The following is a 50,953-nucleotide window of genomic DNA, read 5'->3' as shown; positions in this document are numbered from 1 at the left end:
CCGCCGCCGAGGCCCCTGCCGCGCGTGCGGCAGAGGTCGCAGCACCGGCGGCGCCCGCCGAGCCGCCGGCACCGACCATGCCGACGTTGTCCGCTGACGACGATGTGGCCACCTACGTGACCCCGCTCGTGCGCCGCCTGGCGCAGCAGCAGGGTGTAGACCTTGCCACTGTCACCGGCAGCGGTGTAGGAGGGCGCATCCGCAAGGAAGACGTCCTCGCCGCTGCGGAGGCGGCGAAGGCAGCGCCGGCATCCGAAGCACCCGCGGCCACGCCCAGCGCACCCGCGCCCGTTGAGGTCTCGCCGTTGCGTGGCACGACGCAGCCGATGTCGCGTCTGCGCAAGGTGCTCGCGGAGCGGGCCGTCGCGTCGATGCAGCAGACCGCTCAGCTGACGACCGTCGTGAAGGTCGATGTCACCAAGGTGGCGTCGTTCCGCACTGCCGTCCAGGGTGATTTCGTCGCCAAGACGGGCGGAAAGCTGTCGTTCCTGCCGTTCTTCGTGCTGGCTGCAGCCGAGGCGCTCCGGGCGTACCCGGTGGTCAACGCCACGGTCGATGGCACGGACATCGTCTACCCGGCGACGGAGAACCTCTCGATCGCCGTCGACACCGAGCGTGGCTTGCTCACCCCGGTCGTTCGCGATGCCGGTGCGAAGTCGCTGGCCGAGATCTCGCAGGAGATCGCGGACCTCGCGGCTCGGACGCGCGACAACAAGCTCAAGCCCGACGAGCTCGCCGGCGGCACCTTCACGGTGACCAACACGGGTTCGCGCGGTGCGCTGTTCGACACTCCCGTCGTGTTCTTGCCGCAGTCGGCGATCCTGGGCACCGGTGCGGTCGTCAAGGAGCCGGGCGTCGTGAAGGTCGACGGCGTGGAGGCGATCGGCATCCGTTCGTACGTCTACCTCGCTCTGTCGTACGATCACCGCATCGTCGACGGCGCGGATGCCGCGCGTTTCCTCGGCGCCGTGAAGACCCGCCTGGAGACGGCGGACTTCCAGCCGCAGCTGGGTATCTGACCGATCCGGGAAGATTCATGGCTGGTCCGCGAGGTCGTAGACGTCGCGGACCAGCCATCTTTCGTCTGTCTCGACGAGCACCACGGCTTGTGAGGCGAATCCCGCTGCGTCAGCACGGACCACCGCGACGCCCCCGTATTCATCGAGGATGGCGATGTCCGTCGGCGGGTTGCCGGACGCAACGAGCCCGTCAGGCAGAGGTTGTCCGGGGTCCTCCCGCACTGCCGCGCACGCTTCCGGATCGCCGGCGACGCACTGCGCCAACAGCGCCAACGCCTCACGTGCTCCGCGTTCCACGGCAGACAGCTCTTCTCCCGACGGCAGTGCGGGGGTGCTTTTCTCCGGCGCTGTACGTGTCGCCGGCGATCCGCTCGCACGGGGTGCGGGCGATGCCTCTTCCGAAGGGCTATCCACATCGGGCCACAGCGCTCCGAGCGTGATCACGATGCCGATGACCACGACAGCGGCGAGCAACGGACCGCGGCGACGTCGTCGACCCTCCGACTCGCCCGATTCCCGCCGAGGTCGCGTGCGGCGCAGCGCGGCGATCGTTCCCGTCCAGGCTCCACTGATCGCGTCGGCGGTGCGCCGTGCGATATCGGCGTCGACAAGACGCGCGATCGCGGTCGCCAGCATCGAGTCTGCTGGTGGGGTGGACACCTCGCGCCGCACGGTGGCGGCACGGCGCGGCGCGGTGTCGAGCGCTGGATGTTCCCCGACCGGGAGGTCGCCGAGGGGCTCTGGCTCCGCCGCGGCGAACAGAGCGTCTTCCCACTCATCCGCGTGCCGGCGCACGGCTGCGCTATCCGCGACGCCGAGGGCGATCTCTGCGGCCACCCGGCTGAGTGATCCCGATGCGCTGTCCGCAAGGTCGGAGAGGATCTCCACCGCCTCCTCGCGCCACCCGGCGCCGGCCCCGAGTGCGAGCACGGGGCGACCACCGGCATCCACCCACCAGCTGCCTGCTTCCTCGCCGAGGGGTCCCGCTTCCCGAACCGCGCGGACGATGCTGACCGCGACGGTGACCGCGCGCCCCGGGGTGGACGCATCGTCACCGCGGAGACGCCCACGGCACCCGGGCAGGAGCGCCGCGACCCCGTCGGCGGTCCGCACCGCGTCGAGCGGTGCCAGGAGATGGCCGACCGTCGCGATGCGCCAGACCACCGGGGGCAGGTCGTCATCGTCGACGCAGATGACCGACGGCTCCCCCGCGCACAGCACGCCCGGATACGGCGCCTCATCGGCGCGCAGACGACGCAAAGGCACGGGAGACCCCGGCAGGACGAGCGCATCCGATGCTGTCATGGCTCCGAGTGTGCGCGCTCGCGCCGGTCACACCAGGTGCACAGCGCGCATCTGTGGACAGTGCGCGGGAGTCGGCGAATGTGAAGAGTTCGACGCGCCCCAGCGGTAGGCTGGTGACCATGTCATCCCGCAGTACCGCGCCCGAGAAGCGCCCGGGCTTCTTCTCTCAGCTCCGCTCCCTTTTCACGTTCACGAAGGCCGAATACGCGTGGTTGCCGTGGGCGCTCATCGCCGTCGTGCTCCTCGGCATCGGCGCGGGTGTCCTGGTCGGCTTCCTGGTGCCGCCGGTCGCCGTGTGGAGCGTCATCCTCTGGGGCGTGACGGGTGTGATGTTCGGCCTTCTGGGTGCCATGATCCTCATGACCCGGATGTCGACGCACGCGATGTATCGCAAGCTCGATGGCGTTCCCGGCGGCGCAGGTCACGTGCTCTCCACGTCCCTCGGACGCAAGTGGGTCGCCTCGGACATGCCCGTGGGTGTCAACCCGAAGACTCAGGATGCCGTCTACCGCGTGATCGGACGCGGCGGCGTCGTCATCATCGCCGAGGGGGCCCGCGGGCGCCTCACGCGACTCGTCAACGACGAGAAGATGAAAGTCCAGCGCGTCGCTTCCGGTGTGCCGATCACCGTCATCTACCTCGGCCACGGCGAGGGCGATGTCGCCATCTCCAAACTCTCCTCGACCATCAAGTCGCTTCCGAAATCTGTGGACCGCGCGACGATGGCTGCCGTCGTCAAGCGCGTCGACTCGGTGTCACAGTCTGTGACGTCGCTCCCGATCCCCAAGGGTGTCGACCCGGCCAAGGCCCGCGCACAGCGACCGCGCTGAGCGCCACCTTTTCGACCTCAGCGGCGGCGGAGGACGGTGCCGACAGCCTTGTCGTGAAGACCGCGCTGGTCAGGATCCCAAATCACCGCGGGGATGACCAGGACCAGCAGCGCTGTGCGCACGATCGGGCGCCACAGTCCGACCCATCCGCCACCGACCATCTCCAGGCGGAGACCGAGGAGCCGGTGTCCCGGACTCCCTCCCAGGGTGGGGAGGAAAACGATCTGGACGACCGCGAAGATCGCGAGCGTGGCCAGCGAGTCGTAGGAGAAGAACGCGATAGAGATCAGGACGGCGCTCGCCCAGTCGATCGCGAGAGCCGCAAGCCTGCGACCGGGGCGCGCCACACTTCCGGTCCCGAACTCCGGCATCCCGAGACGCTCACCCGGATACGTGTTCGCACTGAGTTCCGTTGCCACGCGTCCAGCCTATCCGCGGCCTCGTAACAAGTCTGAAACACTGGGGATACTACCGAGCAACCGGCCCCGACTACGGTCGAGGCGAGCCTGATTCCGTCAGGCGTGTTCCACACCCGATCTTGGAGACTCCATGTTCAAAGATTCATCCGAGGTGCTCGCGTACATCAAGGACGAGGACGTCAAGTTCCTCGACATCCGTTTCACGGATCTCCCTGGTGTGCAGCAGCACTTCAACATTCCCGCCTCGACCGTCGACGAGGAGTTCTTCACGGTCGGTCAGCTGTTCGACGGCTCGTCGATTCGCGGCTTCGCGAACATCCACGAGTCGGACATGCAGCTGATCCCGGATGTGTCGACCGCTTATCTCGACCAGTTCCGCGAAGCCAAAACGCTGGTCATGATCTTCGACATCTACAACCCGCGTAACGGTGAGATCTACCACAAGGACCCGCGTCAGGTCGCCAAGAAGGCCGAGAAGTACCTCGCCTCCACCGGCATCGCCGACACGGCATTCTTCGCCCCCGAGGCGGAGTTCTACATCTTCGACGACGTGCGCTACTCGGTCACGCAGAACTCGAGCTTCTACAGCGTCGACTCCGAAGAGGGCGCGTGGAACACCGGCCGCGAGGAAGAAGGCGGAAACCTCGCCAACAAGACCCCGTACAAGGGCGGCTACTTCCCCGTCAGCCCCGTCGACAAGACCGCTGACCTGCGCGATGACATGACGCTCAAGCTCATCGAGGCCGGCTTCATCCTCGAGCGCTCGCACCACGAGGTGGGCACCGGCGGCCAGCAGGAGATCAACTACCGCTTCGACACGATGGTCCACTCCGCGGACGACATCCTGAAGTTCAAGTACATCATCAAGAACACCGCGGAGCAGTGGGGCAAGGTCGCGACCTTCATGCCGAAGCCGCTGTTCGGCGACAACGGCTCGGGTATGCACACCCACCAGTCGCTGTGGCTCGACGGCAAGCCCCTCTTCTACGACGAGAAGGGCTATGGCGGACTCTCCGACACCGCACGCTGGTACATCGGCGGTCTGCTGGCACACGCTCCCGCGGTGCTCGCGTTCACCAACCCGACGATCAACTCCTACAAGCGTCTGGTCAAGGGCTACGAGGCCCCCGTCAACCTGGTCTACTCGGCCGGAAACCGTTCGGCGGCCATCCGCATCCCGATCACGGGGTCGAACCCGAAGGCGAAGCGCATCGAGTTCCGTGCTCCGGATGCCTCGGGTAACCCGTATCTCGCCTTCGCGGCACAGCTGATGGCCGGCCTCGATGGCATCATCAACCGCATCGAGCCGCACGAGCCGGTCGACAAGGACCTGTACGAGCTTCCCCCCGAGGAGGCGAAGAACATTCCGCAGGTTCCGAACTCGCTGCTGGACTCGCTCGAGGCGCTGCGCGCCGACTCCGAGTTCCTGACGCGCGGCAATGTGTTCACCCCCGAGCTCATCGAGACGTGGATCGAATACAAGATCGAGAACGAGATCAAGCCGATCGCGGCGCGCCCGCACCCGTTCGAGTTCGAGCTGTACTTCGGCGTCTGACGCCTCCGAGAAGCCCCGGCATCCACTTTCGGATGTCGGGGCTTTTCGCGTGCGCGGGCGCAGCGAAGCGCGCAGAATGTCGCGATCTCCGCAGAGATCCGCCGTATACGTGCGGAGAAGTGGACATTCTGCGGAGATCGTGCGGGGCGACCCCGCGCCACAAAGAGGGTGGTGGATGCCGGGGCTTAGCCGTAGAAGAGCTTCTCGAACGCGCGGCGCGCACGGCGCGCGGTCCGCATCCATTCCTCTTCGACCCGAGTCGCCGAGCGCGGTGGGTACTCCAGGAGACGGCCGATGCCGTCGAGCTTGCCCCGGTCGGTCGGCAGGATATCGCTCGTCTGGCCCGACAGAAGCGTGTTGGCCGAACGGAGCCGACTGGCGAGGCGCCAGGCTTCAGCCAAGTAGTCCGCCGCCGCGTCGGGCACGAGCCCCGCATCCCGCGCCGCATTCAGCGCGCCGATGGTCGAGGTCGTCCGCAGCGTCGGAATGTCATGCGCGTGGGCATGCTGGAGCAGCTGGACCAGCCATTCGACATCACTCAGCCCACCCGGGCCGAGCTTCAGATGGCGCGCACGATCGGCCCCCTGCGGCAGGCGCTCATTTTCGACGCGCGCTTTGATCCGCTTGATCTCGCGGAGTCCGTTCGGATCGACGTTCGCGGGATACCGCACCTCGTCGGCGAGGGCCATGAACGCGCGATTGAGTGTGACGCTGCCGGCGACGCCGCGGGCGCGCAAGAGCGCTTGCGCTTCCCACGACAGAGACCAGCGGCGGTAGTACGCGGCATACGATTCGAGCGAGCGCACCATCGGGCCCGTGCGTCCCTCCGGACGCAGATCAGCGTCGAGATCGAACGGAACGCGGTGGTCTTCCGAATGAGTGCGTAATCCGGCGACGATCTGCAGGGCGAGAGCGTTCGCCCGCTGTGGGTCGATCCCGTTGGCGTCATACACGTAAAGGATGTCGGCATCGGAGCCGAAGCCGAGTTCACGGCCGCCGAACCGCCCCATCGCGATGACGGAGAAGTCCAGCGCGGCGTCCTCCGGAGGCACGATCTCGCGGCGCACGGCACGCAGCGTCGCCTGGATCGTGACCTCGCTGACGGTCGTCAATCCCTCCGCGATCTCTTCAATCGTTGCGGTACCGAGCAGCCCGGCAAGACCCAGGCGGAGGAGCTCCCGTCGCCGCAGCACGCGCACGGACCGCATGGCATCGATCACGGTCTCATGGCGGGCCTGGATCGCGCGGGCCTCTTCCTGCAGCAGGACTCCGCGCCGCGGGCGGAGCTGCTCATCGGAATCCAGCCACGCGACCGACTCGGGAATCCACTCCATCAGCTCCCCGACATAGCGGGAGCCCGAGAGCACGCGCGTCAATCGTTCTGCGGCCCCGGAGGAGTCACGCAGCATCCGCAGGAACCAGGGGGTGTTGCCCAAGCGTTCACTGATGCGGCGGTACGCGAGCAGCCCGTAGTCCGGATCGACGCCGTCCGCGAACCAGCGGATCATCACCGGCATGAGGTGTCGTTGGATGGTGGCTTTGCGACTCAGGCCCCCCGTGATGGCGCCGATGTGCCGGAGCGCACCGGCCGGATCACGGAAGCCGATGGCCGCAAGGCGATCGGCCGCCTGTCCTTGCGAGAGTTGCTGTTCATCCGCGGGCAGTGCCGCAACCGCCGACAACAGCGGCCGGTAGAAGAGCCGCACGTGGACTTCACGCACCTCGCGCTTGACCGCTTCCCACAGTTCCCACACGGCCGGTCCGGTCTCTGCGAGTCCCGACGCGCGTGCGAGGACGCGCAGGCCGTCCGGCGTCGTGGGCATGAGGTGTGTGCGCTGCAGCCCGCGAAGCTGCATCCGATGTTCCAGCACTCGGAGCACCCGGTAGTCACGGGCGAACACGGCGGCGTCGGCGCGTCCGATGTAGCCCGCGTCGACCAGGGCTTCGAGTGCGTCGAGCGTTCCGCGCTGATGGATGCTGGGGTCTCCGAGGCCGTGCACGAGTTGCAAGAGCTGCACGGTGAACTCGATGTCACGGATTCCGCCCGGTCCGAGCTTGAGCTGGTAGGGCACATCGGCCGGCGGGATGTGCTCGGTGACACGCTCACGCATCCGTTGGACGCTGTCGACGAAGTTCTCGCGGGCGGCGCTCATCCAGATCTTCGGCTGAACCGCGGCCACGTACGCGTCGCCGAGCGCCCGATCACCCGCGATCGGGCGGGCCTTCAACAGGGCCTGGAACTCCCAGCTCTTGGCCCATCGGTCGTAATAGGACAAATGCGACTCGAGGCTCCGCACGAGGGCGCCCTGTTTGCCTTCCGGCCGCAGATTCGCATCGACTTCCCACAGGGGCGGCTCGATCTCGATCCCCGAGATCCCCCGCATCGTCTGGACGGCGAGGCGAGTGGCGATGTCGATGGCCCGGCTCTCACCGACATCCTCGATGATGCTCTGGTCCGCACCCCCGACGAAGATGACGTCGACGTCGCTGACGTAATTGAGCTCGCGCGCTCCGGTCTTGCCCATTCCGATGATCGCGAGCTGTGTGCCCATCACGTGCGCGTGCGGGAAAAGACCGGCCCCCACACTCCCGCCGGCGACCCGCGTACGGGCGACGCACAACGACGCCTCCAGCGCGGCGCCGGCCGCGTCGGCCAGTGCGGCAGCGACCGGGGCGAGGACATCCACCGCATCCGGGACGGAAAGGTCGAACGCGGCGATGCGCGCCAGCATCCGGCGGTAACGGACGCGCAGCGCGACCCAGGCGCTCTCGTCGCCGGTCTGTGCGAATCCTTCTGCATCCGCACCGACAGCGTCGAGAAGTTCGGAGCGGAGTTCCTGCGTCGACGGGAGTCCTCCCCCGGCGCCCGTGAGGTCGTCGAGTTCGCGTGGATGCCGCAGATAGAACTCGGCGAATCCACTCGACGCGCCCAACAGCCGCCAGACCGTTGCCGCTGCGTTCGCGAGCGCGTCACGCACCGCGTCGGCGTCTCGCCGCGCGATCCGCACGAGTGCCCCCAACGCACCGTCCGGATCGGCCGCCAGCTCTGCCGAGAGCAACAACTCCGGCCGTTGCCGACCGGTGAGTTCGGCGAGCTCGCTCAGCAACCGATCGGCGTCGCCGAGGTTACCGAAGCCGAGTCGGGCGAGTCCGGTCAGGGCCGAGGAACGCGCGCCGGTCGACATGGGCTCTAGAGCATCTCCAGGTTGCTCTTCAGCTCGAAAGGCGTGACCTGTGCGCGGTACTCCTGCCATTCCCGACGCTTGTTGAGCAGCACATAGTTGAAGACCTGCTCGCCGAGGGTCTCGGCGACGAGCTCGGACTCTTCCATGTACTCCAGCGCGTGGTCCAAGCTCGCCGGCAACGAGGCGTAACCGAGCGCACGACGCTCCGCGTCCGTCAGCGACCAGACGTTGTCCTCTGCCTCGGGCGGGAGTTCGTAGCCCTTTTCGATGCCCTTGAGGCCAGCGGCCAGCATGAGCGCGAACGACAGATACGGGTTGGCCGCAGAATCCAACGCGCGGTATTCGACCCGCGTGGATTGACCCTTGGTGGGCTTGTACATCGGGACGCGCACGAGAGCCGAACGGTTGTTGTGGCCCCAGGTGATGAAGCTCGGAGCCTCGTCACCGCCCCAGAGTCGCTTATACGAGTTGACGAACTGGTTCGTCACCGCGGCGATCTCGTTGGCGTGGGTGAGGAGTCCCGCGATGAACTGGCGCCCGGTCTTGGAGAGCTGGTACTGCGCACCCGCCTCATAGAACGCGTTCTGGTCACCTTCGAACAGCGACATGTGCGTGTGCATGCCACTGCCCGGCTTCCCGCTGAGCGGCTTCGGCATGAACGTCGCGTAGACGCCCTGCTCGATCGCCACTTCCTTGACCACCGTGCGGAAGGTCATGAGGTTGTCGGCTGTCGCGAGGGCGTCCGCGTAGCGCAGATCGATCTCGTTCTGCCCGGGACCGCCCTCATGGTGGCTGTATTCGACCGAGATGCCGAGGTCCTCGAGCATCCGCACGCTGCGACGACGGAAGTCGTGCGCGGTCCCACCGGGCACGTTGTCGAAGTAGCCCGCCGAGTCCACCGGCTCGGGCCCGTCCGGCCCGTAGGCCGAGGACTTCAAGAGGTAGAACTCGATCTCGGGGTGCGTGTAGAACGTGAACCCGGCGTCGGCGGCCTTGGCCAGCGTTCGCTTGAGGACGTGCCGCGGGTCTGCGACGGCAGGCTGCCCGTCCGGTGTCGTCAGATCGCAGAACATCCGCGCGGTCGGGTCGATCTCGCCCCGCCAGGGCAACGTCTGGAACGTGGTCGGGTCCGGGTGCGCCAGCAGATCCGACTCGTGCGAGCGGGTCAATCCCTCGATCGCGGAGCCGTCGAAGCCGATCCCCTCGGTGAACGCGCCCTCGACTTCTGCCGGGGCGATCGCCACCGACTTCAGGGTGCCGATCACGTCGGTGAACCAGAGACGGACGAACTTCACCCCGCGCTCCTCGATCGTGCGCAGTACGAAGTCCCTCTGCTTGTCCATCGCGTCCTCTCAGAAACCGGTCGGAAGGCGGAGCCGGTCCGAATGCCAGACTATCGGGCCGTGTCGCCCGACGTCTCGCCCGACACGTCCGCGTCGGTGTCGGCGCGCCATGCGTCATCGCGAGCGTCGTCTTCGGACCAGGCGCGGGAGCGGGCAGCGAGGAGGGCAGGCGCGTTCGCGGCTTCTTCCTCCGTGTCGAACGGGCCGGCGCGGTCGATGGCCGGCGACTCGAATCCGCGCTCGACGGCGTGCGTCGTGAGGTTGTACCAGTACTTCTCGTCGGACATTTCCGGCCCTTTCTCGCAACACACGCCTGGCGTCAGCATGCTCTGGCTCGATCCTAGGCTTGCGAAGCGTCCGCACGCTCCTCGATAGGGTGGACGCATGACGACGAATGCGACACGGGCTGTCGGTGTGGACATCGGTGGAACCGGCATCAAGGGCGCCTTGGTCGACTTGAACGCGGGGACGCTCCTGAGCGACCGTGTGAAGGTGCCGACCCCGGCAGGCGCGGAGCCGGACGATGTGCTCGCCGCGGTCCGGATCGTGCTGGACACGCTCGGTGTGACGGATGCCGACATTCCCCTCGGCGTGGCCTTTCCGGCGATCGTGAAGAACGGACGCACGCTCTCGGCGGCGAACGTCGCCGAGACCTGGATCGGGTTCGAGGCTGAGAAATTCTTCGAGGACGGACTCGGACGTGAGATCCACTTCGCGAACGACGCGGATGTCGCCGGCGTCGCGGAGGTCCGCTACGGCGCGGCGCGTGGAGTTGACGGGCTGGCGATCCTCACGACCCTCGGCACCGGGATCGGAACCGCGATGCTGCACAACGGCATCCTCATTCCGAACTCCGAACTCGGCCACCTCCAGCGCGCCAACAAAGAGTCCGATGCCGAGGTGTGGGCGGCCTACTCCGCGGTCGAGCGGGAGAGTTTGAGCTGGGAGAAGTGGGCGAAGCGCCTGCAGTGGTACTACAGCTACCTCGAATTCCTGTTGAGCCCGGACCTGTTCATCGTCGGCGGCGGAGTGTCCAAGCACGCCGACCAGTTCCTCCCGCTCTTGGACCTCAAGACCCCGATCGTGCCCGCCGTGCACCGCAACAACGCGGGGATCATCGGCGCGGCAGCACTCTCGGTGCGCGTCGCAGAAGCCGTTCCGGCCGCCGACGCGTGAACCGCGCCGCCGTCTGAGAGGGCGAATGGGCCGGCCTGTACGCCGGGTTCTGTCCGGGGGCCGAAGCCCCGTGGACGGTCATCTCTCTCGGCGACACGTTGCCGTGCCGCTCTAGCGGTCTACCCGAGGACTCGGCGGGCCGCGTCAACATCCTCTGTCTGACCTTGCTCCGGACGAGGTTTACCGTGCGGACCGTGTCACCACGGTCCCGGTGGTCTCTTACACCACCCTTTCACCCTTACCGGGGTCTCCCCCGGCGGTCTGCTCTCTGTGGCACTGTCTCGCGGATCACTCCGGGTGGGTGTTACCCACCATCCTGCCCTGTGGAGCCCGGACGTTCCTCGGTGCGGTTCACCCGCAACGCGACCGTCCAGCCGACCCATTCGCAGGTCGAGTCTACGGTGCTCGTCGACCCAGGTGATTGTCCCGGGCGGGTACATGCACTACTGTCAGCATCAGATGTGGACACGGGGGTGTCCATGGGCGAGAACACGGGGGTGTTCTCGTAGAAGAGCACGGGGGTGCTCGCACCGTAGAACACGGGAGTGTTCTGCGTCGGACTTTTGGGGGGTCTGATGAACGGTCGATGGATTGCAGTGACGGTCATCGTCGGGGCGATGGTGTTCGGTGGAGCGGCGGCGACGTACGCGAGCGATGAGCAGGTGACGGGCGCGCAGCCCACGCCGACCGCGCCGCCCGACTACACGCCCGACAAGCCGATCGAGCCGTCACTGTCCGGTTCGACGGTCGTCCCGGCATGCGCGCAGGACGTGCCCTGGCTGACGTATCGGGTGCAGATGCTCGATCCGCAGGCGCGGTCGACCGGGAACACGGCCAGTCTTGTGCTGACTGATGGGTCCAACACCGTCACCCTCGCGCTCGGCACACTCCGACCCGATGGCACGCTCTCCGGCCGGATTCTGTGGCCCGGCGCGACGATCGGCGCCGACGGCCGCGGTACCGGCTGGCCCGGGTGGGAAACTCGCGGTGGCGAACTGGTCGAGACGACCGGAAACTATGCCTGGACGCGAGGCAACATCACGGCGACCATCGAGGTCAACCCGTCGCTCGTCGTCGCCGTGTCCTATCCGCCGGCCACACCCCAGTGCGCCACGGGGCCGCGAACGCAGCTGAGCGCCGCGGGGCTACCTGCGACGGGTGGCACCCCGCAGACGCTGCTGGTGGCCGGTGCGATCGGTGTCGCCGGGCTGGCTCTCGGCATCACAGCCGTCGCGCTGCGCCGCCGCGGCCGTGTCTGAGGCTCGCGCACGATCCAGGGCGCCGCGCGCCGTCATCACGGCCTGCGTCGTGCTTCTCGTGGGACTCGCCGTCGCGTTCGGCTGGGTCGCCTCGCGGGTTGTCGTCTCGGCGGTGGAGCTCGCGCGGCTCGAAGGATCGGTCCACGCCCTCGTGGACGGGGCTTCTGCCGGCGACACGGCCGCCGTGGTGGCGGGAGCACGCGACCTGGTCGCACACGCCGATGCCGCGGGAGCTGCGGCATCGGATCCCCTGTGGCCGGTCGCCGAAGCGCTGCCCTGGATCGGCGACGACGTCGCGGCCGTCCGCACCCTGGCCGTGCACGCTGCCGCCGTCGGCCAGGCGCTTCTCCCCCTCGTCGACGCGGCGTCGGCGGGGGCCGACATCGCCTCCGAGCTCCCCGACCTGCACACGAAGCTCGCCACGACCGCGCACGTACTCGCCGACGCCGAGGCCGCGATGGGCGGAGTGCAGACGAGTGATCTCGAGCCGAAGATCGCCGACGCGGTGGGGCAGGTTCACACCCAGCTCGCCGCCGCGGCGCCGACCCTGCGGACACTGGCCGGCGCAGCGGCCGTGTTGCCCGAACTGTGGGGGTGGGAAGGCGAGCGCTCCGTCCTGGTCATGATGCAAAACTCGGCCGAAGCGCGCACCGGCGGGGGGATCACCGGATCGTTCGCGCTGCTGTCTGTCGATGCCGGCTCGGTGAGCCTGGTGACGCAAGCCGACTCATCGAGTTTCGACGGCGTCCCGATGCCGAACGTCGAGACGGCACCGTCGTCGGCGGCTCTCTACGGCGACATCCTCGGGAGGTATGTCCAGAATGCGTCCCTGACGACCGACTTCGACCTCACGGCGCGTCTCGCCTCGGCGTGGTGGGCCGCCCTCGGGCACCCCGCTCCCGATGCGATCGTCTCGGTCGACCCGCTCGTCATGCGGGCGTTGCTGAGCGTGACCGGGCCGGTCACGCTCGCCGATGGATCTGCTCTCGACGCCGACAATCTCATCCAGCGACTGCTGGTCGATCCGTACATGACGCTTGATTCGGAGGGACAGACGGCGTTCCTCCAGTCGGTGACGTCGGCCGTCATCGCGGCTCTGCCGACCGTGCAGGCCGACCCCCTGACCTGGGCGCGCGCCCTGGTCGAACCGCTCGCCGACGGAAGCGTGTCGGTGTGGAGTGCGGATGCGGGCATCCGCTCGGCGATCGCGGACACGTCTCTGGCCGGTCCCGCTGCCCGCCACGCAGCGGTCGGCCCGGGTGGCTTCGCGGTCTACGTCAACGATGCGACCGGGGGGAAGCTCGACACCTTCCTTCATCTGGCGATCGAGTCAGAGGTCTCGGCCTGCCGCACGGACGGACGGTCCGACACTCTCATCCGGGTGACGATGAGCAGCTCGCTTCCGGCGGATGCGGATCTGCCCGGCTCCATGACGGGTGACGGTCGCTACGGCACCGGGATCAACGACATCGGGACGAGCATCTCGGTCGCGGCCCCGCCAGGGACGTTCTTCGGCGGCGTGCAGAAGGACGGCGTACCGGAAGTATCGGTCGACGTCGACGACAACGGATTCCCCACGAGTCTCGTGCGGGTGAATCTTTCCCCCGGCGAGGTCAACGTCGTCGATTTCCGATTCGTCTCCGCCGACGCGCGAGCGCCTCTGCCGCAGATTCTGACGACGCCCCTGTTGAATGCCCCGGAGATCTCACCGGCGGTACTGACGCCGTGCGCCTGATCAGCTCTTCGCCGCGTCGTCCGTGATCCGCAGATCCAGCGGAAAGTCGATCGGGAAGGTGCCGAACAGCAGAGTCGTCGCACGATCGGCGGCGGAACGCACCGCATCGGCGGCGGCCTCGGCGTGTGCACGCGGCACGTGCACGATGATCTCGTCGTGCAGAAAGAAGGCGAGATGGGCGCGAACGCCGAAGATACTCCCGGATGCCGGTGCCGCGTCGGCATCGGCCACCGCCGGCAACGCGGCGAGCTGTGCGCGCAGATCTGCGAGCCACGCCGCGGCCCATTCGGCCGCGGTGCCCTGGACGACGAAATTGCGGGTGAAGCGACCTCGGTCTCGCGCCGACCGGCGCGCGCGGGTCCGATCGGCCTCGGTCGCTTCGGGTGCGCCGGCCGCCGACTGCACTTCGTGCCACTCCGGCGTGGGCGGCGGCGTCGAACGGCCGAGCCAGGTCGTCACGATGCCACCGTCCTCGCCGATGCGGGCGGCATCATCGACGAGCCCCATCGCCCGCGGATACGCGCGCCGCAAAGCGGGCACAAGCCGGCCGCTGTCACCGGTGGTCGCACCGTACATCGCACCGAGGACCGCGATCTTCGCCTCCGGGCGCGAGGTCACGACCCCACCGGCGACGATCCCCTCGTAGAGATCTGTCCCCCGCGCGGCTGCGGCCAGCGACTCGTCGCGGGCCATCGCCGCCAGCACCCGCGGTTCGAGTTGCGCGACATCGGCGACGATCAGCACCCACCCCGGGTCGGCGTGCACAGCCGGTCGCAGTTCCCGGGGGAGCTGAAGTGCTCCGCCGCCGGAGGACGCCCACCGGCCGGTGATCACGCCGCCCGGCACGTAGACCGGACGAAACCGCCCATCGGGCGCCCACTCCTCCAGCCATCCCCATCCGTTGGCGCTGAGCAAGCGGGTCAGCTTCTTGTACGCCAGCAACGGCGCGATCACGGGGTGGTCGACCTTCTCGAGCTCCCACTTGCTCGTCGACGTCGCCATCACGCCGACCCGGTGGAGCGCCCGCAAGAGCTTCGGCTGCGAATCGAGGCTCGCAGAGGGATCGTCGAGAGCCGCACGGACCTCGGCTGCCAGAGCCTCGACCCGCGACGGCAATCCGCCGTGCGCCGGCCGCGTCCCGAGTCGCTCGGCGAGGATTCTTTCGTGCACGTCGCGACTCCACGGCACACCGGCGGCATGGAGTTCGATCGCGAGGAGCGCACCGACGGACTCGGCTGCCAACAGCAGCCTCAGCCGGTCGGGTTCGGCAGATTCGGCGACCGCCCGCTGTTGCCGGGCATATTCGGCCCGCACCGATGCCAGATCGGACGGCACTCCGCGGGCAAAAGCAGAACCCTCATCGACGTCGACATCGAACAGAGTCGCGGTCGCATCCGGCATCGGAACGAGCTCGCCCGCTTCCGCGACATTCCAGTCGGTTGCCGCCCGGAGCGGGCGAGGATCGGCGACCCGGGTGCTCGCTTGCAGAATCACGTGACAGAGGCGCAGGTCGCGGCACCGGGCCACCTCGATGCTGGCCGCGAGCAGGTCGGGGTACCAGCGCCGCGAATCGTCCCAGACCCACCGGGTGCCGGGCGCGGCGTCGCGCACCGTGCGGTGCCACTCTGCGGTCGTCAGGCGGGTGACCGGGCCTTCGTCGCCGTCGGCAACGAGGATGGCGTCACCATCGCGCGCGACGAGGATCCCACGCACGGCCGTGGTCATCGCCCGGCCTCGTTCGCGTGGAGTCCGGCCTTGGCCGGGTAACGGTCAGAGACCGGATTCACCGGTGCGCACGAGGATGCATCCGCACTCGGGACACATCACCACATCGTCGTCCGCTGCCCGCCGGAGCACCTGCAGGTCCGTCCCCGCAAGCACCATGCGGCATCCTTCACAGGTCCGTTGCCGCAACTCGCCGGCGCCCACACCGCGCTCGGCGAGACGGTCATAGAGCGCGACGAGCTCGCTCGGCACCTGGGCGGCAACGGCGGACCGATCGCGCGTGGCCGTCTCGATGCGAGCGGATGCGTCGGCGACGGCCGTTTTGCCCTCGGCGCTCAGGCGCGCACCCTCGGCGTTCGTCGCCGCGATGAGTTCCTCCTGCGCAGCGACGGCGGCGTCCGCCGCCTCCAGCCGCTCCATGATCTCGAGTTCGGCGTCTTCGAGGTCGCTCTTGCGCTTGGTGAGCGACGCGATCTCGTGTTCGAGGCCCTGTGCATCCTTCGCGCTCGACGTCGCGGCCAGTCGCCCCGCGTCGCGCGCGGTGCGCGCATCCACGAGAACGACATCGGACTCGATCCGCGCGAGTTCCGCTCTCGCGTCGTCCCGCGCACCCAGCATCCCGGTCAGTGCGGTCGACTGCTCCTGCCGCAGCGCCAGCAACTCCTTGACCCGGGCGGTCTGCGCGGGGTTGCGGCGGGCGTGCTCCGCGTTCCGGATGCCCGCGTCCAGAGCGGCGAGCTCGAGGAGACGGGCCTGATCTGAAGGGCTGGCTTTCACACCTCCAACCTACCGTGTGCGGCAGACACCAGACGGGGCCACTCCCCTGGGCGGACGCATGCCGCTACCATGTGGGATCTGTCGCGACATGCGTCCCTGCACCCCAGAGAGGTCCTTGATGAACGTCATGCGCACGAAATCCGTCGAGCGGTCGATCGCCGACACGGAAGAGCCGGAGTTCCGGCTGAAGAAGTCGCTCTCCGCTCTCGACCTCACGGTTTTCGGTGTCGGCGTCGTGATCGGCGCGGGCATCTTCACGCTCACCGGTCGCGCCGCACACGAAGTCGCCGGTCCCGCGATCGTCATCAGCTTCATCGTCGCCGCCATCGCGTGTGCGCTCGCGGCGATGTGTTACGCCGAGTTCGCCTCGACGGTGCCGGTATCGGGCTCGGCCTACACGTTCTCCTATGCGTCGCTCGGTGAGCTGTTCGCCTGGATCATCGGCTGGGATCTCATCCTTGAGATGTTCCTGGGTGCGAGCGTCGTCGCGCAGGGGTGGAGCGCCTACCTCGGGGTCTTCCTCGGCCAGCTGGGGGTGGAGCTTCCGCCGGAAATCAGCTACGGCGGCATCGTCGATCTGCCGGCCGTGGTGCTGGTGTTGCTGCTCGGAGGGCTCATGACGTTCGGCATCCGCGAATCGATGCGCGTCAACCTCGTCCTCGTGGCCGTCAAGCTCTTCATCGTGTTGTTCGTCATCGTCGCCGGCATCCAGTTCATCAACCCGGCCAACTACGTCCCGTTCGTTCCGGACGTGGCACCGCGCGAAACGGCGACGGGACTCACCCAGCCCCTCCTGCAGTTCCTGTCCGGCGCGGAGCCCATGGCGTTCGGTTTCGGCGGGATCTTCGCGGGCGCGGCACTCGTCTTCTTCGCCTACATCGGGTTCGACGTCGTCGCGACGATCGCAGAAGAGACGAAGAACCCCCAGCGGGACCTCCCGATCGGGATCATCGCCTCGCTCGTGATCTGCACGATCCTGTACTGCGCGGTTGCACTGGTCGTGACGGGGATGGTTTCGTACGCCGATCTCGACCCGGCAGCGGCGCTCGCGAACGCATTCGCGTATCACGGCCAGACCTGGATGGCCACGGTCATCGCGGCGGGCGCGGTCGCGGGTCTGACGACCGTCGTGCTCACTCTCCTGATCGGAGCCACCCGCATCATCTTCGCGATGTCGCGCGATGGCTTGCTCCCGCAGCGTTTGGCGAAGGTGCACCCCACCTGGCGCACGCCGTGGGTCATCTCGATCATCGTGACGCTGATCGTCGCCGTCGTCGCCGGGTTCACCCCGATCGGCGTCCTCGAAGAAATGGTCAACATCGGAACGCTGTCGGCATTCGTCCTGGTCTCGGTCGGCGTGATCGTGCTGCGCCGCACACGTCCGGACCTACCACGCGGGTTCCGTGTGCCGCTGAACCCCTGGCTGCCCGGAATCTCGGCCATCATCTGCACGTACTTGATGCTCAACCTCACGGTGGAGACCTGGCTGCGCTTCCTCATCTGGCTCGCGATCGGGTTCGCGATCTACTTCGCCTACTCGCACAGGAATTCGCGCCTGGGGAAGGATGCCGGGCTCTATCTCAACCCAGCCGAACCCCGCGTCGTCGGGCGCGAGGACTGACGTGATCGAGGACTGGCTGCGCCTCGGCGCGCTGCTCGAGGATGACTCCGAGGTCGCCGATTCAATCCGGCGGTCGGGAGGCGCCGGAGAGGACGTGCGCGCTGCACTGTTCGACGCGCTGGATGATGCCGGAGCACTCGCCTATATGGAGTGGTCCGACTCGGGCGTCGAACTCGCGGACGCGCTCGCCCAGCTGCCGCGGGTCTTTCGCACGGGGGCCGACCTCGACGAGGTCGGAGATGTCGATGGCGCTCTCTCCGACGCGATCGCGGAAGCGGACGGCATCCTGTCGGGGCATGGCCTGTGCACCCTCTATCTCGACGAGGGATCGGACGCCTGTCCGCTCGTCGTGGTCGCGAGGAGCGACGTCGACGAGATCACGGCGCTCGCAGCGCGACTCTCGATCACCGCGCGCACGTTCTGAAGGGTGGGCCCAGAGAGACTCGAACTCCCGACCCCCTCGGTGTAAACGAGGTGCTCTAACCAACTGAGCTATAGGCCCGACACGATCATTCTACGAGAGCCGGAGGAGTCGCCTGGCGACAACCGGATATGACTAGGCTGATCCAGGATGTGTTGTGTCCGCTGAACAAAGCGCCCACGCATCCGAAGCCCATTCCTGGCACGATCTGCCAGACGACGAAAGGTCTCCCGTGACTGTCAACGATCAGGATCCGTACTCGCAGGGCCCGCAGGACAGCGATCCCGATGAGACCTCCGAGTGGCAGGAATCCCTGCATCAGCTGGTCGACAACAAGGGCGCCGGCCGCGGACGCGAGATCATGCTCAGCCTCCTGCAGACCTCGCGCGAGCTTCAGCTGAACGTGCCCCAGGTCCCCACGACCGACTACATCAACACGATCGCGCCCGAGAATGAGCCTGAGTTCCCCGGCGATGAAGAGCTCGAGCGCCGGTACCGCCGGTGGATCCGGTGGAATGCGGCCCTGACCGTGCACCGTGCGCAGCGGCCCGGTATCGGCGTCGGTGGACACATCTCGACCTACGCGTCGTCGGCATCGCTGTACGAAGTCGGCTTCAACCACTTCTTCCGTGGTCTGGACGCGCCCGGCGGCGGCGACCAGATCTTCATCCAGGGTCACGCCTCCCCCGGCATCTACGCCCGCTCGTTCCTGGAAGGGCGCCTCTCGGCGGACCAGCTCGACGGATTCCGCCAGGAGAAGTCCAAGGGTGCCTTCGGCATCCCCTCCTACCCGCACCCGCGGCTCATGCCGGAGTACTGGCAGTTCCCGACGGTGTCGATGGGACTCGGCCCGATCAACGCCATCTACCAGGCGATGACGAACAAGTACCTCACGAACCGCGGCATCAAAGATGCGTCCGACTCCCACGTGTGGGCGTTCTTGGGCGACGGCGAGATGGACGAGGTCGAGAGCCGCGGACAGTTGCAGGTCGCCGCCAACGAGGGCCTCGACAACCTGACTTTCGTCGTCAACGCGAACCTGCAGCGACTCGACGGTCCGGTGCGCGGTAACGGCAAGATCATCCAGGAGCTCGAGAGCTACTTCCGCGGAGCCGGATGGAATGTCATCAAGGTCGTCTGGGGACGTGGCTGGGACGAGCTGCTCCAGGCGGACCCCTCCGGCGCGCTCGTGCACCTCATGAACACGACGCCGGACGGCGATTTCCAGACGTATCGCGCCGAGGACGGCAAGTTCATCCGCGATCACTTCTTCGCGCGGGACGAGCGGACCGCGGCGATGGTCTCCGACTGGTCGGACGAGGACATCTGGGGCAAGCTCCGCCGCGGCGGACTGGACTACCAGAAGCTCTACGCCGCCTACAAGGCAGCGTCGGAGCACAAGGGTCAGCCCACGGTCATCCTCGCCAAGACGATCAAGGGCTACGGCCTCGGTCACCACTTCGAGGGTCGCAACGCGACTCACCAGATGAAGAAGATGACCCTCGAGGACCTCAAGCACTTCCGCGACTCGATGCGCATCCCGATCACCGATGCGCAGCTCGAAGAGAACCCCTACGCCCCGCCGTATTACCACCCGGGCATGGAGGACGAGACGATCCAGTACATGCTCGAGAAGCGGCGTGCGCTCGGCGGTTTCCTGCCCGAGCGTCGTACGCACCACGTGCCGATCACCCTGCCCGATGACAGCGCCTACGCGATGCCGAAGAAGGGCTCGGGCACGCAGGAGATCGCCACGACGATGGCGTTCGTCCGCCTCCTGAAGGACCTGCTGCGCGCGAAGGACTTCGGTCACCGGATCGTTCCGATCATTCCGGACGAGGCGCGGACGTTCGGCCTGGATGCGTTCTTCCCCACCGCCAAGATCTACAACCCGAACGGACAGAACTACACGTCCGTCGACCGCGAACTGCTCCTGGCCTACAAGGAGAGCCCGCAGGGCCAGATCATCCACGTCGGCATCAACGAGGCGGGCGCCGTCGCGGCGTTCACCAACATCGGCACGTCGTACTCGACGCACGGCGAGCCGCTGATCCCGGTCTACATCTTCTATTCGATGTTCGGCTTCCAGCGCACCGGCGACGCCCAGTGGGCTGCCGGTGACCAAATGGCCCGTGGGTTCATCATGGGCGCCACGGCGGGTCGCACGACGCTGACCGGCGAAGGCCTGCAGCACGCCGATGGTCACTCGCACCTGCTGGCCTCGACCAACCCCGCCACGGTGTCGTATGACCCGGCCTACGGCTACGAGATCGCCCACATCGTCCGCGCGGGTATCGAGCGGATGTACGGCGGCAATCACCCCGACCCGAACGTCATGTACTACATCACGCTCTACAACGAGCCGATCGTGCAGCCGGCCGAGCCGGAGAATGTGGATGCCGAAGGCATCGTGCGGGGTCTGCACCGTGTCGCCGCGGGCGAGGGCGAGGGCCACCGTGCTCAGCTGCTCGCATCTGGTGTCGGGGTGCCGTGGGCGCTCGAGGCACAGCAGCTGCTGAAGGACGACTGGGGCATCGTGTCCGACGTCTGGTCGGTCACGAGCTGGACCGAGCTGCGCCGCGACGGGCTCCGCGCCGACGAGCACAACTTCCTCCACCCGCTCGAGGACCCGCAGACCGCGTATGTCACCGAGAAGCTGCAGGGAACGGACGGCCCGATCATCGCGGTCAGCGACTCGATGCACGCTGTCCAGGATCAGATCCGCCCCTGGATGCCGCGCCGCTTCTCGACGCTCGGCGCGGACGGATTCGGCTTCTCCGACACGCGTGCGGCGGCTCGCCGGTTCTTCAAGATCGACGGGCCCTCGATCGTCGTCCGCACGCTCCAGGCGCTCGCGGATGACGGCCTCGTGGACCGGGCACTCTCGGCGCAGGCGATCGAGAAGTACCGCCTGCACGACGTGACGGCCGGAACGACCGGAAACGCCGGCGGAGAGAGCTGACGCCTGTCCATGCCCGCCCGCCCCACCGCCCAGGAGAAGGCGGAGACACTCGCGTGGCTCCGCCGGATCTCCGGCGATCTGGCCACCGCGACGATCCAACGTCTCGACGACTCGCTGCCCTGGTATGCAGAGATGCCTCCGGCGCGACGATCGGCGGTGGGGCTGGTGGCGCAGGCGGGCATTGCGTCGTTCATCCAGTGGTACGACGATCCCGGCTCCACACCGTGGATCGCGGCTGACATTTTCGCGGCGGCTCCCCGGGAGCTGTTGCGCAGCGTCAGCCTGACCCAGACGTTGCAACTCATCCGCGTGACAGTGGCTGTCACAGAGGAGCGGGTTGCGGGGCGTGCGGAAGACCTGCGTGAAAGCATCCTCCTGTTCTCCCGCGAAGTCGCCTTCGCGTCTGCCGACGTCTACGCTCGCGCCGCCGAAGCGCGTGGCCTCTGGGACGCGCGGTTGGAAGCGCTCGTCGTCGACTCGATCCTCACCGGCGAAGCCGATGAGGAGCTGCCGAGTCGCATTGCAGCGCTCGGCTGGCACGGGCACGGCGAAGTCGCGGTCCTCGTCGGGACGACTCCGCCGCAATTGGACGTGGATCAGCTCCGGCGGATGGCGCGCAAGCTCGGAGTGGACGTCCTCATCGGCGTCCAGGGCTCGCGTCTGGTCCTCGTGATCGGCCGCGCGGAACTGCCGGCACGCGAAGATTCCGACGTCGAACTCCCGTTCCCCGAGATCGCCCGGCGACTCGAGCCCGGGTTCGGTGTGGGACACCTGGTGCTCGGTCCGACTGTGCCGGCTCTCGTCGACGCCGGCCAGAGCGCCCGTGCCGCGTTGGCGGGTTTCGCGGTGGCCAAGGCGTGGCGCAATGCGCCCCGTCCCGTCGAAGCGGACGAGTTGCTCCCCGAGCGCGCGCTCGCCGGCGACGCGATGGCGAAGGCGACGTTGGTCGAACGGATCTGCCGGCCCCTGCAGGCTCATTCGTCGGATCTCGTGACAACGTTGTGGAGTTACCTCGACAACGGTCGGTCGCTCGAGGCGACGGCACGGGAGTTGTTCGTGCATCCGAACACCGTCCGCTATCGATTGAAACGCGTGTCGGACGTCATCGGGTGGGATGCCACCGGCCCCCGCGAAGCCCTGATCCTCCAGACCGCGCTCATCATCGGCTCGATCGGAACCGACGTCACGCGGCGTCGCTCCCCCGTCGCGCGCCGCGCGTGACGGATCACCCGTCCTGTATGACACACACAAGGCATCCGCACTTTCTTGTGTGGCTATCGCCAGCGGGCGGCGCGGCGATGTTGGGAGGATAGGGACGTGATCATCACTGTCTTCCCCGGACAGGGCTCCCAGACCCCCGGGTTCCTGTCGCCGTGGCTCGATGTCCCCGGTGTACGTGCGGCGCTGGAGCGATACTCCGACGATGCGCACGTCGACCTCATCGCCGCCGGCACCGAGTGGGATGCCGATCGCATCCGCGACACACGCGTCGCGCAGCCGCTCATCGTCGCGGCGTCGCTCGTCTCTTTCACGGCGCTCACCGCCGCCGGAGCGCGGCCGAGCGGTGTCGCCGGCCACTCCGTCGGCGAGATCGCCGCGCTCGTCGCGGCGGGCGTGCTGTCCGACACCGACGGCATGTTCCTCGTGGGGCTGCGCGGCCGTGCCATGGCCGAGGCCGCGGCGATCGAACCGACCGGAATGAGCGCCGTCCTCGGCGGCGATCAGGATGCGGTCCTCGCCCGCCTCGCCGAACTCGACCTGACACCGGCCAACTACAACGGTGGCGGCCAGATCGTCGCGGCCGGCTCACTATCGGCTCTCGCAGAGCTGGGCGCCGAGGCTCCGAAGGCCACACGGGTCATCCCGCTGCAGGTCGCCGGCGCGTTCCACACCCGCTTCATGGCACCCGCCGTCGACACGCTCCGCGCCGCCGCGGCGGATGTTGCGGTCACTGATCCTCACTCGACGCTCTGGACCAACCACGACGGCACTCCCGTCTCGGACGGCCGGACCGCCCTGAACCTCGTCGTCGACCAGGTCGCCTCGCCCGTGCGCTGGGACCTGTGCATGACCTCGTTCGCCGACAACGGCGTCGCGGGCATCATCGAACTGGCCCCGGCGGGAACGCTCGTGGGTCTCGCCAAGCGCGCGCTGCGTGGCGTCCCCGGCGTCGCCGTCAAGACGCCGGATGATCTGGCGGCCGCCACCGCCCTGCTGACAGGAGCCGACGCATGACCCGCACCCTCATCCAGCCCACGGGACCCGCACATACCCGCATCCTTGCCTACGGTGCGGCACGCGGCGAGAACGCGGTGCCCAACGACGACCTGGTCGGGCCGATCGACTCGAGCGACGAGTGGATCCGCCAGCGCACGGGCATCATCACCCGCGCTCGCGCGAACGCCGAGACGACCGCGATCGATTTGGCCGCAGACGCCGCCGCCGAAGCGATCGCCGCCGCGGGCATCGACCCGTCGGCCGTCGATGCGGTCATCGTCGCGACGATCTCGAACCCCAAGCAGACGCCGTCGGTCTCGGCGATCGTCGCCGACCGGGTCGGGGCAAACCCGGCCGCGGCCTACGATCTCAACGCCGCTTGCGCAGGATTCGCCTACGGTGTCGCACAGGCCGACGCCCTGATCCGCGCGGGTGCGGCAACGTACGCCGTCGTCATCGGCACCGAAAAGCTCAGCGATGTCGTCGATCCGACGGACCGCTCGATCTCCTTCCTCCTCGGCGATGGCGCCGGCGCCGTCGTCATCGGCCCGAGCGACTTCCCCGGCATCGGCCCGACGGTCTGGGGCTCGGACGGCTCCAAGGCCGACGCCGTCGGCATGAACCACACTCTCGTGGAGTTCCGTGACGGCGTAGCGCCCTGGCCCACCCTCCGCCAGGAAGGCCCGACCGTCTTCCGCTGGGCGGTCTGGGAAATGGTCAAGGTCGCCCGCCAGGCTCTCGACGCCGCCGGGATCGAGGCATCGGACCTCGCCGCATTCGTTCCCCACCAGGCGAACATGCGCATCATCGACGAGTTCGCGAAGCAGCTGAAGCTGCCGGAGAGCGTCGTGATCGGGCGCGACATCGAGACGACCGGCAACACGTCTGCGGCATCCATCCCGCTCGCGACGCACCGCCTGCTCAAGGAACACCCCGAACTCAGCGGCGGTCTCGCCCTGCAGATCGGATTCGGCGCGGGTCTCGTGTTCGGCGCGCAGGTCGTCGTCCTCCCCTGACCGAGCGACCCCCACACCTAAACTGATTTCGGCCCGCACGGGCCGGCGAACCGAAGAAGAAACAAGGAGAATCCCATGGCATTCAGCAACGACGAGGTCCTCGCAGGACTCGCCGAACTGGTCACCGACGAGACCGGTATCTCGGCCGACGAGGTCGCCCTCGAGAAGTCCTTCACGGATGACCTCGACATCGACTCGATCTCGATGATGACGATCGTCGTCAACGCCGAGGAGAAGTTCGGCGTCACCATCCCCGACGAAGAGGTCAAGAACCTCAAGACCGTCGGCGACGCCGTCACCTTCATCACCTCCCACCAGGCGTGATCAGCGATCCGGTGGGGGGCTCGCTCCCCCACCGGCGCGCCGTTCGCACGCTGAGGACCCCAGAGGAACACCCATGAGCACACCGCGCATCGTCGTGACCGGCATCGGCGCGTCGTCCCCGATCGGCGGCACGGCACCGGAGAGCTGGCAGGCACTGCTGTCCGGCGCATCCGGCACCCGCACCCTCGAGTACGACTGGGTCGAGCAGTACCAGCTGCCGGTGACCTTCGCGGCCCAGGCCGCAGTGCGTCCCGACACCGTGCTCGAACGGCCGATCGCCAAGCGCCTCGACCCGTCTTCGCAGTTCGCTCTCGTGGCCGCTCTCGAGGCCTGGAAGGATGCGGGCGAGCCCGAAGTCGATCCCGAGCGTCTCGGCGTGGATTTCGCCACCGGCATCGGCGGCCTGTGGACGCTGTTGGATGCGTGGGACACCCTCCGCGAGAAGGGCCCCCGGCGGGTTCTTCCGATGACCGTCCCGATGCTCATGCCGAACTCGGCCGCGGGCAATCTCTCGCTGCACTTCGGCGCCCGCGCCTACGCGCGGACGGTCGCGAGCGCGTGCGCTTCGAGCACCGAGTCGATCGTCAACGCGGTCGAGCACCTGCGCGACGGGCTCGCCGACGTCGTGATCGCCGGCGGAACCGAGTCGGTCATCCACCCGGTGACGATCGCCTCCTTCGCGTCGATGCAGGCCCTCTCCAAGCGCAACGATTCCCCCGAAACGGCCTCACGACCGGGCAGCATCGACCGTGACGGCTTCGTCATGGGCGAAGGCGCAGCTGTCCTGATCCTCGAGACCGAAGAGCACGCCAAGGCACGCGGGGCCAAGATCTATGCCGAGGTCGTCGGCGGCGGCGTGACAGCCGATTCGTACCACATCACCGCGAACGACCCGGAGGGCACCGGCGCCGCTCGTGCCGTGCGGATGGCCCTCGAGGCCGCGGGCCGATCTGTCGATGAGGTCACGCACATCAACGCGCACGCGACCTCCACTCCCGTCGGCGACCCGAACGAGTATGTCGCTTTGAAGAGCGTGTTCGGCGACCGGATCGACGAGATCCCCGTCTCCGCCACGAAGGCCTCGACCGGTCACCTGCTCGGCGGCACCGGCGCTCTGGAGGCGATCTTCACGATCCTGGCGATCCAGAACCGGGTGGCGCCGCCCACGATCAACATCACCGAGCAGGACCCGGCCGTGCCGTTCCGGCTCTCGGGCGAACCGACGCCGCTCGGCGGGGGCGATCAGCTCGCGATCAGCAACTCCTTCGGCTTCGGCGGCCACAACGCCGTCGCGGCCTTCGCGTCGGTCTGAACCGACCACGATCCGCACAGGAAGAACCCCCTCCGCGAAGCCATGCGGAGGGGGTTCTTTCTCGGGTCAGGCGGCCGGTACGTGCTCCCGATCCCCGGGAAGCCATCCGAGGCTCGGTACGGGCGCTCCTGCGCCGCCTGGTCTGTGGAGGGGTGCCGGTCTCAGCCGACCTTGTGCAGCCAGACGACCGCTGCGTCATCGCTCGCGTGACGGAAGCTCTCGAGTTCTTCATCCCACGCCGACCCCAGCGCGACACCGAGTTCGCGCTGCAACTCGAACGCGTCGCCCGCCGCGATCTCCATCGCGTAGCGGATGCGGTCTTCACCGATGACGATGTTGCCGGCGGTGTCGGTCTGGGCGAAGTGGATGCCGAGGCCGGGCGTATGCAGCCAACGACCGCCGTCGCTCCGCGGGGTGGGGTCCTCGCTGACCTCGAACCGCAAGTGCTCCCACCCGCGGATCGCGGTCGTCAGAGCCGCCCCCGTGCCGGCGGGTCCCTCCCAGTAGAACTCGGCCCGGCGACTGCCGGCGAGGACCGGCTGGTCAGCCCAATCGAAATTCACGGCACGCCCGAGGGCACGCCCCACCGCCCACTCGAGGTGGGGGCACAACGCTCGTGGCGCAGAGTGAATGTAGATCACTCCACGCGCGGCTGCTGTCGCCATCTGCTTCTCCGTTTCTTCAGGTACGTCTTCCCCTACGACCTGAACGGTGCGAATGCCGATGTGCGGCGATGTTATGCGGTTGTGCGCCCATTATGACCGATCCGGCCACGGAATGACAACCGTGTGATTCCGCGGGCCCCGCTGGGCCGACTACAACTCCAGGATGAGCCGCGGGCACGCCGCCCGCGACACGCACACGTACATCGTGTCGTTGCGCTGTCGTTGTGCGGGCGTGAGGATCGAGTCTCGGTGATCGACGACTCCGTCCATGACAGGCGTCTCGCACGTGCCGCACGTGCCTTCCGTGCAGCTGGAGAGCACGAGCGCCCCGGCTTCCTCCGCGACCTCGAGGATTGAGCGGTCGGTGGGCACGGTGACCGTCACCCCGGTCAGCGCGAGCTCGACCTCGAAAGGCCCCGACCACATCGGCGCCGACAGCGGCTCGGCCTCGAACCGCTCGCCGTGCACGACCACGCCCCGCTCCTCGGCCGCCTGCGCGACGGCGTCGTGCAGGCGCGCTGGGCCGCAGACGATGATTTCCGCGCCGCGGGATGCCGCCTCTGCCGTGACCGCGTCGACGTCGAGCCGCGCGCGTTCTTCGCTGATGTGCAGCACGAGGCTGCTCCCGTGCAGGCCCCGCAGCTCCTCGACGAACGGCATCCGACCCGCATGGCCACAGTAGTGCACCGTGACGTCACGGCCAGCGGCGCGCGCTTGAGCGGCCAACGGCAGGATCGGTGTGATGCCGATGCCGCCCGCGATGAACACGAGCGGGGCCGCATCGCCGACAGCGTGGCCCGGCAGCGTGAAGTGGTTGCGGGGACCCGCGATACGCAAGAGCGCACCCGGTTTCAGGCGATCGGCGATCCAGCGTGAGCCGCCACGTCCGGATTCTTCGCGGAGAACTCCGATCCGCCACGTCGGGCTGGCCGGATCGCCCGCGAGTGAGTATTGCCGAACCAGACCGGTCGGCAGGATCAGGTCGATGTGCGCACCGGGCTCCCACGCCGGAAGCGCGGCATCACCGCGCGCGGCAAGTTCGATCTCGACGATATCGGCGGCGGCCGTGCGCAGCGCGATGACCTCGACCTCCCGGTCTCCACGGGGCACACTCATGCACCCGCCTCCTTCACAACGATCAGACGGTAGGGGTGGGCGTCGCCGGAGCGCCAGCGATGACTCGTTCCGCCGGGCGTATAGGCCGAATCCCGCGGGCCGAGGCGATGAACGACTCCGCCTAGTTCGAGCTCGATGCGCCCCTCGATCACGTGCAGAAACTCGTCCTCCGCGTGCACGACGATCTCGCCCCATTCGGCGTTCGCGCCGGTGTACTCGATCGGACGGAACGGCCGCCGCCCGCCGCCGACGAGCACGCGACCCGTGCCGCTGCCGAACCCGCCGACCACGCCGTCCTCGGCCCGGACGATGCTGACCGCGGCCGCCTCATCGGTGGCGCGCTCGTCGGCCAACAACTCAACGACACTCGTGGCCAACGCGATGGCGATCTTGTCGAGCGAGGCCATCGACGGACGAGCGAGTCCCCGCTCCAGCTGGCTGAGGAACGGGTGCGAGAGCCCTGAGAGCGCGGCCAACTGGACCAGCGTGAGTCCGCGTTGCGTCCGCAGCGAGCGCACGCGCGGGCCAAGGGGACCCGCATCGGGCAGGGGGGATGCCGTGGGCATGATCGCCGCCTCTCCTCGTTCGATTACGTCTTTCGTCACCGCTGTGCACTCGCGCGAGGCCGTGAGAAACAGACCGACACGATCATGTCATCCGCTCGAAACACGCGACCCGTAGCTTCGCCGATGTTGAGGGTATCAACAATCATCCCGAGTCAGCACACCCGACTGACCGCGACACAACTCAGGAGCATCGTGCACCTTCCCCGTCCTCTGCGCACCCTTCGGCACGCCACGCTGCCGGACGGTACGCGTGCGGACGTCGTGCTCGACGGCGGGATCGTGGAACGCGTGTGGGCCGCCGGGACGGCGCCTGCGGCAGACGATGCGCAGGAACTGGACCTCGAGGGCTTCGTCCTCCTCACGGCCGCCGCCGATCCGCATGCCCACTTGGACAAGTCGCGGACCTGGGAGCAGATCTCACCGCCGTTCGGCGATCTGCCGACGGCCGTCGCCCAGTACGACGCCTATGCACACGCCGTCACGCGCGAATCGATCCGCGAGCGTGCTCGAGCGACGGCCCTCGACATGCTGGCTCACGGGGTCACCGCTGTGCGGTCGCACGTCAACATCCTCTCCGGCGACGAGCCCCTGCGCGGCGTGGACGCCCTCCTCGACGTGCGCGAGGACCTGCGCGGACTCATGGACATCGAACTGTGCACGCTCGGCGACGATCGAGTCAGCGAAGCCCAGCATGAAGAAGCCATCGCTCGAGGCGTCGACCTCATCGGCGGGGCGCCGCATCTGGCGGCCGACCCGGATGCCGAGCTCGACCGGCTGCTGAGCCTGGCCGAGCGGCTCGGGTGCGGAGTCGACATGCACACCGACGAGTCGCTCGACGGCCCCCTGACGATCGTGGCACTCGCCCGGCGCACGGGGGCCTGGACGCACGCTTCGGCATCCGCGGGTCATTGCTCACGACTCGGCACGCTGCCCCCCAACGAGCTCGCCCCCATCGTCGAGGCCATCCGCGCGGCCGACCTCGGTGTCATCGCCCTCCCGATCACGAACCTCTACTTGCAGGGCTGGGACACGCCGGTCTCGACACCGCGCGGGATCACGGCCGTGCGGGCGCTGCTCGACGCGGGCGTGCGACTCGGTGCCGGCGCAGACAACGTGCGCGATCCGTTCAATCCGCTCGGGCGGTGCGACCCGCTGGAGACGGTCGCGCTTCTCGTCACCGCGGCGCACCTGACGATCGACGAAGCCGTCTCGGTCGTCTCCGACGGTTCACGCTCGGTCATGCGTCTCCCCGCGGCGGGTGCCGTGCCCGGCGCACAGGCCGACTTCGTCGCGGTCAAGGGCGGGAGCCTCGCGGAAGTCGCCGCGTCCGCCGACCCCAATCGACACGTGTTGCACCGTGGGCGGCTCGTGTCGTCCACCGTTGCGACCGTGACCACCGCGGCCTGGTCCCGCGCAACCGAAAGGCAGGTGTCCGCGTGACCGACACACTCCTCGACTTCGCGAACGTCGAGATGACCTTCCCCAACGGCACCGTCGCACTTCGCGGGGTCGACCTCACCGTCAACCGGGGCGAGTTCGTCACCGTCGTCGGACCCTCGGGCTGCGGAAAGTCGACGCTGCTGCGCATCGCTTCGGGCCTCGAACACGCCAGCGACGGCACCGCGACGGTCGACACGAGCCGCATCGGCTACGTCTTCCAAGACGCGACGCTCCTGCCCTGGCGGGACGTTCAGGCCAACGTCGAACTGCTCGCCGAACTGAACTGGCAGACCAAGGCCGTGCGGTCGAAGAAGGCCGCCGAGACGATCGATCTCGTCGGGCTGAAGGGATTCGAGAAGCACTTGCCGCGACAGCTCTCCGGTGGCATGCGCATGCGCACGTCGCTCGCGAGGTCGCTGACGCTCGATCCCGAGCTGTTCCTCTTCGATGAACCGTTCGGTGCGCTCGATGAGATCACCCGGGAGCACTTGAACGACGAGCTGCTGCGCCTGTTCGTGAAGACGCAGTTCGCCGCGCTGTTCATCACGCACTCCGTGTCGGAAGCCGTCTACCTGTCCACGAAGGTCGTCGTCATGTCCGGGCGCCCCGGGCGCATCGTCGACACATTCGACGTGCCCTTCGACATGCCGCGCGATCCCGAGATCCGCTACACCGGCGCGTTCGCCGAGCTGGTCGGCAAGGTCTCGCACGCACTCCGAGAGGGGCACCACTGATGTCTGACGTCGACCGTTCCACGCCGCGCCGCCGCACGCCGCGCCGCGCCGCTCCCAGCCGCTGGGTGCCGCCGATCGTCCTGCTCGCGCTGATCATCGGGGTTGTCTACCTCGTCAATGTCCTACTCGGCACGCGCGGGTACCTCATGCCGCAGCCACACGTGATCTTCGCCGTCTACACGGATCCGAACAGCGGACCGGAGATCTTCGAGGCATTGTGGAACACGGCGCAGGTCGCGCTCGTGGGCCTCATCATCGCGATCGTGATCGGCGTTGTCTGGGCGATCGCGATGAACCTCGCGAAGTGGGTCGAGCGAACGACTTTCCCCTACGCGGTCATCCTCCAGTCGATTCCGATCCTCGCTGTCGTCCCGCTGATCGGGTTCTGGTTCGGCTACGACTTCATCGCCAGAACGATCGTGTGCGTCCTGATCGCGCTGTTCCCGATCGTGTCGAACACGCTGTTCGGCCTCCAATCGGTCGATCGCGCCGCGCGGGAGCTCTTCCAGCTGCAGAAGGCCAGCCGATGGATTGTCCTGAAGAAGCTCGAGCTTCCGACGGCACTGCCGGCGATGTTCGCGGGAATGCGGATCTCGGCGGGCCTGTCGATCGTCGGTGCCATCGTCGGCGACTTCTTCTTCCAGCGCGGCACACCCGGCATCGGCGCACTGATCGCGAAGTACCAGTCGCGCCTGCAGAGCCCGGAACTGTTCGCCTCGATCCTGGTGGCTTCGCTGTTCGGCGTGGTCATCTTCCTGTTCTTCGGCTGGCTCGCTCGTCGCGCCGTCGGCAAGTGGTACGACTTCGGCTGACCCGCTGAGCTCGTCCGTCAACGCACCACAGGGCACCATCCACATCACTAGGAGAATCATGCGAATTGCACGCAAGAGCGGCTACGCCGCGGCAGGCCTGGTCGTCGTGAGCGCGCTGACGCTCGCCGGCTGCTCGTCCTCGTCGCCCGAGCCCGCCGTGTCGTCCCCGTCCGGCGACCTCGAGATCGGCGCCGTGGACCTGGCCGCCGCCGGATGTCCCGCCGACATCCGCATCCAGACCGACTGGAACCCCGAGTCCGAGCACGGACACCTCTACGAGCTCGTCGGCGACGACTACACGGTCGACAGCGACGAGAAGTCGGTGACCGGCCCTCTCGTGACTTCCGGCGAATACACCGGGGTCGATGTGACGATCCTCTCCGGCGGTCCGGCCACCGGCTTCACGCAGCCCAACGCCCAGATGTACAACGACCCGTCGATCTTCCTGGCGTACGTCGGCACGGACGAGGCGATCGCGCACTCGGGCGACCTGCCGACCGTCGGCGTCTTCGCCCCGCTCCAGAAGGACCCGCAGATGCTCATGTGGGACCCCGAGACCTACCCCGATGTTGAGGGCATCGCCGATCTCGGCGCCGAGGGCGTCACGATTCGCGTCTTCCCGGGCGGCACCTACATCGACGCGTTCGTCGGCCAGGGCATCCTGTCCGCCGACCAGATCGACTCGACGTACGACGGCGCTCCCGCCGTGTTCGTCTCCGAGGGTGGCGCGATCGCGCAGCAGGGCTTCGCCTCCGCTGAGCCGTACATCTACGAGAACGAGGTCGAGCAGTGGGGCAAGCCGGTCGCCTACCAGCTGATCAACGACGCGGGCTACCCGAAGTACGCCGCCGTCCTCAGCGTGATCCCCGAGAACATCGACACGTACAGCGAGTGCCTCACGGCCCTCGTGCCGGTCCTCCAGCAGGCAACGGTCGACTTCTTCGCCGACCCGCAGTCGACGATCGATCTGGTCCTTGAGCTCGTCGAGGCGTACGACACCGGCTGGGTGTACAGCCAGGGCGTGGCCGAATTCTCGGTGGAGACGATGCTGAACGACGGCATCGCCGGCAACGACGCGAACGGTGAGATGGGCACGGTTGACCCCGAGCGCATGACCGAGCTGTTCGACCTCGTCACTCCGATCTACACCGAGCAGAGCCTGCCGGTGAAGGAAGGCGTGACCGTCGACGACATCTGGACCGACCAGTTCCTCGACTCGTCGATCAGCTTCTGATCCGCACGCCACCACCCGCACTCTAGACAGGCCCCTCCGATGACGACTCCCCGCACCCGCCTTCACGGCGCCAAGGCCATCGTCACCGGAGGGGTCGGCGGGATCGGCGCCGCGATCGTGCGCCGCTTGCTCGAGGAGGGCGCGGACGTGATCGTTCTCGACCTCCACACGGATGCCGCCGCCACCCGGGCGGCGAGCATCGGGGCGGCCTATCTCCCGGTCGACCTCGCCGACCCCGCGCAGACACGGAGTGTCGTCCAGGCGGCGATCGAGGCACTCGGCGGCGTCGATCTGCTCGTCAACGCCGCGGGTGTCTTCCGCGCTCTTGCGCTGCTCGACATCAATGACGCGGAGTGGGATCGCGTCCTGAACATCAACGCGCGAGCGACACTGACCACAATGCAAGCCGTCGCCCCCAGCATGATGGCGCAGGACCACGGCCGCATCGTCAACCTCGCCAGCATGGCCGCCAAGTCCGGTGGGGCGATGGAAGCCCACTATGCGGCATCCAAGTCGGCCGTCGTCGCGCTCACACGGGCGGCCGCGATCGAATGGGGCCCCCGGGGCGTGACGGTCAACGCGATCTGCCCCGGATATGTGCTCACCGAGATGGGCGCGGGAACGCGCACCGAGGAGCAGATCGCGCAGTGGACGCAGCGCTCCCCGCTCGGTCGGCTCGGCGAACCGGACGATGTCGCGGGCCTCGTGGCCTACCTCGCCACCGATGGCGGCTACATCACCGGACAAGCGCTGAACGTGACCGGCGGAATGGTCATGCACTAGCACCGCAGGCCGCAGTCACCACTCACGAGAGGAACACCCCCATGCCCAACGAGGTCATCGACCCCCAGGCGATCGGCGCTCTGGCGGCCGAACTGCGCGACCTGCTCGGCCCCGACGCCGTCAGTGATGAGCCAGAGGCGCTGGATCGCGCATCGATCGATGGATCGCACTTGTCCCCCGTCATCGCCGAGCAGCTTCCCTTGGGCCGCGCGCAGCTCGTGGTGATGCCCAGGAACGCCGAAGACATCGCGACGGCGGTCGCGGCGGCCGTGCGCCACGGTGTGCCGATCACCCCTCGAGGCAAAGGGACTGCCAACTATGGCCAGACCCTGCCGATGGCCGGTGGACTCGTGCTCGACACGACGAAGGCGCGACGCATTCTGGACGTGGGTGATGGCTGGCTGCGTGCCGAAGCCGGCGCCACGATGATCGCGATCGAGCAAGCGGCGAACCGTGCGGGCCAGCAAGTGCTGCAGTATCCGTCGACGGCGCAATCGACCGTCGGCGGCTTCGTCTCGGGCGGTTCCGGCGGCACCGGATCGATCGCGCACGGCATGATCCACACCGGCTTCGTGACGGCGCTCGACGTCGTCCACGCCGTCCCCGACGCGCAGCTCGTGCATCTGGAGGACGCGGCAACCGAGCCTTATCTGCACAAATACGGCACGGTGGGCGTCATCGCGACGGTGACCGTTCGGCTCGAGCCGCTGCAGGAGTGGCGGGCGTTCTTCGCCAGCTTCGATGACTTCCACGACCTGCTGGCCGTCATCCGCAGCTTCCCCGAGCTCTCTCCGACTCCGCGTCTGGTCTCGGGCGATCTGCCGACCCTCGCCGAAGCGCTCCCCCGCGATGCCGCCATCCCGGCCGGGCGCGCGAGCCTGCGGGCGATCCTCGACGCCGCGACGATCGACGCCGCCAGGGCACTCGTCGAAGAGGCAGGCGGACGCGTGGAAGATGTGCGCGAGGGCGCCCAGGCGTGCATCAAGCTCTCGATGACCAGCTACAACCACCCGATCGAATGGCTGCAGAAGGCCTACCCCGACACGTACTTCCACGTCGAGGTCTGGGGCGACGCAATCGTCGACCGCATCGACGACTTGCACGATGTGTATGAAGGCGGGATGCTGCACATCGAGGCGCAGCAGGGACGACCGATCGGCATGCTCGCGGGCGTGTATCGCGGTGCCGAGGCGGTGTATGCGGGGCTCCCCAAGATCGAGCAGCTCGGGGTCGGCTGGCACAATCCGCACCAGTGGTACGTCGACTACGAGCCGGCCGAGACGATCACCCTCGCCAGCGAAACCGATCCGCACGGGCTCTTGAACCCGGGCAAGCTTGTGCCGCCGGGCACCTTCCACACGGGGAGCCAGCTGTGAGCGTCCTGCGCTCGCGACGTTGGGGTGACCTCTCGGGTCCCGCCCTCACGGAGGCGCTGACGTCCTCGTCGATCCTGGTGTTGCCGGTCGGCGCAATCGAACACCACGGCGGGCATCTCCCGCTCTCGACGGATCTCGTGATGGCGGAAGAGATCGCCGCGCGCATCGTGGATGCCGCGACCCAGGCCGGTCACGACGCGTGGCTTCTGCCAGCGCTCGGCGTGACGAAGTCGGACGAACACGCGTGGGCGCCCGGGACCCTGTGGCTCTCCGGAGAGACGTTCGCACGAGTCCTCGTCGACCTCGGCCGCTCGATCGCTGCGACTCCGGCACGCACCGTGCTCTTCTACAACGGGCACGGGGGCAATATCGCCCCGCTCAACGTGGCGCTGCGTGAGTTGCGGCGCCAGTTCGGCTTGAACACCTTCCTCGACGGCGTGCGAGTCCCGGCTGGCCCCGATGAGCGCGGCTTCGGGATTCACGGCGGGCACGGTGAGACGTCGCTGCTCATGCACCTGCGGCCCGACCTGGTCGATACGACCGCTGCGACTCGTGCCGTCCCCGACGCACTCGCGGGCTTCGAGCGCATCGGCTTCGCCGCGAGCCCCGTGCAGTTCGGCTGGTGCTCGGACGACTTCGCGTCGGGTGGAGTGATCGGCGACCCGACGACGGCGACCGCAGCGGAAGGTGCCGCGTTGGCGGCGCGGCTGGTCGAGGACGGCGTCGCCACAATCGACGAGATCTCGAGATGGCCGATCGGCCCCAGGGCGGTATGACCATGCACGGTGAACTCTCTGCCGACGAATGGGCCGACCTCCCGGACGACCCGTCGCGGCTCCTGTCCGTCTGGCTACCCGCGAACGACGACCCCGCGCGCCCACTCATGACGCTCGCGACGCTCGATGAGAACGGGGCGCCCGATGCCCGGTCGCTGCTGCTGTCGGAGTGGGATGCCGAGGGCTTCTACTGGCACACCGACGCACGATCGCGCAAGGTCGCCCAGGTCACGCGGTCTGCTCTCGTCGCGCTGTGCATTCCGCTTCTCGGTACGCCGACCCCCGACTCGCGCCACCAGCTCGTCGTGCAAGGGCGCGCTGAACCGGCATCCGCAGACGAACAGCGGCGGGCCTACGCGGCACGCCCGCCCTATCTGCAACAGCTTGCGTGGCAGAACACACCCGAGTTCGCGGCCCTTCCCCAGCCGGAGCGGGTCGCCGCGTGGGCCGACTTTGCAAGCGCCCAGGAGGCAAGCTTCGTTCCCCCACCCTCGTGGGTCGGCTACCTCGTGCGCCCCGACCGGCTGACCTTCTGGTTCGGCAGTGACGACACCGCGAGCAGGCGCGTCGAATACACCCGTCGCGCCGATGGTTGGGAGAGGCGCTTCCTTGCCGGTTGACAGCAGCTCGTCGTGCCCGAAGCACATGACCTATGGGCCATGCGGCGGCGTCGGGTTCGACGGATCGTGTGAGATCGACGCTGCGACGCGCTGCGCCTTCGTCGATATCGACACGGTGGGGTGGCGCAGGCCACCCGCCCCGACGGTCGTTCAGTCACCGTCAGCCGGGTCCGAGCGCGTCCGCGCACTGCTCGGTGAGCGGCCTCTCGTCGTCGCGGACTTTCCGGCGCGTGCGGTCGACGCGCGCTCGCTCGAGGAGTGCGTCGCGGCCATGGCTGGGCCAGTCGACGCCGTCCTCTCCGGCGATGCGGGGCCCGCGCGCGTGCAGTTCGCACCGAGCTATCGCGCCCGCTTGATCGCCGACGCGGACATGCTGCCCTTCATCGGGCTGAACTGTCGAGACCGCAACCGGGTGGCGCTCGAAGGCGAGCTTGCCGGGCTCGCGCATGCCGGAGCCGGTGTCGTTCATTGCATCACGGGCGACCACACCCATACCGGTTCACGTCCCGATGCCATGCCGGTGTTCGATCTCGACGCGACCGAGCTCACCGCTCTGGCCCGTGCCGCGGGGCATCTTGTGTCTGTTGCGGAATCGCCCACCACTCCGCCGGTCGATCGACGGGCTGCTCGCCTCCGCGAAAAGGAGAAGGCGGGCGCAGAGTTGTGCTTTGTCAATCACTGCGGCGGCGCCGAACCCGTGGCGCGCTTCATTGCACAGGCGCGGATGCTGGGGAGCACCTCCGGCTTCCTCCCGTGCGTGCCGGTCGTGCTCGACGAGGGGTCTGCGCACCTGCTCCGCACTTTCACGACCCTCGTGTTGCCACCCGGCTATCTCGAGAGCATTCTCAGCGCGGCGGATCCCCGCGAAGCAGGTATCGCCGCCGCCGTCTCACTCTCCCTGGCCATGCTTCAGATCGAGGGGGTCGTCGGGGTCGATCTGTCCGGCGGCGCGGCCCCCGGGCGTGAGACCGAACATGCGCAGAGTCTCGCCGAGATCGCGCACCGTCTGAAGGAGGAACTGTGAGCTCGACCGGCTATCGATTCACGGGTGCCGTCGCCATCGTGATCGGCGGGGGTGTTGAGCTCGCAGCCGGCGCCGAGCTGATTATTCGCGACGGAGTCGTCCACGAGCACGCACGCGGCGACGAGATCGAGATCGACGCCACCGGCTGCGTCCTCACCCCGGGGCTGATCAACGCGCACCATCACTTGCTGCAAAGCGCGTTCCGGACACTCCCCGGCACGCGGAGCGTCCCCATGGCCACCTGGCTGCCGACAATGGCCGCGGCATATTCGCGTATCGGAGTCGACGCAGAGCTCGCGCGGGCCGCGGCATCCGTCGGCGTAGCCGAGGGCCTGCTCGCGGGCGTGACGACCGTCGCCGATCATCACCTCACGTGGCCGGCCGGAGCCGACAGCCTCGCACTCGCGACCGCGACCGCGGATGCCGCGGAACAGCTCGGCGGGCGCCTGGTGTTCGTGCGCGGCGCCGCGCGCGACGATCCGCAGGAAGCGGCGGCCAGCGCCGAGGCGATCGCGAGCGCATGGTTGTCTGATTCGGATGTCAGCGGCGTGACCCGTGGCGGGATGCTGCAGCTGGCCGTTGGCCCCGCTGGCGTGCATTCCGATCCGGCCGAGACGTTTGCTCTGCTCGGCGAGGTCGCCGCACAGCACGGCCTTCGGCGCCGCACTCAAGCCAACGAACAGGTGGATGTCACGGTCGCCCAAGAGCGCTTCGGCCGCCGCCCCTTGGACCTGCTCGACGAATGGGGTTGGCTTGCCCCCGACGTCACACTCGCCCATCTGTGCGGGGTCACCGCAGACGAGATCGCACGGATTGCGGCTCGCGGCGCCTCGGCAACGCACGCGCCCGGCTGCGATGTGCCGATGGGCTGGGGAGTCGCGCCCGTCGCCGATCTGCAGGCAGCGGGCGTCGCTGTCGGGCTCGGCACGAGCGGAGGCGGCTCCAACGATGCCGGACACCTGTGGGCAGACGCGCGCCTGGCGATGCAGGTGTCGGGCCTCATCGGCCCCGCTCTGTCGGCGCGCTCGGTACTCGCGATGGCGACGGAAGAATCTGCCCGAGGCCTCGGCCGGAGCGAACTCGGACACCTGCGCCCCGGTGCGGCCGCTGACGTGTGCATCTGGGATGTCTCGGGCGTCGCCGACGCGGGCGTCGCCGACCCGGTTGCGGGCCTGCTGTGGGCCTCGCCCGGGCGCCGCCCCCGTGACGTGTTCGTGGCCGGCACAGCCGTGGTGCGCGATGGCGCTCTTGTCACCGCGGATTCGGCACACATCGGCGATGGCTTGCGCCGACTTCTCGCGCAACGCGGTCAGGAGTGACCAGCAGCGCGATCCTCGTAGGGCGGGTGGGACTTGAACCCACGATCGTCGGGTTATGAGCCCGCTGCCTTGACCAGCTTGGCCACCGCCCCCTGTCCTTCGACTTTACCGGGGTGAACGACCGTCACGATCGCGCGTCGGCGGATCGGGCCAGACCCTCGATACCGCTTCGGTGATGCGGATCGATCCGGTGGAGGGCTGCCCGTCGCTACCGCGCTGAATCGGGATCTCCTGGCTGTCGCTGACGATCTGCGGGTGATAGCGCGCGAGCTGAAAGACGCCCGCGATCGCGAGAAGCCCAGCGAACCCGAACCCGACGAAAGCTCCCCACGGAGCCGTGGCGGCCTCCTGCAGAACGGCGAGCCCGATGATGATCGCCACGATCGGATCGATCACGGTGAGCCCCGCGATGACGAGGTCGGGCGGGCCGGACGCATAGGCGGTCTGAACGAAGTACGCGCCGACCGCAGTGCCGGCGATGAGGGCGACGACACACACCACGGTGAGCCACTCGAAGTCACCCGATTGGATGCGGCTGATCACGACCTTCGCGAGCGTCGCGACGAAGCCGTAGATGATGCCGGCGCCGACGATGTAGAACAGGGCGTTCGCGCGGCGACGCAGCCAGAACCACAGCGAGCCCAAAGCGACCACGACAACGGCGAGGATCACGAGAATCGTCACGAGTTGCGCGTCGCTGACCGGCGTCTCCGTGGCATAGATCGCGGCGATCGTCACGAACAGGAAAATGCCGCCCACGCACAGCGCAATCGCGCTGATCGAACGCTTCGTGGGCGTATGACCGCTGATGCGTGCATTCAGCAACGTCGTGATCACGAGCGAGATCGCCCCGAGCGGCTGGACGAGGATAAGCGGAGCGAACGACAGCGCGGCCAACTGGCACACGATCGCGAGGCCCAGCATGACGGTCCCGGCCACCCAGGACGGTCGCCGCAACAGGTTGACGAGTTGCGCGCCGGTCAGCCCGTTGCCACCGTTGACCTGCGTGAGGCGTTCGACTTTCTGCACTCCGCGATGCTGATACTGCGCACCGAACGACATGAAAACGGCACCGAGAAGAGCCAGCGGGATGCCGATGAGGATCTTGGGATCGTCGAAGACGCCGACCAGTTGATCGGTGACATCTCCGATTGTCGAGGCGGCATCCATCACCCCTCGACACTAACGGCCGAAGGCGATCGGTAGGCTCAGGACGTGGCTGTTCTTCCGATTCGCATCATGGGCGACCCCGCCCTTCACTCCCCCGCTGCACCCGTCGAGGCGATCACCGACGAGGTGCGCGAGCTCGTCGCCGACATGTTCGACACGATGGATGCCGCCCCCGGTGTGGGCCTGGCGGCCCCCCAGGTCGGCGTATCGCTGCGGATCTTCACCTACACCTACGCGGACGACGACGGCGCTCCGTGGCGTGGCGTGATCATCAACCCCGAACTGTGGATGCGGCCTCTCGAGCCGGGTGCTCCCGATCCCGATGAAGAATCGGAAGGATGCTTGTCTTTCCCCGGCGAGCGATTTGCGTTGCGCCGCTCCGATGAAGTTCTCGTGACCGGGACCGACCTCGACGGCAATCCGGTGCGCATTGAGGTGGACGGCTGGCGTGCGCGGATCATGCAGCACGAGTTCGATCACCTCGACGGCATCCTTTATCTCGACCGGCTCGACGACAGCGATTGGAAGACCGTGCAGAAGCTCGCGCGCAAACGCGGGTGGGGTAAGCCGGGCCAAGCCTGGACTCCGGGCATCGACGACCTCGACGCGTAGCGTCCGCCGTCGGGCCGGCGCTCACTCAGTCGACGTGCGTTCGCAGCGTCTGACCCAGCAGACCCATCGCCGCGAGGACGTCCTCGCGCAGCGAGGGATCGGCTTCGTCGGTCCAGCTGGCAATCGCCGCATACGCGAGGCTCCGCGCGGGGCCAGCGACGACTCCGACGTCCACGCGGATCCCGAGGTCGGTTCCGGTCTTGTTGGCCAGACGGTAACCGCGGTCGGATTCGCGGTGTGAAAGCGGATCGAGTCCGAACGCGCCGCCCACCATGCTGAGGTCGAGTCCCTCGCTCAGCCACCCGCGAACGCGCGCCGAAACCGCGGGGCGAAGGCCCGAGTCGGTCCACAACCGCACCAGAGCATCGGTGTAGCCGCGCGCAGAACCTGAACTCAGCGTCGCCGGGTCCTGTGCCGTACGAACGTCGCGAACGATGTCGTGGAGGTCGACATCGGAGACGCCACGCTCCGCGGCCATCGCGCGGATACGCTCGACGCCGCCGAGCCGCATGAGGAGGACGTTCGTCGCCCAATTGTCAGATGCTGCGCCGACAAGAAGAGCCACGTCGGCGGCTGGGAGCGTGTCTGCGGCGAGCGACTGCCAGATGCCTGAGTCAGCCACGGGCGTCACGACCGAGCGGGAAAGCGGTTCGGCAGGATCCAGCTCACCGCTTTCCATCGCGGATGCCGCGGCCACGAGCACAAGGATCTTGGCGGCGCTCGCGGTCGGCAGTACCCGGTCGGGATTATGCTCGAAAATCGCCGCGTCGGGCTCGTCGAGGGGCGTGACGCGGATGCTCCAGCGCACTCCGCGGTGCTCGAGCGCGTGCACGGCGGCGATCACATCACTCATGCGGTCGTTGCCGCTTCGCTGTGCCCACGGTCCGATTCTGTCAGCGAATCCGAAGCGATGATCACGCGATGGTGGGGAAATGAAGAAGGGCCCCGGAGTGGAGTCCAGGGCCCTTCGCTCCCCGGCTTGGACTCGAACCAAGAACCTGCCGGTTAACAGCCGGCTGCTCTGCCAATTGAGCTACCGAGGATCAGTCACCCGCGAGCGGGCAACCAGATCATCCTAGCAAAGCTCGAGAGGTCCGCGCGACGCGAGGCGCACGTCGCGCGTGTCACGAGGCGAGACGATCCCGACCATCCGGCGTCCACAGCAGCTCTCCCGCGCCGTGTCCGTAGCCGACCGTGTTCCCGCCGTGCAGAACCAGGACATCGCCGTCGAGTTCTCGTACCGCTTCGGGATCGTTGGTGACGATGAGCAGCGCCATCCCGTCGGCATCGCGACGACGCAGCAGCGCGTCACGTGCGGCGCGGCGCACTTCGAGATCGAGGTTGGCGTACGGGTCGTCGCCGACGAACAGTCGCGGCTGCAAGACCAGGGCCCGGGCGAGGGCGACACGCTGCCGCATTCCGGAGCTGAGCTCGTAGGGGTATTTGGCGGCCGCACCGAGCGGCAGTTCCAGTTCGTCGAGGAGACCGGCGACACGGATCGCGAGCGCGCGGGAGTTGACCCGGCGATCACGAGCCGTGATGGGCTCGCCGATGACTTCCGAGACGGTCAAGCGCGCGGGAAGGTTCGACCCGGCGCCCTGGGCGAGATAACCCGTGACATAGCCCCGCACGCGGAGTTTGCGACCACCGCGGCGCACCGAGATTCCTTCGACCGTGGCATCGCCGCCGGCGACGGTGAGCGAATCTTGCCGGATGCCGGAGAGGATCGCGGCCAGGCTCGATTTGCCGGCTCCGGTCGGGCCCATGAGCGCCAGCGCCCCGGCGCGCGGGAGCGTGAACGTCGCGCCGTCGACGACACGCACTCCCCCGCGGGCGAGAGACAGGTCGGTCGCGCGGATCACGGGTGCGTCATCGGCGAGGCGGGGCATGCGCTTCATCCTGCCCGGTTCGCTCCCCGCGCGCTACTTCTCCTCGCTGAGACCACGGCGCCGCTGGTCGAGTTCGCGAAGAGCGACACGGACGCGTCGCCCCTCTTCCGAGTCGGGCGGCACGCGCTGGATGGCGCCGAGAAGATCGAGTTTCTCGCGGTCGACGGCGCGGACCCGCAGCCGCAGGCAGAGCGAGCGCGCCGAGGCTTCCGCCTCGGTTTCGGTCAGCGCGGGGAAGGTCGCCGTGAGCAGTTCGACGGCGAGCGAGCGGAACGGTTCCCGGGTGGCTTCGACGGCGGTGGAAGCCCAGCCGATACGTGTGCGGTCGGACTGTGCGGCGATCGAGAGCCGCACGGCATCCAATGCGGGGTGCGACATCGGGACGGCGAGGGCGGCATCCGTCTCGGCTGCATCGAGCAAGTGCCCGTACTGGAGCACGCCCATGAGCGCGTCGCGCTCCAGCGCGACGTCGGCCGTCCGCGGAAGCGACGCAATCGTGACGCGAGCGACGGGTGTCTCCTCGCCCGCCGTAGGGGCGAGGGGCGTCGTGAGAGCCTCGGATGCCGCACGTGCGGCCCGGGTGGCGCGTTCGACGGCGGGACGGACTTCGCTGAGGTCCATGCCGAGCTTGCGAGCGAGCACTCGCGTGTAGCCGGGTCGCAGCGCCGGGTCACGGATCTCGGCGACGATCGGTGCGGCGGCGCGCAGGGCTCCCACGCGCCCTTCCACCGTGGAGAGGTCGTAGCCGGCGAGACGCTGGTCCATCACGAACTCGAACATCGGGGTCTTGTCGTCCATGATCGCGCGGACCGCGGCGTCGCCCCGATGCAGACGCAGGTCGCACGGATCCAAGCCATCCGGGCCGACGGCGACATAGGTCTGCGCCGCGAACCGCTTCTCGTCGCCGAAGGCGCGCAGCGCCGCCTTCTGGCCGGCGGCATCCGGATCGAACGTGAAGATCACTTCACCGGATGCCGTGTCATCGCCCATGACGCGTCGCAGCACCGTGATGTGATCGGAGCCGAACGCCGTACCGCAGCTCGCGATCGCGGTGGTGATTCCGGCCAGATGGCACGCCATCACATCGGTGTACCCCTCGACGACGACGACGCGATGCGAGCGTGAGATGTCCTTCTTGGCGAGGTCGAGCCCGTACAGCACCTGCGCCTTCTTGTAGATCGGCGTCTCGGGGGTGTTGAGGTATTTCGGGCCCTGATCGTCGTCGTAGAGCTTGCGCGCGCCGAACCCGATCGTCTGACCCGTGACATCGCGGATCGGCCAGACGAGCCGACCGCGGAAGCGGTCGTACACGCCGCGTTGGCCCTGCGACAGGAGCCCCGCCGTCGTCAGTTCGTCGTCGGTGAACCCCTGCGCCTTCATGGCGTCGCGGACGCCGTTCCAGCCCTTCGGGGCGTAGCCGACACCGAAGTGCGCGGCCGCGCCCGCATCGAAACCCCGCTCCCCGAGGAATCGGCGCGCGGCGTCGGCCTCCGGTGAGGACAACTGTCCGCGGAACCATTCCGCCGCCGCGGAATTGGCCTGGTAGAGCCGCGTCCGCCCGCTGGTCTCCGGCGCCGCTCCCCCGTCTTCGTAATGGAGCGCGAACCCGATCCGCCCCGCGAGGCGCTCGACGGCCTCGGTGAACGAGACGTGATCCATCGCGCGGAGGAAGGAATAGACATCGCCGGATTCGCCGCATCCGAAGCAGTGGTAGTAGCCGACCTGCGGACGCACGTGGAAGCTGGGGCTTCGCTCATCGTGAAACGGGCACAGGCCCTTCATCGAGCCCACGCCGGCCGATTTCAGGGCAACCCGTTCGCCCACGATGTCAGCGATGTTCGTGCGAGCCTTGACTTCGTCGACGTCGGCCTGACGGATGCGGGCCATCAGTGCCCCGCTGCCGAGGGCGACTCGCCCGCGCCGGTGACCATGTCGTGGCCCAAGCCTTCGATCGGCTCGGGGAGCGCGTAGGCGTGCGACGCGGTGACCCGGGCATCCGAGGACCACAGTCCGAGCTCACGCAGGTCGACGGGCCCCACGAGGCGCGCGTGCCATTCGATCGCGAAACGATCCGTGAGGCTCGCGACCTGGTCGACGACGACGCGGCGGCGCGCCGAATCCGTCGGGGCAGCCACGAAATCCTCGGCGTGGAGACCGTCGAGCTCGTCCGGACGCTCCCAGAGAGCCGTGGCGAGCCGTTTGAGCACGCGTCGTTGCTCTTTGTAGAGACCCTTGCGTCCTTCGATCGAGACGACGAACGCCCCGATGACGCCTTTGAGGACCGCCATCTCGACCTCGATGACGCGCGGGATGATCATGCGACCACCGAAGCGGGTGAGCACCGGGGTGGCGTAGTGCTCGCGGGTCGCGGTCGTCGCGGCGCGCGCGAATCGACCGATGAGATCGCTCGTCAGGTTCTTCAGGCGCGCGACGGCCGCGCGCGAGCCGTCGAACTCGGCGATCCACTCCGGGAGGCGGGTCAGGCGGTACAGCGCATCGCCCAGCTCATCCCGGGAGAATCCGTATCCGACCCACGACTGGATCGCCGTCAGCAGCGCCTCCCGCTCGCGTGCGTCGGACAGGCGGCGGGGATCGAGATACCCGTTGAGGATCGCATCCTCGAAGTCGTGCACCGAGTAGGCGATGTCGTCGGAGAGATCCATGACCTCGGCCTCGATGCAGCGGAGTCGCCCGGGCGCACCCTCGCGCATCCAGCGGAACACCGCTTCGTCCTCCGGGTACACGCCGAACTTCTGCCGCCCCCCGGGGTCGGGAATGGCGTGCTCGACCGTCCAGGGGTATTTGCACGTCGCGTCGAGGCTCGCGCGCGTGAGGTTGAGCCCGACGCTGTGCCCCTCGGCGTCGACGACTTTGGGCTCCAGGCGCGAGAGGATCCGCAGCGACTGCGCGTTCCCCTCGAAACCGCCGATGTCTTCGGCCCAATCGTTGAGCGCACGCTCGCCGTTGTGACCGAACGGCGGGTGACCCAGATCATGACTCAGGCATGCCGTGTCGACGACGTCGGGCGAGAGTTCGAGCGCGATCGCGAGCTCGCGTCCCACCTGCGCGACCTCGAGCGAATGGGTCAGACGGTTGCGCGCGAAATCGGCGGGACTCGCGGGGCTGAGCACCTGCGTCTTGGCCGCCAGCCGTCGCAGCGCCGCGGAGTGGAGCACACGGGCACGATCCCGCGCGAACCCATCGCGGCGCGAGCGGTGCTGTTCGGGATGGAAGCGCGCGGCGTCTCGCTCGTCGTAACCGGAGGGCCGGCCCGCCGAGATCCCCACGCCGCCCGCGTCAGCCGCCACTGGAATCCAACTCGGCGTCGGCGATCGCGGAGGACTCGGCGGAATTCAGTTCACGCGACTCCAACCAACGATCCGGCAGCGCCGGCCGCTTGGGGGTGCCGGCGCGCCCGCGCTGACCTTCGGCTGCGGCACCGGGGTAGGGCGCGCCGAGATCGAGGGTCGCGAGCAGGTCGTCGATCTCGGCGAGGGTCGACGCCGTCGCCAACTCTGCCCGCGTCTCGCCGCCGACGGGATACCCCTTGAAATACCAGGCGACGTGCTTGCGGATGTCGCGGCATCCGCGGCCTTCGTCTTCGAAGAACTCGACGAGAAGTTCGGCGTGACGGCGGAACGCGTCCGCAACGAACCCGAGGGTCGCATCCACCGGCTGTCCGTGTGCGGCATCCGGCCCGCCGAGGCCGCGCGCGAGGTCGCCGAACAACCACGGGCGGCCGAGGCATCCACGCCCGACGACGACGCCGTCGCAGCCGGTCTCGGCCATCATGCGCTGCGCATCCGCCGCCGACCAGATGTCGCCGTTGCCGAGCACCGGAATGCCGGTCACCGCACGCTTGAGCGTGGCGATCGCCTCCCAGTCCGCCGTTCCGGAATAGAACTCCGACGCGGTCCGCGCGTGGAGGGCGACGGCGGCGACCCCGGCATCTTCCGCGATGCGCCCGGCGTCGAGATAAGTCAGGTGATCGGCGTCGATGCCCTTGCGCATCTTGACCGTCAGCGGAATGTGCTCGGCTGCGCGCGCGGCGCGCGTGACGATCTCGCGGAACAGGCCGAGCTTCCACGGGAGGGCTGCGCCGCCGCCCTTGCGGGTCACTTTCGGGACCGGGCAGCCGAAGTTCAGATCGATGTGGTCGGCGTGGTCTTCCTCGACGAGGATGCGCACCGCAGCCTCGGTCGTGGCAGGGTCCACCCCGTACAGCTGGATCGAGCGCGGCGTCTCGGACTCGTGATGCCGGATGAGGCGGCGGGTCGTGGCATTGCCCTCGACGAGCGCACGGGTCGTGATCATCTCGCTGACGTACAGACCCGCACCGTATTCACGGCACAGCCGCCGGAACGCCGTGTTCGTGATCCCGGCCATCGGCGCCAGCACGACGGGCGCGTCGAGCGTGATCGGGCCGATCCTCAGAGGAACGGCCGGAGCAGGAGCGAGAGTGGTGGACATCCTGTCCATTCTCCCAGAGAAGATCGGGCCCGTCGCGCCGTCACAGGCATATCGTGGAGAACATGGCTGAGACACCGACCGTGGATATCCGTGATATCGCGTTCCAGACTGCGGAGGGGGGCGAGAAGACCCTCGCGGACTTCGGCGAGAAGGCGATTCTCGTGGTCAACGTCGCCTCGAAGTGCGGCCTCGCGCCGCAGTACGAGCAGCTCGAGCAGCTGCAGCGGACGTATGGTGACCGTGGTCTCCAGGTCGTCGGATTCCCCTGCAATCAGTTCATGGGGCAGGAGCCGGGCTCGATGGAGGAGATCCTCGAGTACTGCTCGATGACGTGGGGTGTCAGTTTCCCGGTGATGGACAAGGTCCGCGTCAACGGCTCAAGCGCCGCGCCGCTCTACAAGGCGTTGAAGAAGGCGAAGAACGCCGAAGGCTCGCGGGGACCGATCATGTGGAACTTCGAGAAGTTCCTCATCACACCGTCCGGTGACGTGCACCGGTTCCGTCCGCAGACCAAACCCGACGCGCCCGAGGTCGTCGCGGCGATCGAAGCGAGCCTGCCCGCCTGATCAGGCCTGCTGGCGCTCCGACCACACCTGGCGGGTGATCTGCGCGAAGGCATCGGCGGGCTGCGCACCGCTGACGCCGTACTTCCCGTCGATCACGAAGAACGGCACGCCCTGGATGCCGTAGGCCTGCGCCTGCGCCTGATCGGCGCGGACGTCGGAGAGGTGGCGCCCCGATTCGAGCGCGTCGCGTGCGGCATCCGCATCGAGGCCGGCCTCGGCCGCCAATGCGACGAGGTCGTCGATGCGTCCGACATGTCGACCCTCGGTGAAGTAGGCGGACATGAGTCGCTCCGCCATCGCGTGCTGGGCGCCCTGCGCCTTCGCGAAGTGCAACAGTTCGTGCGCCTTGACCGTGTTCGTGTGCTGCAGGAGGTCGAACCGGTATTCCAAGCCGGACCCCGCGGCGACGCCGGTGACGTTGTTGAGCATCTCCTGCACCTTTTCGCGCGGCATGCCTTTGTGACCCGCAAGGAAGTCGAGTTCATCGCCGTCGAAGTCGACCGGGGTATCCGGCGAGAGTTCGTACGAGTGGTAGGTCACCTCCACCTGCGGAGCATCGGCATCTTCGGCCACGACGGCCAGCCCGTTCTCCAGGTTGCGCTTCCCGATGTAGCACCAGGGGCAGGCGATGTCACTCCACACGTCGATCTTGATGGCATCCGTCACGACAGACGTAACGAGCGCGGGTGCCGGATCTATTCCCCGGTGGGGGTGTCCACCGCGCCGCCGAAGCGACGGTCGCGGCGCAGGTAGGTCTCGATCGCGCCCCACAGGTCGGTGCGCGAGAAGTCCGGCCAGAGCGTGTCGAGGAAGACCATCTCGGCGTAGGCCGACTCCCACAGCAGGAAATTCGAGGTGCGCTGCTCTCCGGAGGATCGGAGGAACAGGTCGACGTCGGGCATGTCGGGAATGTAGAGATGGCGACGGATGGTCTTCTCGGTGATCGCCGAGGGCTTGAGGCGACCGGCGGCGATGTCCTCGCCGATCCGCCGCATCGCGTCGACGAGCTCGATACGGCCGCCGTAGTTGATGCACATCGTGAGGGTCAGCGTGTCGTTGCCCGCCGTCAGCTGCTGCGCGAACTGCAGTTCCTTGATGACCGATCCCCAGAGCCGGGGCTTGCGGCCCGCCCAGCGGATCCGCACGCCCCACTCGTTGAGCTGATCACGGCGCCGGTGGAGCACATCGCGGTTGTAGCCCATCAGGAAGCGGACTTCCTCCGGGGAACGGCTCCAGTTCTCGGTCGAAAAGGCATAGACGCTGAGGTGCTTCACACCCGCTTGGATCGCACCCGCGACGACATCCAGCAGCACTTCTTCGCCGGCGCGGTGACCCTCGATGCGGGTGAGACCGCGCCGATTGGCCCAGCGGCCGTTGCCGTCCATGACGATCGCGACGTGTTCGGGTACACCGCCGTTCGGGAAGGCAGGCGGGTGGATGCCGGTCCAGTCGAGCGCGCGGTAGGGCACGGCGTCGCGGTGCGTGTAGGGCTTCGGCGTGCGGCCGGGGAAGATCATCGAGCACCCTCCAGGTGCGACAGCGAGCGGATGCCGCGTTCCAAGTGGAACTGCGCGTAAGCGGCGATGAGTCCGGAGGCCGACGCGGTGGTGGGATCCGAGGCGGCATCCACGGCATCCCACTCCCCCGCGATCAGCGACCGCAGAAGGTCGCCCGTCTCGGGGCGGAGGCGCGCCGAGCCCGCCGGAGCGCAGTTTCGGCAGACCGTGCCACCGAGCTGTGCGACGAAGAAGTCATGAGGACCGACCTGGCCGCAGCGAGCGCAGTCGCCGAGCCCCGGCGCCCAGCCCGAGAGCGCCATCGCGCGGAGCAGATACGAGTCGAGGACCGAACGCGACGCGTGCGCTCCCTGCGCGAGAGCGCGCAGGCCCCCGACGAGCAGCAGATACTGCTGCGGCGTGGACTCTGCTTCGTTGAGTCGGTCAGCGGTTTCGACCATCGCGTGCGCGGCCGTGTACCGGTCGTAGTGCACCGCGATCTCGGCCCCGTAGGACCCGAGCGACTCGGCCTGTTGGATGACATCGAGCGAGCGGCCTTCGTAGAGCTGCACATCGGCGACCATGAAGGGCTCCAGGCGCGCACCGAACCGCGACGAGGTCCGGCGGACACCCTTGGCAACGGCGCGGATCTTGCCGTGACGGCGGCTGAGCATCGTCACGATGCGATCCGCTTCCCCGAGTTTGTGGGTACGCAGGACCACGACTTCGTCGCGGTAAGTGGGCACGTAACGATTATCGCCGCCACCGGGGACAATGAGAGGCGTGACAGAGCCGCTTTTCATGATCCCCCTGTGGGCAGACCTCGTCGCCGTCGGACTCGGCGGCGTGCAGGGTGCCCTGTTCGCGTCGGGATTCGTCGGCCAGCGCCGGCTCGATCTCCTCGGCGTGACGATCATCGGGATCGTGATGGGGATGGGCGGCGGACTCATCCGTGACCTGCTGCTGAACGTCACACCGGCGACCCTGCAGAGCAACTGGTATCTGCTGACGGCGGTGGCGGCGGCCCTGGTCGGCATGCTGCTGGCCAACGTGTTCCAGAAGCTCAACCAGGTGATCGTCGCGCTCGACGCCCTCGTGATCGGCCTCTTCGGCGCGTTCGGAACGGCCAAGGCGCTCGCCATCGGGCTGCCGGAGGTGCCGGCCGTGTTCGTCGGGGTGTGCGCGGCGGTGGGCGGCGGCATCCTGCGCGACGTCTTCATGGGGCTGCCCGTCGCGATCATGCACGTCGGTTCGCTCTACGCGGTCGCCGCCGCTGCCGGCTGCGTTGTCCTCGTCGGCGCCCACGCTCTCGGCGCGCCGCTGGCCGCCGCCGCGATCGCCTGCATCGTGGTGACCACCGTCATCCGCCTGCTGGCCGTGATCTTCGACATCTCCCTGCCCGAACAGCGCGCGCTCTACCGCCGCAAGGTCGCGGTGGAGACGTCGGCGATCCCCATCATCCGCCCCTGACCGCGGCGCGGCCCGGCGCGTCGACCATCCACGAGACACCGAGTGTGCACCGAGACACCCGCTGCAATCAGAGGTCTCGGTGCACAGCCGGTGTTTCGGCGCCGGAGCGGGGGCCGCGAGGCCGGGTCAGACGGTGGCGAGGGCGGAGTGCTCGCGCGTGCGGATCGCGCGGTTGACGCACGACACGATCGCCTTGAGGGATGCCGTCGAGATGTCGCCGTCGATCCCGACGCCCCAGAGGCGCTCGCCGTCGACCTGCAACTCGACATACGCGGCGGCCTGCGCATCGCCGCCGGCGCTGAGCGTGTGCTCGACGTAGTCATAGAGCGAGATGTCGAACCCGCGCTCCTGCAGGACGCTCAGGAACGCCGCGACCGGGCCGTTGCCGTGTCCGGTAGCCGGGACCTGCTCGTCCCCGTCGCGCAGTGTGACGTCGAGGGAGACATCCCCCGACATGTCGCTCTGCGTGCGCGTGGAGAGCAGCTCGAACCGACCCCACTTCTCGTCCGCGGCGGATGCCGGCAGATACTCGTCGGTGAAGATCGCCCAGATCTGGTCGCTCGAGACCTCGCCACCCTCGGCGTCGGTCTTGGCCTGCACGACACCGGAGAACT

At 68.1% G+C, this 50,953-nt stretch carries 47 protein-coding genes, 3 tRNA genes and 1 other RNA gene (1 of these 51 running past the window's edge); 27 read left to right on the top strand and 24 right to left on the bottom strand.

All coding sequences use genetic code 11. The features are described from left to right. Positions 1-1,019 (top strand): 2-oxoglutarate dehydrogenase, E2 component, dihydrolipoamide succinyltransferase (sucB, locus tag N4R40_RS02710; protein ID WP_261605824.1); only part of this gene is annotated, 1,019 nt, incomplete at its 5' end. A 15-nt stretch (positions 1,020-1,034) separates the two neighbouring features. Here sucB and N4R40_RS02705 read toward each other — a convergent pair. After that, entirely contained in the window at positions 1,035-2,324 is a 1,290-nt protein-coding gene (locus N4R40_RS02705) for a hypothetical protein (RefSeq protein ID WP_261605823.1), read from the bottom strand. 119 nt (positions 2,325-2,443) lie between these two features. Between N4R40_RS02705 and N4R40_RS02700 the strand changes: the two genes are divergently transcribed. Continuing rightward, positions 2,444-3,154 (top strand): DUF4191 domain-containing protein, encoded by a 711-nt coding sequence (locus tag N4R40_RS02700; protein ID WP_261605822.1) that lies wholly within the window; start codon positions 2,444-2,446, stop codon positions 3,152-3,154. Between the two features lie 17 nt (positions 3,155-3,171). Here the strand turns inward: N4R40_RS02700 and N4R40_RS02695 are convergent, their stop codons facing one another. After that, entirely contained in the window at positions 3,172-3,525 is a 354-nt protein-coding gene (locus tag N4R40_RS02695; protein WP_261605836.1) for an RDD family protein, read from the bottom strand. Between the two features lie 178 nt (positions 3,526-3,703). Between N4R40_RS02695 and glnA (N4R40_RS02690) the strand changes: the two genes are divergently transcribed. Continuing rightward, complete coding sequence (glnA, locus tag N4R40_RS02690; RefSeq protein ID WP_261605821.1) at positions 3,704-5,128, top strand: type I glutamate--ammonia ligase; 1,425 nt, start codon at positions 3,704-3,706, stop codon at positions 5,126-5,128. Positions 5,129-5,313: 185 nt separating this feature from the next. Here the strand turns inward: glnA (N4R40_RS02690) and N4R40_RS02685 are convergent, their stop codons facing one another. Genes N4R40_RS02685 through N4R40_RS02675 form a run of 3 tightly spaced genes read right to left on the bottom strand, consistent with a single transcriptional unit; the run spans position 5,314 to position 9,943 of the window. Next, positions 5,314-8,313 (bottom strand): bifunctional [glutamine synthetase] adenylyltransferase/[glutamine synthetase]-adenylyl-L-tyrosine phosphorylase, encoded by a 3,000-nt coding sequence (locus tag N4R40_RS02685; protein WP_261605820.1) that lies wholly within the window; start codon positions 8,311-8,313, stop codon positions 5,314-5,316. 5 nt (positions 8,314-8,318) lie between these two features. Next, positions 8,319-9,656 (bottom strand): type I glutamate--ammonia ligase, encoded by a 1,338-nt coding sequence (gene glnA, locus N4R40_RS02680; protein ID WP_261605819.1) that lies wholly within the window; start codon positions 9,654-9,656, stop codon positions 8,319-8,321. Positions 9,657-9,706: 50 nt separating this feature from the next. Next, positions 9,707-9,943, bottom strand: a complete 237-nt coding sequence (locus tag N4R40_RS02675) for an SPOR domain-containing protein (protein ID WP_261605818.1) — start codon at positions 9,941-9,943, stop codon at positions 9,707-9,709. A gap of 97 nt (positions 9,944-10,040) precedes the next feature. Here N4R40_RS02675 and ppgK point away from each other — a divergent pair, with 97 nt between their 5' ends. Continuing rightward, positions 10,041-10,832 (top strand): polyphosphate--glucose phosphotransferase, encoded by a 792-nt coding sequence (gene ppgK / locus N4R40_RS02670; RefSeq protein ID WP_261605817.1) that lies wholly within the window; start codon positions 10,041-10,043, stop codon positions 10,830-10,832. Positions 10,833-10,854: 22 nt separating this feature from the next. Here ppgK and rnpB read toward each other — a convergent pair. Then, an RNA gene (gene rnpB, locus N4R40_RS02665) (RNase P RNA component class A) lies at positions 10,855-11,214 on the bottom strand. A gap of 193 nt (positions 11,215-11,407) precedes the next feature. On the opposite strand from rnpB, the gene N4R40_RS02660 reads away from it, so the two are divergent. Next, entirely contained in the window at positions 11,408-12,091 is a 684-nt protein-coding gene (locus tag N4R40_RS02660; protein WP_261605816.1) for a cell wall protein, read from the top strand. A 49-nt stretch (positions 12,092-12,140) separates the two neighbouring features. Beyond that, on the top strand, positions 12,141-13,826 hold the full coding sequence (locus N4R40_RS02655) for a DUF4012 domain-containing protein (protein WP_261605815.1): 1,686 nt from the start codon (positions 12,141-12,143) through the stop codon (positions 13,824-13,826). Here N4R40_RS02655 and N4R40_RS02650 read toward each other — a convergent pair whose 3' ends face one another. Together N4R40_RS02650 and N4R40_RS02645 are read right to left on the bottom strand one after the other, a co-directional pair. Further along, on the bottom strand, positions 13,827-15,551 hold the full coding sequence (locus N4R40_RS02650; RefSeq protein WP_261605814.1) for a bifunctional 3'-5' exonuclease/DNA polymerase: 1,725 nt from the start codon (positions 15,549-15,551) through the stop codon (positions 13,827-13,829). A gap of 45 nt (positions 15,552-15,596) precedes the next feature. Continuing rightward, on the bottom strand, positions 15,597-16,328 hold the full coding sequence (locus N4R40_RS02645; protein WP_261605813.1) for a zinc ribbon domain-containing protein: 732 nt from the start codon (positions 16,326-16,328) through the stop codon (positions 15,597-15,599). 118 nt (positions 16,329-16,446) lie between these two features. Between N4R40_RS02645 and N4R40_RS02640 the strand changes: the two genes are divergently transcribed. Together N4R40_RS02640 and N4R40_RS02635 are read left to right on the top strand one after the other, a co-directional pair. Then, positions 16,447-17,949 carry an amino acid permease gene (locus N4R40_RS02640; RefSeq protein ID WP_261605812.1) on the top strand — a complete coding sequence of 501 codons (1,503 nt, stop codon included), beginning with the start codon at positions 16,447-16,449 and terminating at the stop codon, positions 17,947-17,949. 1 nt (position 17,950) lies between these two features. Next, the gene (locus tag N4R40_RS02635; protein WP_261605811.1) at positions 17,951-18,373 is read left to right on the top strand and encodes a DUF6630 family protein; all 423 of its coding nucleotides are present in this window, start codon (positions 17,951-17,953) and stop codon (positions 18,371-18,373) included. Positions 18,374-18,377: 4 nt separating this feature from the next. Here N4R40_RS02635 and N4R40_RS02630 read toward each other — a convergent pair. After that, positions 18,378-18,451 (bottom strand) — tRNA-Val (locus tag N4R40_RS02630). 151 nt (positions 18,452-18,602) lie between these two features. On the opposite strand from N4R40_RS02630, the gene aceE reads away from it, so the two are divergent. From aceE to N4R40_RS02600, 6 genes are all read left to right on the top strand, one after another. After that, positions 18,603-21,332, top strand: coding sequence for a pyruvate dehydrogenase (acetyl-transferring), homodimeric type (aceE, locus tag N4R40_RS02625; protein WP_261605810.1), 2,730 nt, complete (start codon positions 18,603-18,605; stop codon positions 21,330-21,332). Between the two features lie 9 nt (positions 21,333-21,341). Next, a complete protein-coding gene (locus tag N4R40_RS02620) occupies positions 21,342-22,553 on the top strand; it encodes a PucR family transcriptional regulator (protein ID WP_261605809.1) in 1,212 nt (403 codons plus the stop codon). Positions 22,554-22,649: 96 nt separating this feature from the next. Next, entirely contained in the window at positions 22,650-23,567 is a 918-nt protein-coding gene (locus N4R40_RS02615) for an ACP S-malonyltransferase (protein ID WP_261605808.1), read from the top strand. Continuing rightward, positions 23,564-24,565: a beta-ketoacyl-ACP synthase III gene (locus tag N4R40_RS02610; RefSeq protein WP_261605807.1), complete on the top strand. Its 1,002-nt coding sequence runs from the start codon at positions 23,564-23,566 to the stop codon at positions 24,563-24,565. Before N4R40_RS02615 ends, N4R40_RS02610 begins: the two co-directional genes overlap by 4 nt. Positions 24,566-24,640: 75 nt before the next feature. Then, positions 24,641-24,889, top strand: coding sequence for an acyl carrier protein (locus N4R40_RS02605; RefSeq protein ID WP_203188147.1), 249 nt, complete (start codon positions 24,641-24,643; stop codon positions 24,887-24,889). Positions 24,890-24,962: 73 nt separating this feature from the next. Further along, positions 24,963-26,201: a beta-ketoacyl-[acyl-carrier-protein] synthase family protein gene (locus tag N4R40_RS02600; protein WP_261605806.1), complete on the top strand. Its 1,239-nt coding sequence runs from the start codon at positions 24,963-24,965 to the stop codon at positions 26,199-26,201. Positions 26,202-26,362: 161 nt separating this feature from the next. Here the strand turns inward: N4R40_RS02600 and N4R40_RS02595 are convergent, their stop codons facing one another. The 3 genes from N4R40_RS02595 to N4R40_RS02585 form a co-directional block, all read right to left on the bottom strand. Beyond that, positions 26,363-26,866, bottom strand: a complete 504-nt coding sequence (locus N4R40_RS02595; protein ID WP_261605805.1) for a DUF3145 domain-containing protein — start codon at positions 26,864-26,866, stop codon at positions 26,363-26,365. A gap of 150 nt (positions 26,867-27,016) precedes the next feature. Then, positions 27,017-27,982: a PDR/VanB family oxidoreductase gene (locus tag N4R40_RS02590; RefSeq protein ID WP_261605804.1), complete on the bottom strand. Its 966-nt coding sequence runs from the start codon at positions 27,980-27,982 to the stop codon at positions 27,017-27,019. After that, positions 27,979-28,548: a helix-turn-helix domain-containing protein gene (locus N4R40_RS02585; protein ID WP_261605803.1), complete on the bottom strand. Its 570-nt coding sequence runs from the start codon at positions 28,546-28,548 to the stop codon at positions 27,979-27,981. The genes N4R40_RS02590 and N4R40_RS02585 overlap by 4 nt, the downstream gene beginning before the upstream one ends. Positions 28,549-28,740: 192 nt before the next feature. Here N4R40_RS02585 and N4R40_RS02580 point away from each other — a divergent pair, with 192 nt between their 5' ends. Genes N4R40_RS02580 through N4R40_RS02535 form a run of 10 tightly spaced genes read left to right on the top strand, consistent with a single transcriptional unit; the run spans position 28,741 to position 38,666 of the window. Further along, positions 28,741-29,988, top strand: coding sequence for an amidohydrolase family protein (locus N4R40_RS02580; protein ID WP_261605802.1), 1,248 nt, complete (start codon positions 28,741-28,743; stop codon positions 29,986-29,988). Continuing rightward, positions 29,985-30,722, top strand: a complete 738-nt coding sequence (locus tag N4R40_RS02575; protein WP_261605801.1) for an ABC transporter ATP-binding protein — start codon at positions 29,985-29,987, stop codon at positions 30,720-30,722. Before N4R40_RS02580 ends, N4R40_RS02575 begins: the two co-directional genes overlap by 4 nt. Continuing rightward, the gene (locus tag N4R40_RS02570) at positions 30,722-31,534 is read left to right on the top strand and encodes an ABC transporter permease (protein WP_261605800.1); all 813 of its coding nucleotides are present in this window, start codon (positions 30,722-30,724) and stop codon (positions 31,532-31,534) included. Before N4R40_RS02575 ends, N4R40_RS02570 begins: the two co-directional genes overlap by 1 nt. A 58-nt stretch (positions 31,535-31,592) precedes the next feature. Further along, positions 31,593-32,768, top strand: coding sequence for an ABC transporter substrate-binding protein (locus tag N4R40_RS02565; protein ID WP_261605799.1), 1,176 nt, complete (start codon positions 31,593-31,595; stop codon positions 32,766-32,768). Between the two features lie 39 nt (positions 32,769-32,807). Further along, positions 32,808-33,551, top strand: a complete 744-nt coding sequence (locus N4R40_RS02560; protein WP_261605798.1) for an SDR family NAD(P)-dependent oxidoreductase — start codon at positions 32,808-32,810, stop codon at positions 33,549-33,551. 41 nt (positions 33,552-33,592) lie between these two features. Continuing rightward, a complete protein-coding gene (locus N4R40_RS02555; RefSeq protein WP_261605797.1) occupies positions 33,593-34,927 on the top strand; it encodes an FAD-binding oxidoreductase in 1,335 nt (444 codons plus the stop codon). Then, on the top strand, positions 34,924-35,703 hold the full coding sequence (locus N4R40_RS02550; RefSeq protein ID WP_261605796.1) for a creatininase family protein: 780 nt from the start codon (positions 34,924-34,926) through the stop codon (positions 35,701-35,703). Before N4R40_RS02555 ends, N4R40_RS02550 begins: the two co-directional genes overlap by 4 nt. Beyond that, positions 35,676-36,323 (top strand): pyridoxamine 5'-phosphate oxidase family protein, encoded by a 648-nt coding sequence (locus N4R40_RS02545; RefSeq protein WP_261605795.1) that lies wholly within the window; start codon positions 35,676-35,678, stop codon positions 36,321-36,323. Before N4R40_RS02550 ends, N4R40_RS02545 begins: the two co-directional genes overlap by 28 nt. Then, positions 36,292-37,347, top strand: coding sequence for a methylenetetrahydrofolate reductase C-terminal domain-containing protein (locus tag N4R40_RS02540; protein ID WP_261605794.1), 1,056 nt, complete (start codon positions 36,292-36,294; stop codon positions 37,345-37,347). Before N4R40_RS02545 ends, N4R40_RS02540 begins: the two co-directional genes overlap by 32 nt. Further along, positions 37,344-38,666 carry an amidohydrolase family protein gene (locus N4R40_RS02535; RefSeq protein ID WP_261605793.1) on the top strand — a complete coding sequence of 441 codons (1,323 nt, stop codon included), beginning with the start codon at positions 37,344-37,346 and terminating at the stop codon, positions 38,664-38,666. Before N4R40_RS02540 ends, N4R40_RS02535 begins: the two co-directional genes overlap by 4 nt. Before the next feature lie 18 nt (positions 38,667-38,684). On the opposite strand, the gene N4R40_RS02530 is transcribed toward N4R40_RS02535, so the two are convergent. Both N4R40_RS02530 and N4R40_RS02525 read right to left on the bottom strand, forming a co-directional pair. Beyond that, a tRNA-Ile gene (locus N4R40_RS02530) sits at positions 38,685-38,758 on the bottom strand. A gap of 13 nt (positions 38,759-38,771) precedes the next feature. Then, positions 38,772-39,836 (bottom strand): DMT family transporter, encoded by a 1,065-nt coding sequence (locus tag N4R40_RS02525; RefSeq protein WP_261605835.1) that lies wholly within the window; start codon positions 39,834-39,836, stop codon positions 38,772-38,774. Between the two features lie 45 nt (positions 39,837-39,881). Here N4R40_RS02525 and def point away from each other — a divergent pair, with 45 nt between their 5' ends. Continuing rightward, positions 39,882-40,448: a peptide deformylase gene (gene def / locus N4R40_RS02520; protein WP_261605792.1), complete on the top strand. Its 567-nt coding sequence runs from the start codon at positions 39,882-39,884 to the stop codon at positions 40,446-40,448. Positions 40,449-40,473: 25 nt separating this feature from the next. Here def and N4R40_RS02515 read toward each other — a convergent pair whose 3' ends face one another. The 6 genes from N4R40_RS02515 to dusB form a co-directional block, all read right to left on the bottom strand. Beyond that, on the bottom strand, positions 40,474-41,301 hold the full coding sequence (locus N4R40_RS02515; protein WP_261605791.1) for a serine hydrolase: 828 nt from the start codon (positions 41,299-41,301) through the stop codon (positions 40,474-40,476). A 117-nt stretch (positions 41,302-41,418) separates the two neighbouring features. Continuing rightward, positions 41,419-41,491 (bottom strand) — tRNA-Asn (locus N4R40_RS02510). Positions 41,492-41,572: 81 nt separating this feature from the next. Continuing rightward, positions 41,573-42,337, bottom strand: a complete 765-nt coding sequence (locus N4R40_RS02505) for an ATP-binding cassette domain-containing protein (protein ID WP_261605790.1) — start codon at positions 42,335-42,337, stop codon at positions 41,573-41,575. Positions 42,338-42,370: 33 nt separating this feature from the next. Then, the gene (gene dnaG, locus N4R40_RS02500; protein WP_261605789.1) at positions 42,371-44,224 is read right to left on the bottom strand and encodes a DNA primase; all 1,854 of its coding nucleotides are present in this window, start codon (positions 44,222-44,224) and stop codon (positions 42,371-42,373) included. Continuing rightward, on the bottom strand, positions 44,224-45,645 hold the full coding sequence (locus tag N4R40_RS02495) for a deoxyguanosinetriphosphate triphosphohydrolase (RefSeq protein ID WP_261605788.1): 1,422 nt from the start codon (positions 45,643-45,645) through the stop codon (positions 44,224-44,226). Before N4R40_RS02495 ends, dnaG begins: the two co-directional genes overlap by 1 nt. Continuing rightward, entirely contained in the window at positions 45,635-46,807 is a 1,173-nt protein-coding gene (gene dusB, locus N4R40_RS02490; protein WP_261605787.1) for a tRNA dihydrouridine synthase DusB, read from the bottom strand. Before dusB ends, N4R40_RS02495 begins: the two co-directional genes overlap by 11 nt. A 62-nt stretch (positions 46,808-46,869) precedes the next feature. On the opposite strand from dusB, the gene N4R40_RS02485 reads away from it, so the two are divergent. Next, complete coding sequence (locus tag N4R40_RS02485; protein WP_261605786.1) at positions 46,870-47,373, top strand: glutathione peroxidase; 504 nt, start codon at positions 46,870-46,872, stop codon at positions 47,371-47,373. Here the strand turns inward: N4R40_RS02485 and N4R40_RS02480 are convergent, their stop codons facing one another. From N4R40_RS02480 to recO, 3 genes are read right to left on the bottom strand one after another with little or no spacing between them, the layout of a single operon-like run. Further along, positions 47,374-48,039 carry a DsbA family oxidoreductase gene (locus N4R40_RS02480; RefSeq protein ID WP_261605785.1) on the bottom strand — a complete coding sequence of 222 codons (666 nt, stop codon included), beginning with the start codon at positions 48,037-48,039 and terminating at the stop codon, positions 47,374-47,376. 29 nt (positions 48,040-48,068) lie between these two features. After that, positions 48,069-48,890 (bottom strand): isoprenyl transferase, encoded by an 822-nt coding sequence (locus N4R40_RS02475; RefSeq protein ID WP_261605784.1) that lies wholly within the window; start codon positions 48,888-48,890, stop codon positions 48,069-48,071. Next, positions 48,887-49,615: a DNA repair protein RecO gene (recO, locus tag N4R40_RS02470; RefSeq protein WP_261605783.1), complete on the bottom strand. Its 729-nt coding sequence runs from the start codon at positions 49,613-49,615 to the stop codon at positions 48,887-48,889. The genes N4R40_RS02475 and recO overlap by 4 nt, the downstream gene beginning before the upstream one ends. A 37-nt stretch (positions 49,616-49,652) precedes the next feature. Between recO and N4R40_RS02465 the strand changes: the two genes are divergently transcribed. Further along, complete coding sequence (locus N4R40_RS02465; RefSeq protein WP_261605782.1) at positions 49,653-50,339, top strand: trimeric intracellular cation channel family protein; 687 nt, start codon at positions 49,653-49,655, stop codon at positions 50,337-50,339. Between the two features lie 126 nt (positions 50,340-50,465). Here N4R40_RS02465 and leuA read toward each other — a convergent pair whose 3' ends face one another. Continuing rightward, positions 50,466-50,953 carry the 3' portion of a 2-isopropylmalate synthase gene (leuA, locus tag N4R40_RS02460; RefSeq protein ID WP_261605781.1) on the bottom strand. It continues 1,270 nt past the right edge of the window, so the window shows 488 of its 1,758 coding nt (coding positions 1,271-1,758); its start codon lies off the right edge, out of view; it ends in the stop codon at positions 50,466-50,468.

The organism is Microbacterium memoriense (genome assembly GCF_025398275.1).
Lineage (GTDB): Bacteria > Actinomycetota > Actinomycetes > Actinomycetales > Microbacteriaceae > Microbacterium > Microbacterium memoriense.
The sequence above is the reverse complement of the archived record's forward strand: the minus strand, read 5'-3'. Positions and strand labels throughout refer to the sequence as shown.

Excerpts from the sequence above, each read along its gene's own strand:
- N4R40_RS02600 (WP_261605806.1), top strand. The coding sequence starts at position 24,963 with ATGAGCACACCGCGCATCGTCGTGACCGGCATCGGCGCGTCGTCCCCG.
- N4R40_RS02660 (WP_261605816.1), top strand. The coding sequence starts at position 11,408 with ATGAACGGTCGATGGATTGCAGTGACGGTCATCGTCGGGGCGATGGTG.
- N4R40_RS02475 (WP_261605784.1), bottom strand. The coding sequence starts at position 48,890 with ATGATCTTCCCCGGCCGCACGCCGAAGCCCTACACGCACCGCGACGCC.
- N4R40_RS02545 (WP_261605795.1), top strand. The coding sequence starts at position 35,676 with ATGGCCGATCGGCCCCAGGGCGGTATGACCATGCACGGTGAACTCTCT.
- N4R40_RS02675 (WP_261605818.1), bottom strand. The coding sequence starts at position 9,943 with ATGTCCGACGAGAAGTACTGGTACAACCTCACGACGCACGCCGTCGAG.
- dusB (WP_261605787.1), bottom strand. The coding sequence starts at position 46,807 with ATGTCCACCACTCTCGCTCCTGCTCCGGCCGTTCCTCTGAGGATCGGC.
- N4R40_RS02590 (WP_261605804.1), bottom strand. The coding sequence starts at position 27,982 with ATGAGTGTGCCCCGTGGAGACCGGGAGGTCGAGGTCATCGCGCTGCGC.
- N4R40_RS02610 (WP_261605807.1), top strand. The coding sequence starts at position 23,564 with ATGACCCGCACCCTCATCCAGCCCACGGGACCCGCACATACCCGCATC.
- N4R40_RS02565 (WP_261605799.1), top strand. The coding sequence starts at position 31,593 with ATGCGAATTGCACGCAAGAGCGGCTACGCCGCGGCAGGCCTGGTCGTC.
- N4R40_RS02560 (WP_261605798.1), top strand. The coding sequence starts at position 32,808 with ATGACGACTCCCCGCACCCGCCTTCACGGCGCCAAGGCCATCGTCACC.
- N4R40_RS02605 (WP_203188147.1), top strand. The coding sequence starts at position 24,641 with ATGGCATTCAGCAACGACGAGGTCCTCGCAGGACTCGCCGAACTGGTC.
- N4R40_RS02685 (WP_261605820.1), bottom strand. The coding sequence starts at position 8,313 with ATGTCGACCGGCGCGCGTTCCTCGGCCCTGACCGGACTCGCCCGACTC.
- N4R40_RS02505 (WP_261605790.1), bottom strand. The coding sequence starts at position 42,337 with ATGCCCCGCCTCGCCGATGACGCACCCGTGATCCGCGCGACCGACCTG.
- N4R40_RS02525 (WP_261605835.1), bottom strand. The coding sequence starts at position 39,836 with ATGGATGCCGCCTCGACAATCGGAGATGTCACCGATCAACTGGTCGGC.
- N4R40_RS02700 (WP_261605822.1), top strand. The coding sequence starts at position 2,444 with ATGTCATCCCGCAGTACCGCGCCCGAGAAGCGCCCGGGCTTCTTCTCT.
- N4R40_RS02585 (WP_261605803.1), bottom strand. The coding sequence starts at position 28,548 with ATGCCCACGGCATCCCCCCTGCCCGATGCGGGTCCCCTTGGCCCGCGC.
- N4R40_RS02595 (WP_261605805.1), bottom strand. The coding sequence starts at position 26,866 with ATGGCGACAGCAGCCGCGCGTGGAGTGATCTACATTCACTCTGCGCCA.
- glnA (WP_261605821.1), top strand. The coding sequence starts at position 3,704 with ATGTTCAAAGATTCATCCGAGGTGCTCGCGTACATCAAGGACGAGGAC.
- N4R40_RS02705 (WP_261605823.1), bottom strand. The coding sequence starts at position 2,324 with ATGACAGCATCGGATGCGCTCGTCCTGCCGGGGTCTCCCGTGCCTTTG.
- dnaG (WP_261605789.1), bottom strand. The coding sequence starts at position 44,224 with ATGGCCCGCATCCGTCAGGCCGACGTCGACGAAGTCAAGGCTCGCACG.
- N4R40_RS02620 (WP_261605809.1), top strand. The coding sequence starts at position 21,342 with ATGCCCGCCCGCCCCACCGCCCAGGAGAAGGCGGAGACACTCGCGTGG.
- N4R40_RS02695 (WP_261605836.1), bottom strand. The coding sequence starts at position 3,525 with ATGCCGGAGTTCGGGACCGGAAGTGTGGCGCGCCCCGGTCGCAGGCTT.
- N4R40_RS02540 (WP_261605794.1), top strand. The coding sequence starts at position 36,292 with ATGGTTGGGAGAGGCGCTTCCTTGCCGGTTGACAGCAGCTCGTCGTGC.
- glnA (WP_261605819.1), bottom strand. The coding sequence starts at position 9,656 with ATGGACAAGCAGAGGGACTTCGTACTGCGCACGATCGAGGAGCGCGGG.
- N4R40_RS02485 (WP_261605786.1), top strand. The coding sequence starts at position 46,870 with ATGGCTGAGACACCGACCGTGGATATCCGTGATATCGCGTTCCAGACT.
- N4R40_RS02650 (WP_261605814.1), bottom strand. The coding sequence starts at position 15,551 with ATGACCACGGCCGTGCGTGGGATCCTCGTCGCGCGCGATGGTGACGCC.
- N4R40_RS02640 (WP_261605812.1), top strand. The coding sequence starts at position 16,447 with ATGAACGTCATGCGCACGAAATCCGTCGAGCGGTCGATCGCCGACACG.
- N4R40_RS02555 (WP_261605797.1), top strand. The coding sequence starts at position 33,593 with ATGCCCAACGAGGTCATCGACCCCCAGGCGATCGGCGCTCTGGCGGCC.
- N4R40_RS02515 (WP_261605791.1), bottom strand. The coding sequence starts at position 41,301 with ATGAGTGATGTGATCGCCGCCGTGCACGCGCTCGAGCACCGCGGAGTG.
- N4R40_RS02570 (WP_261605800.1), top strand. The coding sequence starts at position 30,722 with ATGTCTGACGTCGACCGTTCCACGCCGCGCCGCCGCACGCCGCGCCGC.
- ppgK (WP_261605817.1), top strand. The coding sequence starts at position 10,041 with ATGACGACGAATGCGACACGGGCTGTCGGTGTGGACATCGGTGGAACC.